This is a genomic window from Limnohabitans sp. TS-CS-82, from assembly GCF_002943475.1.
In genome coordinates this window covers 230,687-288,357 of sequence record NZ_PTQX01000002.1, presented here as the reverse complement: position 1 = coordinate 288,357, position 57,671 = coordinate 230,687, and the positions used below count along the sequence as shown (strand labels likewise).

The 57,671-nt window shown below is 56.6% G+C and carries 48 protein-coding genes, 3 tRNA genes and 1 pseudogene (2 of these 52 running past the window's edge); 22 read left to right on the top strand and 30 right to left on the bottom strand.

Translation table 11 applies throughout. The features are described from left to right. The 4 genes from C5F52_RS05835 to C5F52_RS05820 form a co-directional block, all read right to left on the bottom strand. Positions 1–13,425 carry the 5' end (the start) of a YDG domain-containing protein gene (locus C5F52_RS05835; protein ID WP_104797396.1) on the bottom strand. 19,179 nt of this gene lie to the left of the window's left edge, so 13,425 of the gene's 32,604 nt are visible here — the first part of the coding sequence; its start codon is at positions 13,423–13,425; its stop codon lies beyond the left edge, outside the window. 51 nt (positions 13,426–13,476) lie between these two features. Next, positions 13,477–15,201, bottom strand: coding sequence for a ShlB/FhaC/HecB family hemolysin secretion/activation protein (locus tag C5F52_RS05830; protein WP_104797395.1), 1,725 nt, complete (start codon positions 15,199–15,201; stop codon positions 13,477–13,479). Between the two features lie 141 nt (positions 15,202–15,342). Beyond that, the gene (locus C5F52_RS05825; RefSeq protein ID WP_161499660.1) at positions 15,343–15,777 is read right to left on the bottom strand and encodes a POTRA domain-containing protein; all 435 of its coding nucleotides are present in this window, start codon (positions 15,775–15,777) and stop codon (positions 15,343–15,345) included. 51 nt (positions 15,778–15,828) lie between these two features. Then, positions 15,829–16,302 (bottom strand): hypothetical protein, encoded by a 474-nt coding sequence (locus C5F52_RS05820; protein WP_104797393.1) that lies wholly within the window; start codon positions 16,300–16,302, stop codon positions 15,829–15,831. 79 nt (positions 16,303–16,381) lie between these two features. On the opposite strand from C5F52_RS05820, the gene C5F52_RS05815 reads away from it, so the two are divergent. After that, entirely contained in the window at positions 16,382–16,663 is a 282-nt protein-coding gene (locus C5F52_RS05815) for a tetratricopeptide repeat protein (protein WP_161499659.1), read from the top strand. A gap of 237 nt (positions 16,664–16,900) precedes the next feature. Here the strand turns inward: C5F52_RS05815 and C5F52_RS05810 are convergent. The 6 genes from C5F52_RS05810 to tolB all read right to left on the bottom strand — a co-directional run bounded on the left by C5F52_RS05810 (position 16,901) and on the right by tolB (position 21,453). Continuing rightward, positions 16,901–16,976, bottom strand: a tRNA-Lys gene (locus tag C5F52_RS05810). 62 nt (positions 16,977–17,038) lie between these two features. Next, positions 17,039–17,797: a ThiF family adenylyltransferase gene (locus tag C5F52_RS05805; protein WP_104797391.1), complete on the bottom strand. Its 759-nt coding sequence runs from the start codon at positions 17,795–17,797 to the stop codon at positions 17,039–17,041. Between the two features lie 25 nt (positions 17,798–17,822). Further along, positions 17,823–18,905 carry a YeeE/YedE family protein gene (locus C5F52_RS05800; RefSeq protein ID WP_104797390.1) on the bottom strand — a complete coding sequence of 361 codons (1,083 nt, stop codon included), beginning with the start codon at positions 18,903–18,905 and terminating at the stop codon, positions 17,823–17,825. After that, entirely contained in the window at positions 18,902–19,633 is a 732-nt protein-coding gene (gene ybgF, locus C5F52_RS05795) for a tol-pal system protein YbgF (protein ID WP_104797389.1), read from the bottom strand. Before ybgF ends, C5F52_RS05800 begins: the two co-directional genes overlap by 4 nt. Further along, positions 19,630–20,139, bottom strand: coding sequence for a peptidoglycan-associated lipoprotein Pal (gene pal / locus C5F52_RS05790; RefSeq protein WP_104797388.1), 510 nt, complete (start codon positions 20,137–20,139; stop codon positions 19,630–19,632). The genes ybgF and pal overlap by 4 nt, the downstream gene beginning before the upstream one ends. A gap of 30 nt (positions 20,140–20,169) precedes the next feature. After that, positions 20,170–21,453 carry a Tol-Pal system beta propeller repeat protein TolB gene (gene tolB, locus C5F52_RS05785; protein WP_104797387.1) on the bottom strand — a complete coding sequence of 428 codons (1,284 nt, stop codon included), beginning with the start codon at positions 21,451–21,453 and terminating at the stop codon, positions 20,170–20,172. A 93-nt stretch (positions 21,454–21,546) separates the two neighbouring features. Between tolB and msbA the strand changes: the two genes are divergently transcribed. Both msbA and C5F52_RS05775 read left to right on the top strand, forming a co-directional pair. Further along, on the top strand, positions 21,547–23,343 hold the full coding sequence (gene msbA / locus C5F52_RS05780) for a lipid A export permease/ATP-binding protein MsbA (protein ID WP_104797822.1): 1,797 nt from the start codon (positions 21,547–21,549) through the stop codon (positions 23,341–23,343). Between the two features lie 12 nt (positions 23,344–23,355). After that, entirely contained in the window at positions 23,356–24,228 is an 873-nt protein-coding gene (locus C5F52_RS05775) for a glycosyltransferase (protein ID WP_104797386.1), read from the top strand. A 9-nt stretch (positions 24,229–24,237) separates the two neighbouring features. Here the strand turns inward: C5F52_RS05775 and rng are convergent, their stop codons facing one another. From rng to C5F52_RS05730, 9 genes are read right to left on the bottom strand one after another with little or no spacing between them, the layout of a single operon-like run. Then, the gene (gene rng, locus C5F52_RS05770) at positions 24,238–25,737 is read right to left on the bottom strand and encodes a ribonuclease G (RefSeq protein WP_104797385.1); all 1,500 of its coding nucleotides are present in this window, start codon (positions 25,735–25,737) and stop codon (positions 24,238–24,240) included. Between the two features lie 24 nt (positions 25,738–25,761). After that, a complete protein-coding gene (locus C5F52_RS05765) occupies positions 25,762–26,388 on the bottom strand; it encodes a nucleoside triphosphate pyrophosphatase (RefSeq protein ID WP_104797384.1) in 627 nt (208 codons plus the stop codon). Positions 26,389–26,405: 17 nt separating this feature from the next. After that, positions 26,406–26,873 (bottom strand): 23S rRNA (pseudouridine(1915)-N(3))-methyltransferase RlmH, encoded by a 468-nt coding sequence (rlmH, locus tag C5F52_RS05760; RefSeq protein ID WP_104797383.1) that lies wholly within the window; start codon positions 26,871–26,873, stop codon positions 26,406–26,408. After that, entirely contained in the window at positions 26,870–27,688 is an 819-nt protein-coding gene (gene rsfS / locus C5F52_RS05755; RefSeq protein WP_104797382.1) for a ribosome silencing factor, read from the bottom strand. The genes rlmH and rsfS overlap by 4 nt, the downstream gene beginning before the upstream one ends. A gap of 5 nt (positions 27,689–27,693) precedes the next feature. Beyond that, complete coding sequence (gene nadD / locus C5F52_RS05750) at positions 27,694–28,311, bottom strand: nicotinate (nicotinamide) nucleotide adenylyltransferase (RefSeq protein ID WP_104797381.1); 618 nt, start codon at positions 28,309–28,311, stop codon at positions 27,694–27,696. Next, positions 28,302–29,246 carry an oxygen-dependent coproporphyrinogen oxidase gene (hemF, locus tag C5F52_RS05745; RefSeq protein ID WP_104797380.1) on the bottom strand — a complete coding sequence of 315 codons (945 nt, stop codon included), beginning with the start codon at positions 29,244–29,246 and terminating at the stop codon, positions 28,302–28,304. Before hemF ends, nadD begins: the two co-directional genes overlap by 10 nt. Before the next feature lie 12 nt (positions 29,247–29,258). After that, a complete protein-coding gene (locus tag C5F52_RS05740; RefSeq protein WP_236657745.1) occupies positions 29,259–29,906 on the bottom strand; it encodes a 1-acyl-sn-glycerol-3-phosphate acyltransferase in 648 nt (215 codons plus the stop codon). A gap of 55 nt (positions 29,907–29,961) precedes the next feature. Then, positions 29,962–31,254 (bottom strand): phosphoribosylamine--glycine ligase, encoded by a 1,293-nt coding sequence (gene purD / locus C5F52_RS05735; protein ID WP_104797379.1) that lies wholly within the window; start codon positions 31,252–31,254, stop codon positions 29,962–29,964. Then, positions 31,251–31,970 carry a YebC/PmpR family DNA-binding transcriptional regulator gene (locus tag C5F52_RS05730; protein WP_104797378.1) on the bottom strand — a complete coding sequence of 240 codons (720 nt, stop codon included), beginning with the start codon at positions 31,968–31,970 and terminating at the stop codon, positions 31,251–31,253. Before C5F52_RS05730 ends, purD begins: the two co-directional genes overlap by 4 nt. A 68-nt stretch (positions 31,971–32,038) precedes the next feature. Here C5F52_RS05730 and C5F52_RS05725 point away from each other — a divergent pair, with 68 nt between their 5' ends. Then, complete coding sequence (locus tag C5F52_RS05725) at positions 32,039–33,586, top strand: helicase HerA-like domain-containing protein (protein ID WP_104797377.1); 1,548 nt, start codon at positions 32,039–32,041, stop codon at positions 33,584–33,586. Between the two features lie 92 nt (positions 33,587–33,678). On the opposite strand, the gene clpA is transcribed toward C5F52_RS05725, so the two are convergent. Then, positions 33,679–36,012, bottom strand: coding sequence for an ATP-dependent Clp protease ATP-binding subunit ClpA (clpA, locus tag C5F52_RS05720; RefSeq protein WP_104797376.1), 2,334 nt, complete (start codon positions 36,010–36,012; stop codon positions 33,679–33,681). Positions 36,013–36,108: 96 nt separating this feature from the next. Further along, positions 36,109–36,456: an ATP-dependent Clp protease adapter ClpS gene (clpS, locus tag C5F52_RS05715; RefSeq protein WP_104797375.1), complete on the bottom strand. Its 348-nt coding sequence runs from the start codon at positions 36,454–36,456 to the stop codon at positions 36,109–36,111. Between the two features lie 55 nt (positions 36,457–36,511). Between clpS and C5F52_RS05710 the strand changes: the two genes are divergently transcribed. Continuing rightward, on the top strand, positions 36,512–36,955 hold the full coding sequence (locus C5F52_RS05710; RefSeq protein ID WP_104797374.1) for a DUF192 domain-containing protein: 444 nt from the start codon (positions 36,512–36,514) through the stop codon (positions 36,953–36,955). Positions 36,956–37,043: 88 nt separating this feature from the next. Here the strand turns inward: C5F52_RS05710 and C5F52_RS05705 are convergent, their stop codons facing one another. After that, positions 37,044–37,625, bottom strand: coding sequence for a superoxide dismutase (locus tag C5F52_RS05705; RefSeq protein ID WP_104797373.1), 582 nt, complete (start codon positions 37,623–37,625; stop codon positions 37,044–37,046). Positions 37,626–37,660: 35 nt separating this feature from the next. After that, positions 37,661–38,944: an exodeoxyribonuclease VII large subunit gene (xseA, locus tag C5F52_RS05700; RefSeq protein ID WP_104797372.1), complete on the bottom strand. Its 1,284-nt coding sequence runs from the start codon at positions 38,942–38,944 to the stop codon at positions 37,661–37,663. Between the two features lie 252 nt (positions 38,945–39,196). Between xseA and C5F52_RS05695 the strand changes: the two genes are divergently transcribed. From C5F52_RS05695 to adk, 6 genes are all read left to right on the top strand, one after another. Then, complete coding sequence (locus tag C5F52_RS05695) at positions 39,197–39,823, top strand: MotA/TolQ/ExbB proton channel family protein (RefSeq protein WP_104797820.1); 627 nt, start codon at positions 39,197–39,199, stop codon at positions 39,821–39,823. Positions 39,824–39,842: 19 nt separating this feature from the next. After that, positions 39,843–40,268 carry a biopolymer transporter ExbD gene (locus C5F52_RS05690; protein WP_104797819.1) on the top strand — a complete coding sequence of 142 codons (426 nt, stop codon included), beginning with the start codon at positions 39,843–39,845 and terminating at the stop codon, positions 40,266–40,268. A gap of 82 nt (positions 40,269–40,350) precedes the next feature. Beyond that, positions 40,351–41,388: a tetraacyldisaccharide 4'-kinase gene (lpxK, locus tag C5F52_RS05685; RefSeq protein WP_104797818.1), complete on the top strand. Its 1,038-nt coding sequence runs from the start codon at positions 40,351–40,353 to the stop codon at positions 41,386–41,388. Beyond that, the gene (locus C5F52_RS05680) at positions 41,369–41,551 is read left to right on the top strand and encodes a Trm112 family protein (protein WP_104797371.1); all 183 of its coding nucleotides are present in this window, start codon (positions 41,369–41,371) and stop codon (positions 41,549–41,551) included. Before lpxK ends, C5F52_RS05680 begins: the two co-directional genes overlap by 20 nt. Further along, the gene (gene kdsB, locus C5F52_RS05675) at positions 41,552–42,313 is read left to right on the top strand and encodes a 3-deoxy-manno-octulosonate cytidylyltransferase (RefSeq protein WP_104797370.1); all 762 of its coding nucleotides are present in this window, start codon (positions 41,552–41,554) and stop codon (positions 42,311–42,313) included. Between the two features lie 66 nt (positions 42,314–42,379). Then, on the top strand, positions 42,380–43,036 hold the full coding sequence (adk, locus tag C5F52_RS05670) for an adenylate kinase (protein WP_104797369.1): 657 nt from the start codon (positions 42,380–42,382) through the stop codon (positions 43,034–43,036). 73 nt (positions 43,037–43,109) lie between these two features. Here the strand turns inward: adk and C5F52_RS05665 are convergent, their stop codons facing one another. Continuing rightward, positions 43,110–44,015, bottom strand: coding sequence for an asparaginase (locus C5F52_RS05665; RefSeq protein WP_104797368.1), 906 nt, complete (start codon positions 44,013–44,015; stop codon positions 43,110–43,112). A 95-nt stretch (positions 44,016–44,110) separates the two neighbouring features. Here C5F52_RS05665 and lexA point away from each other — a divergent pair, with 95 nt between their 5' ends. From lexA to C5F52_RS05650, 3 genes are all read left to right on the top strand, one after another. Further along, positions 44,111–44,767, top strand: a complete 657-nt coding sequence (gene lexA, locus C5F52_RS05660; RefSeq protein ID WP_104797367.1) for a transcriptional repressor LexA — start codon at positions 44,111–44,113, stop codon at positions 44,765–44,767. A gap of 13 nt (positions 44,768–44,780) precedes the next feature. Beyond that, complete coding sequence (locus tag C5F52_RS05655) at positions 44,781–45,017, top strand: hypothetical protein (protein WP_104797366.1); 237 nt, start codon at positions 44,781–44,783, stop codon at positions 45,015–45,017. Positions 45,018–45,078: 61 nt separating this feature from the next. Beyond that, positions 45,079–46,086, top strand: a complete 1,008-nt coding sequence (locus C5F52_RS05650) for a D-2-hydroxyacid dehydrogenase family protein (RefSeq protein WP_104797365.1) — start codon at positions 45,079–45,081, stop codon at positions 46,084–46,086. 6 nt (positions 46,087–46,092) lie between these two features. Here the strand turns inward: C5F52_RS05650 and C5F52_RS05645 are convergent, their stop codons facing one another. Beyond that, positions 46,093–46,758: a glutathione S-transferase gene (locus tag C5F52_RS05645; RefSeq protein WP_104797364.1), complete on the bottom strand. Its 666-nt coding sequence runs from the start codon at positions 46,756–46,758 to the stop codon at positions 46,093–46,095. Positions 46,759–46,923: 165 nt separating this feature from the next. Here C5F52_RS05645 and C5F52_RS05640 point away from each other — a divergent pair. The 5 genes and pseudogenes from C5F52_RS05640 to C5F52_RS05620 all read left to right on the top strand — a co-directional run. Continuing rightward, positions 46,924–47,856, top strand: a pseudogene (locus C5F52_RS05640) (3-hydroxyacyl-CoA dehydrogenase family protein); the annotation flags it as partial. 89 nt (positions 47,857–47,945) lie between these two features. Beyond that, positions 47,946–48,665: a Crp/Fnr family transcriptional regulator gene (locus tag C5F52_RS05635; protein ID WP_104797362.1), complete on the top strand. Its 720-nt coding sequence runs from the start codon at positions 47,946–47,948 to the stop codon at positions 48,663–48,665. 13 nt (positions 48,666–48,678) lie between these two features. Then, positions 48,679–49,761: a phosphotransferase gene (locus C5F52_RS05630; RefSeq protein WP_104797361.1), complete on the top strand. Its 1,083-nt coding sequence runs from the start codon at positions 48,679–48,681 to the stop codon at positions 49,759–49,761. A gap of 27 nt (positions 49,762–49,788) precedes the next feature. Continuing rightward, positions 49,789–51,051: an acyl-CoA dehydrogenase family protein gene (locus tag C5F52_RS05625; protein ID WP_104797360.1), complete on the top strand. Its 1,263-nt coding sequence runs from the start codon at positions 49,789–49,791 to the stop codon at positions 51,049–51,051. Positions 51,052–51,060: 9 nt separating this feature from the next. After that, positions 51,061–51,765, top strand: coding sequence for a glutathione binding-like protein (locus C5F52_RS05620; RefSeq protein ID WP_104797359.1), 705 nt, complete (start codon positions 51,061–51,063; stop codon positions 51,763–51,765). Positions 51,766–51,775: 10 nt separating this feature from the next. Here C5F52_RS05620 and C5F52_RS29655 read toward each other — a convergent pair whose 3' ends face one another. Then, positions 51,776–52,699, bottom strand: a complete 924-nt coding sequence (locus tag C5F52_RS29655) for a hypothetical protein (RefSeq protein ID WP_146100042.1) — start codon at positions 52,697–52,699, stop codon at positions 51,776–51,778. A 124-nt stretch (positions 52,700–52,823) separates the two neighbouring features. Here C5F52_RS29655 and C5F52_RS05610 point away from each other — a divergent pair, with 124 nt between their 5' ends. Together C5F52_RS05610 and C5F52_RS05605 are read left to right on the top strand one after the other, a co-directional pair. Next, positions 52,824–53,363: a hypothetical protein gene (locus C5F52_RS05610; protein ID WP_146100041.1), complete on the top strand. Its 540-nt coding sequence runs from the start codon at positions 52,824–52,826 to the stop codon at positions 53,361–53,363. 57 nt (positions 53,364–53,420) lie between these two features. Then, positions 53,421–54,371 (top strand): hypothetical protein, encoded by a 951-nt coding sequence (locus tag C5F52_RS05605; RefSeq protein ID WP_104797356.1) that lies wholly within the window; start codon positions 53,421–53,423, stop codon positions 54,369–54,371. Between the two features lie 16 nt (positions 54,372–54,387). On the opposite strand, the gene C5F52_RS05600 is transcribed toward C5F52_RS05605, so the two are convergent. Further along, positions 54,388–54,464, bottom strand: a tRNA-Arg gene (locus C5F52_RS05600). Positions 54,465–54,507: 43 nt separating this feature from the next. Then, a tRNA-Pro gene (locus C5F52_RS05595) sits at positions 54,508–54,584 on the bottom strand. Positions 54,585–54,613: 29 nt separating this feature from the next. On the opposite strand from C5F52_RS05595, the gene C5F52_RS05590 reads away from it, so the two are divergent. Continuing rightward, positions 54,614–55,525 carry a CoA transferase gene (locus C5F52_RS05590; protein ID WP_161499658.1) on the top strand — a complete coding sequence of 304 codons (912 nt, stop codon included), beginning with the start codon at positions 54,614–54,616 and terminating at the stop codon, positions 55,523–55,525. 50 nt (positions 55,526–55,575) lie between these two features. Here the strand turns inward: C5F52_RS05590 and C5F52_RS05585 are convergent, their stop codons facing one another. Both C5F52_RS05585 and typA read right to left on the bottom strand, forming a co-directional pair. Continuing rightward, positions 55,576–56,709 (bottom strand): enoyl-CoA hydratase/isomerase family protein, encoded by a 1,134-nt coding sequence (locus tag C5F52_RS05585; RefSeq protein WP_104797354.1) that lies wholly within the window; start codon positions 56,707–56,709, stop codon positions 55,576–55,578. Between the two features lie 146 nt (positions 56,710–56,855). Beyond that, on the bottom strand, positions 56,856–57,671 hold the final stretch of the coding sequence (gene typA / locus C5F52_RS05580) for a translational GTPase TypA (RefSeq protein ID WP_104797353.1). Its footprint extends 1,002 nt past the window's final position; 816 of the gene's 1,818 nt are visible here — the last part of the coding sequence; its start codon lies beyond the right edge, outside the window; the stop codon is at positions 56,856–56,858.

Below are 57,671 nucleotides of genomic sequence, written 5' to 3'. Positions count from 1 at the left end.
GCCGGTGGCGGCCACGGTCAGCGCGTCGCCCGCCACCATGCCGTTGAACACGGCATTGCTTGTGTTCAAGGTCGCTGTGTTGGTGCCGTCGTACACCTTGTCGTTGGCGGCAATGCCTGTGACGGTGATGGCTTTGGCGGTGACAGTGCCGTTGCTGGCCGTCAGGCTGCTGCCCGTGGTCAAGCCGTAGTTGGCCGCATCGGTGCCGCTCAGGGCCATGTTGCTGAGGGTGTAGGTTTTGTTGGTGCCTACGTTTTTATTGGCATACGCGCCTGCGCCGCTGATGGTCACCACGTCACCCGTGACCACACCAATCGGCGTGCCCGACAAACCGGCAATGGTGGTGGTGCCGTCGTACACCTTGCTCACGGTGGGCGTGGGCGCAAAGAACTTGGTGGTCACCGTTTGTGAGCCCACCACGTTGACCGTGTTGTTGAAGTTCACCCCGCTCGACAACACCACACTGTTGGCGTCAGCCGTCCATTGATACGTGCCCACATTGAGCCAACCCGAGGTGCTGTAAGTGCCATTCAAAGCCACGGCGTTGAACGTGGCCGAAGCGCCGCTGGTGTCGGTAATGGTCACCTGCCCTGCCCCGCTCACACTGGCGCTGCCTGCGCCGGTGTTGAGCAAGTCGACCACGCCGTTGTTGGGCAGCATGTACTTGGCTTCGGTCACGCTGTAGCTGGGCGTGGTGGCGTACACATTGCTCACCGTGCCCAAGCGCACCAACAACTCATTGGCACCAACGATGGTGTAGTTGCCATTCACATAGCTGAAGCTGTAGTTGGTGGCTGCTGCGCCCGAGGGCACCAACACACCGGTGTAGCTGCCCGCTGTGCCCACGCTGCTGTTGCTGCGCGTAATGGTGGGCAAGGTGCTGAGGTTGCTGCTGCTCTCGCCGCTGGCAAAGCCCACATAGCTCACGCCGTAATAGCCAGCTGTGTCGGTTTGGCCTGCAAAACGGGCATCGTTGTTGGCCGTGATGGTCAACGCCTTTTTGGTGATGTTGGCGCTCAAGCCTGTGGGCTGGGTCAGCGTGTAGTTGGCCACCATCGCACCGGTGATGCTGTCAGCCGCTGTCACCACCAAGCCCGTGCCCACATTGGCACTGGCAAAGTTACCGGCTTGTACCAAAGTCAAAGCGTCGTTGTTGACCACACCCACCAAGCTGCCACCAGTCAGCACCGCGCTGGTGGTGGCGTCGTAGGCTTTGTTGGCCACGGTGGTGCCCGTCACCGTCAACGCTTTGGGGTTGACCGTGATGGTGCCGGGCGTGGCATAGGTGATGGTGTAGCTACCACTCGATGTGCCGGGCGCGACCGTGATGGCATAAGGCCCACCATTGACCGACGCCGTGGCCGCCAAGCCGAGTGACGACACCGTGGGGTTCACGCTGAACACGTCAGCCAAAGTGGGCAAGGTGTACACGGGTGAGCTGCCCGAGCTGCTGGTCAAGCCCAACACATCGGCGGCTGTGAGCGTGGTGCCATAAATCTTCGTGGCACTGGCCGTGACGGTGACCGACGGTGTGCCAGTGAACAAATAACGGTTACCCGTGACGGCCACGCTGGACGGCGCCATGGTGGCGTAGCTGGCGTTCCACACCGCGCCGTTGGCGCTGTCTAAACCGCCAAACACATCGTTGGTCGGCGCTGCGCTGTACACCAACCAACGGCTGCTGGTGCCTGTGGTGCTGAGTGCAGACGCACCCGCGTTGTTGATGAAGTTGCCTGTGGCCGCCAACGCGATGTAGCCGCTGTTTTGGCTATCGGTGATGGTGGCACCTGAGTTGAGCGTGATGTTGCCGCCGTTCACCATGCTCACGCTGTCCACAAAGCTGTTGGCACCACCTACGGTGATGTCACCCGCGTCTGTCGCGCCCAACACGATGGCGCTGAAACCGTCTTTGAACACCGATGTGCCGCTGAACCAACTATTGGCCAAGCTCAAAGTACCTGAACCCGTGCCCACGCCAATCGTGGCGCCTGTGGTGGCGGGCTTGAGCACCAAGCTGCCTGTGCCGCGCACGTTGGTGGTGCCCAAAGCAAACGACAAGCTATCAGCACTGAATGTGACCGTACCCGAGGTGGTGGTCACCCCATTGCTGCCAAAGTTCATCGTGCCGCCGTTGTTCATCACACCCACAGCAGGGCTGCTGCCGTAGCCCGCGATGTTGACCGCACCAGTGGTGGAGTAAATGTTGAACGAGCCGTAATCAATCACGATGCCCGCTCTCAGGCGGGCCGTGCCCGTGCCTGCGGTGCCCGAGATGTTGATGGCGCCGTTGACTGTGCTGATGTTGTGGCCCGCCACACCCGTATTGGCATCGTTGTAGAAGTTGATACCTGCTGAATGCGTTGTGCCGTCGTAGTTGATGCCGCCCACACCGTCAACGGTGATCGTGCCGTTGCCAATCGTCGTCAGGGTGGTGCCTGCGTTGTAACCCACAAAGTCAACGCCAATGGCGTAAAAGTCAGACACCAAGTCGTTTTGGTTGGAACCCTGCCAGCCCTTACCTTTGACCGAAATGTTGCCGCCCCCCGCATTGAGCGTCACGCCGTTGAAGAAGACACCTTTGTATTTGGTTTGACCAAGAAGGCCCGTCACACTTGATGTAGCGGTGCCCACCGCGTAGTCGGTGCCGTTGAGGCCACCACCCATCGTGATGTTGCCGCCGCCACTCAGCACGGTCATGCGGTCCAGGTCAATCGAGCCACCCGCGCCTGTGACGTTTGAGTTAAACAAGATGGGGCCACCCGCCGTTTGCACCGTCAGGCCCGTGGCCGTGGTGTTGATGTTGGTGGTGGCGTACAGCGAAATGCTGCTGTTAAGCCCCGTACTGCTCAAGCCTGCGCCCAAGTAAATATTGCCTGCATACACATTGATGGGGCCAGCAATGCTGGTGTTGCTAGCCATCGTCACTGTGTCGGTGTGGGCGGTAGCGCCAATGTCTTTGCCAATCGTCAAACCTGACACAGCACTGCCCAAGGTTAAGTTGGTGATGGGCCATGACAAAGCGCTGGTGAAGTTGTTGCCATAAGGCTGAACCGTCACCGTGCCTGAAGTGGCGATATTGGCACCGCCAAAGGCCATGCTGTCTGCGGTGAAAGTGATGTTGGAGTAAGACGTCAGCACATTGGTCGCAGCCTTGAAGCCCAAGGTGGTCGTACCCAAGCTGATGCCCAAGTGCGTGCTGTCGTTGATACCCACAATGGTGATGGGCCCTGACTTGGCCAAAATGCTGCCACCCAGAGCATTGGCCACATCGGTGCTAGTGGCGGTACCAGATGTCCCGGTGATTGTGATGCCACCGCCTAGTCCCGTCGCCTCAATCAATCCATTGAAGTTAATGCCTATCGCTGAGTTGGTGGCGTTCACCTCAGACGCGTCACCCACCACAGAAATTGCGTCTGCCGAGCTGTTGGCCGAGCGCAGTGTGAAGCCTGGACCATAAGCGGATAGCGCTTGTGCATTGATTGTTCCTGAACCTGTGGCTTTGGCCGCGATGGATATTTTGCCGGTGCCAGAGTCAATGAGGGTGCTCGCACCCATCACGCCAAATGACATGGCGTTGGGCGAACCACCAGAGTTTTGACCACGCAAGCTGATGTTGCCCCCGCCGGATAAGAGCTGGGTGCCCGTCTGCAAGTTCACACCCGAGATGTAGAGCGTGTAGGTAGGCTCGGTCACAGAGTCTCGCGTGGCCACGCCAACGGCATAGCCTGTGGCGATGTCTGTGCCACCACCCAAGGTGATGGCGCCACCGTTGGTGGTGATGGATGAGTTGGTCAGCAGCTGGGCATAGCCAGAGCTGCTGGCATCGCTGTCGGCCCAGAAGGTCAAGTCACCGCCGTTGGTGGTGATGCTTTTGCCACTGGCCAGCGACACATAGCCCTTGGCTTTGAGCAGCACATCACCAGCAACGCCGCCGCCAGTCGTCAAATTCATGTTGACGTTGATGTCGCTGCCGTATGCCGTGATGGGGCCGTTGGCGGCAATGTTGGTGGTGGAGAAACCAACCGTTTGGTTGTTGCCCGTTTTACCAATCGTCAAACCTGTCATGGTTTGGCTGTTGGTGTTCCAAGCAAACCAGTTAGTGTCAACGGCACCACTGAAGGTGGCGCCTGTGGACTGCCAAGTGACTGTGCCCGTGGTGGCAATGTTGGGGTAACCCGAGAAGTTGTAGTTGTCAAACTCAATCAGCACATTGCTGTTGCTTGAAGTCACCGCACTGCCTGCGGCAGAGCCCCACCACTGTGTAGAACCGTTCCGCAAATACAAAGCCGATGCTGTGCCGCTGGCGCCTAAACCACCCGCTTTGATGTTGATAGGCCCGCCGTTTGCAAGAATTTGGCTGCCATTGCGAATAAGTACCGCCCACTCATTGGCTGTGCCGATGATGGAAATTCCCCCGCCCACGCCACTGGCCACAATTTTTTGATACGTCGCAGCTGAATTGACTTCGTTGCCCGTACCCAAATCCACACCGTGGTTCCAAACTGCGCCTGAAGTGGTGCTAGAGCCAATCAGCTTGATGGCATCTGCACCTGCATAAGCAGATTTCAAGTCAACAGCGTAAGAAGTTGAAAACCCCATCTTGTAGGAGTTGGAGCCAGACGAGCGGCTGATACCTTCAAAGTAAATCTTGCCCAAACCGCTGTCGGCCACCAAACTGGTGGCACCACTCCAAAAACCAATGCCCCACGCTTGGTAGCCGCTGCTTACAGCGCCATTCCAGCTCTTACCGCGCATGGCGATGTCACCACCGCCTGAGTAAAGCCACAAGCCGTTGTCAACAGCAATGCCGCCCGCATCGGTGGCAGAAATACCTGCGGCATAACCCGTACCCGCTTGGTTGCCACCACCTAGCGTGATGGCACCACCGCCGATGCCAGTGGTGCTTTTGCTACCTGCTTGGCCTGTGCGTGTGTCGATGGTCAAGCCATTGCCTGAATAAATTTTTCCTAAATCATTGCCGTCGGTATCACTAGCCAACAGCACTGCACCGCCGTTGGTGGTGAGGGTGTTGGCGGCTGTGTTGCTGGTGATGGTGCCCGTCGCCATCAGTTTGATGGCTGAACCAGCCAAAGTGCTGGTGAGGTTGGTCTTGAGTGTGAGATCTCCGCCGTAAACGCTGATCGGCCCTGCCGCCGTGATGGCACTGCCCAGCGTGACATTGCCTGTGCTGGTCGTTTTACCGATACGCACGCTGGATGGGCCGCCTGAAATACTTAGATTGGTGGCATCGACAGCATCTGTGAACGTGGTTCCAGCTGATTCAACCACCACATCACCCGAAGTTACAAAATTGATCTTGCGTGTGCCATCGGCCACAAAGCCCACTTTGTCAGACTGAATCGTGATGTCTGAGGAACTGGCGGTTGACGTGCCAGACAACACGGTCGTTCCATCGCTACCGTAGTAATGAGCGCCTGTGCTGCTAGCTCTCAAATACATTCCACCGTAAGAACCGGTTGTGCCTGCAGGCTGAATGTCTTTCAAGGTAATAGCGCCGCTGGCAGAAAGAATGCTCAGGGCGGAGGTTTGAGCCACGATGCCGCGAGAGTTGCCGTTCAATTTGCCAGCCGTGCCAGTGAGCGTGATCGCGCCGTTTTCTGTCTGAATCAGACCACTACCTGCTGTGGATGTATTGAAACCAATGGCCCAAACGTCGGTCGCGCCAGTGTTGCCATTGTTTGAACCATCGCTGGTAATCGTGATGGTGCCTGCGCCATTGGTTTTGATGCTGGCGTAATCCAACTCCATCAGCCTGTCGTATCCGCCGGATGTGCCCGTGGTGGCATAGCTGGCCGTCATGGACACATCGCCCCCTGCTGCATTGAGGGTGGCTTTGCTGGCGGATGTGCCTGAGAGATAGATGCCGTAATCTGCTGCCGAGGTCCAAGGGCTGTTGGTTAACGCGTAAGAGATGTTTGCGCCGCTGGTGGCGACATCCACCCCTGCCGCCTGAACGATTTGCGTACCTTGCAACACAATGCCGCTGCCAGATGTGGCGCCAGCCGTGAGGTCGGCGTTGAGCGTGATCTTGCCGCCATACAAAGAAATGGGGCCCGCAATACTGATGGCCGAACCCACCGTCACAGCCTGCGTATTGGTGCTGCTGCCCAAGGTAAAGCCCGTGAGCGTGCTGGCCAAGCTGTAGCTGTTGGTGTTGACCGCGCTGCTAAAAGTGCCGTTGGCTGCTGGCTGGATGGTGACTGTACCCTTGCCTGCAAAGCCGCTGGTGCTAGGCACCGTGCTGTGTGTGTAGGTGATGCTAGTGGGCGTGGCAGTGGACGACAGCGAGGTGAGGCCCGTGTAGGTGGCCCCGCCTGCGAGCGTGAGGCCACCTGTTGCCACCGTCAAAGCGCCCGTGCCGCTGAACAAGCCCGAGTAGCTCAGGGCATCACTTCGGTTAAAGATGAGTGTGCCGTTGTTGATGACAGCCGCGTTCAATGCACCCAATGAACCAGCCAAACCACCCGTGCCTACTTGCAAGGTACCCGCACTGAGCGTGGTGCTGCCTGCATAGCTGTTGGTGCCTGTGAAAGTGAACTTGCCGCCAGACGCAGGGTTGGCCGTGAGCGAACCCGTGCCGGTGATGTTGCCGCTGAAGGTGGCCTCTAGCGCACCCAAAGCCAATGTGCCATTGGAGGTGAAAGTTTGAACGGTGTAGCCCAAGGCAGTGCCCGTGCCCGCAGCCACTGTGCCGCCAGTTCCTGCAGCGGCACCCAAGTAGCGCACCACCACAATGCCTGAGCCACCAGAACCACCCACCCGACCACCGGTGGTATTGAAAGATGCACCACCACCACCGTTACCCAGATTGCTGGCTGCAGCTATTCCGGCGCTAGCAGTCAAACCGCTACCGCCATCGCCACCTGTGGCGTAAGTCACGGACTGGCCAGAAATATCAATCGCCAGACCTAGGCCGCCCGTGCCGCTTGCTGCACCGCCACCTCCGGCACCCCCTGCACCGCCACCGCCACCTGCACGGTTGGTGGTGGTGGTGGTGCCGCCACTGTTGCCTTGGCCAGCTGTGCCAGCGCCCCCCACTCCGCCAGAGCCACCAAATGAGCGGCTACCGCCGCCGCCACTACCGCCAGCCAAACCGTTGCTGCGCTGAGCACCGCCACCACCGCCAATGGCCACCACAGCGGCGCCAATGCTTGAATTGCCACCATTACCGCCATTGCCTGTGGTCGCTCCCGCAGTACCACCGGCACCTACAGACACAGCGTAGCTGGTGCCACTCAATGCTTGGATGCCATTCAGCAAGCCACCCGCACCGCCACCGCCGCCGGGGCCTGAGTCATACGCACCGGCACCGCCGCCGCCGCCACCCACGACAAGGTATTCCACATTGGCGTCATAAGCCAACGTGACCGCCCCGTTGAGGGTGATGTTGTTGGTCAAGCCCGTGAGGGTGCGACCTAGCAACAACGTGGTGCCGTTAGCTGCGGTCAAAGCGCCAGCACTGATGGCCGATGCGTTGTACAAACCCAAAGTGCCGCCACTGAGTGTGGTGGTTCCTGCATAGGTATTCGTACCCACCAAATTAATCTTGCCGCCGGTGGCATTGGTCGTCAGCGCACCGGGACCGCTGATGCGCCCAAGCAAGGTGCTGTTGATGTTCAAGCCCAACGTGCCCGAGGCATTGAATGTCACCACCACCATGCCCGCCATGGCGCCAGAGGAGATGACGCTGGCCGTGCCACCCGTGGTGAGCACGCTGCTACCAGCGTAAGCCACCACGACAACACCTGAGCCACCGTTGGCACCATTGTTATAGGTTGTGCTGGTGGCATACGCACCGCCGCCGCCTTTACCCGTGTTTGCTGTTCCTACGACGGGGTTACTTGCGTTACCACCTGCGCCATAAGTCACGGCTGTGTTGGTGATGGAACTCACCAAACCCGGGCCACCGGTGTAGCCAGAGGCAGCGCCACCAGCGCCAGCACCGCCGACGTTGGCCGCATACACGCTACCCGCACCGCCATTGGCTGTCACCGCGCTGCCGATGGATGATGCCGTACCAGCAACCGTTTGAGTACCACCAGCGCCCACAGTAATGGAATAAGCGGCCAAGTCACTTAAAGAACCCGTCACCACTTGGCCACCTGCGCCACCACCGCCCGCAGCAGACCATCCTTCCCAAGATGTATTGCTACCACCACCACCGCCACCGACGGCGAGGTATTGCATGGTTGCACCCACAGAAATAGTGGCATTGCCGTCCAATTGAATGTCGTTGGCTAAGGTGACGTTACCCAATTGCAAATTGGTGCCCGTGCTCAATCTGATCAAGCCGGAGCCCAAGGCGGTGTCGTTGTAGGCCGCAAGCGTGCCTGCACTGACAGTGGAGCCACCAGAATAGGTGTTCGCCTTGGTGAGTGAAAACTTGCCACCAGCGGCATTAGCCACCATCGAACCCGAACCACCAATGGCACCACTCAACACAACATTCATAGTGTTGAGTGCAAGCGTGCCGCCAGATGTAAATGTGTGGAGCGTATAGCCCGAAGCTGTGCCTGTGCCAGATGCGACTGAGCCTCCAGTACCGGCGCTGCTACCCAAGTAGCGCACCACCACCACACCTGCAGCACCCGCTCCGCCGTTGGTAGCGCTAGAGCCAGATGCCCCCATACCGCCGCCGCCACCAGAACCTGTGTTGGCAGCACCCGCAATGCCTGCAGTGCCGTAGAGGCCCCCGTTACCACCAATACCTGAACCACCAGCACCCCCAGCGAAACCACCACCACCACCGCCCGCGCCGAAGTAAGCGCTGGTGCCCGTGATGGTGCTGGCAAGACCTGCGCCACCAGCACCGCCCGTACCTAAGCTGCCTAAACTGGCAAAGTTAGAACCCGCACCGCCAGCGCCGCCGCCGCCGCCTGCAGCCGCGTCTAAATTGCCCGTACTGGCGTTACCGCCTGCATTGCCTTGAGTTCCTGCCGCACCTGTGCGCCAAGCTGCCGTGGCGCTGATGGTGCCGCCACCACCAGAGGCACCCGAAGTTGGGGCCCCGCCGTAGTAATCACCACCGCCGCCGCCACCTGATGCGCTGATACTGTTAAAGGAAGACGAGCCGCCCGTACCGCCAATGCTTGTGTTGGCTACACCAGCCGTGCCGCCTGCACCGACCGTGACTGCGTAGGTGCTGCTGTTGAATAAGTCAGAGGTTCCTGCAAATACCCCGCCGCCGCCGCCGCCACCGCCGCCGTGCTGCGAAGCTTGACCGCCGCCGCCGCCGCCACCGCCGCCGACCACCAAGTAGTCAACCGCGGTATCTAGGTCAAAGGTGACGTTGCCATTGAGCGTGACGTTGTTGGCAAAGTTACTCACGCCACGGCCAAATAACAGGGTTGTGCTGCCTGCGGCAATCAAAGCGCCAGTTCCAAGTGCTGAATTGTCGTAAATGCCCAAGGTGCCAGCGCTGAGCGTGCTGCCACCGCTAAAGGTGTTGGCATTGGTCAGCGAGGTGTTGCCTGAACCAACTTGTGTGACGCTGCCCGAACCTGAAATGAGGTTGCTCACCACATAGGTATTACCGCGTTTGAAAGAAAGAATGCCGTTATCGACGACGTTGCCCGTGCCCAAAGTACCGGTGGTGCCGCCAGTGCCAATTTGCAAGGTACCAGCACTGATGGTGGTCACACCGGTATGGGTGTTGTTCGCCATCAAAGATAACAAACCGCCCGCGCCACCGTTGTAGGTCAGGCTAAGTGCCCCCGTGAGGGTGCCCGCAATTTGGCTTGCCGCGTTGGTCGAATTGACGACCAAGTTGCTCAAATCGCTGGCACCACCAGTGAGGTTAAATTTGCCTGAGCCTGCGTTAATGGTCAGTGTTTTGGCTGCGCTGTTAACAAACACGGCGGCACCCGATTTACCGTTACCACCGCCCATGGTTTGACCACTCACGGCACCATAGCCACCACCGCCACCACCGCCGTAGTTAGAGGCGCTGCCACCGACAACGTTTGCAACGAAATTCGTGCCAGAGGAAGCTCCCACCCCTGCACCAGGCCCTGCGGCTCCACCACCCGTTGTACCGATACCGGTCGCGAAACCATAACCAGAGCCACCACCACCGCCACTGCCGTAGGTGTAAGACGTACCCGAATAGAGTGAGGATGTGGTTCCAGTACCGCCCGTACCGCCGGCAGAATTCCAACCGCCGCCGCCACCGCCGCCATTGGTGCCGTTGCCACTTGGTCCCGCACCGCCGCCCGTGCCTGCGCCAGAGTTACCGCCAGCGCCGCCATTACCATTACCGCCACCTGCACCGCCAGCTGCGGTGACGGTGCTGATGCCAGACCCGCTCAATTGCGAGGTGCCGCCAGAGTTACCGTTCGCTCCGCTTGTGGCGCCGCTACCGGCGGTACCAATACTGAGGCTGTAAGTGGTCGATGCACTAAATGTTTGTGAAGACGCTGCAACTTGACCGCCGCCGCCGCCGCCGCCACCGTTGCTGCAACCACAAGCAGTCACGCCGCCGCCACCTCCGCCGCCAACCAACAGGTAGTTCAGCGTTTGTACGGTAGGAACCGTAAAGGTGTAGTTTGTGCCGTTCCAGTACAGCAACATGTCACCCACCATCACGCCGCTGGACGTGGCCGTGCCAGTAAAGCCCAAAGAAGATTCGTAATAACCACCCGCAGCCAGCCTGACTGAGTTGAGTGAGTAGATATTGCCCGTGACCGACACATCACCATTGTTTGAGGTGAGCGAAACCGTGTTGCCTCCCACATAGACGTTGCCGTTGTAGGCTTGCGCGCCTGTTGTGGTGACGTTGGCCGCTACAGAAATGGTTCTGGCCGTTAAGCTAAGTGATGAGGTTGTTGTGATGGCTCCTGCAACCAGCAAATCATTTGTGGACGTGTTAAGGGACACCGCACCCGATGCACTGATACCGCTTGAATTGACAGTCAAAGCTCGGCTGTTTGACAACGAGAGCGCACTTACGTTGCTGGCTTGCAGGTTGTTGATGCGGTTGGTCGAGGTTGTCAGGTTGACATTAGGTTTATCAGTGCCACCGTTCGAAGAACCCAAAATAAGGGTGGCTGCAAAGACTGCGCCAGCGTTGCCCGTGCCTGATTGCGATATCGATGTTCGCGCCAGCAACTCGACCGTGCCGTTCGGTAGATTCAACCTGTTGCTAGACAGAGAAATTGACGAACCAGCCTCTAGCGTCAATTTGCTAGAACCAGCGTGATTGATGAAGTGATTGGGGTATGCAACCTCATCAATCCCAGGCCAGCCCATGGCATCAATCAGGCCAGTCGCCACGACTCTGACGTTGCCATTGTTGAGTGCCGCATTGATTGTGTCGGTGCGAATCACGGTGACACCTGTGTAAGAGGCGCCATCCAACACGAAAGTATAGTTTCGCGTGTCGGCGCCCGCGACGATGATTGGCGCATTAGGGTTAGCCGTTTGAGCGGTGTAGGTGGTACCCGACACGGCATAGTTGGAGCCCGACCAGTCGGGTGTTCTGATTAATAAATGCTCAGGGTCTAACAACCACTCACCATCAGCACCAAGTACCGCTTTGGTAGATACAGAAATGTTGTTGCCCAGCTGTAACAGCTTGCCTGATGTCTCCACCTGCCCGCCGTCGCCACTATTCACGCCACCTTTGGCATCAATGGTTCCGTTGGCAGTCGTCACCGAGCTGGCGTTGTGCACATCACTCCACAACACCACCTTGCCCCCATCGCCGTTGTCGGTGGCACTGGCGTCAATGGTGCTGTCGGCACTCATGGCCACAGTGGTGGCTTGGCGCATCGTGCCGCTGCCTTGCCAGTCGCCGCCGATCAGCACGGTGCCGCCAGCGGTGGCGCCTTTGGCTTCGATCAGGGTGCCGGTGTCTAGGCTGATGTCGTCGCCCTCCACTTCCACGCGGCCCGCATGGGCACGAACACTGTTGGCGCGCAACACGGTGTTGGTGCTCAGCAGCACGGCGCCTTTGATGGGGGTTGGGTTGGAGTTGTCGGCTGGGTTATTGATAGGCGTCGGCACGCCATCGGCCTGAATGTGGATGCGCCCCGCGCCGCCCTCGCCCGATGCGTCCAGCACAGCGGTGGTCAGGTCCACGCGGCGCGAGGCTTGCAGTTGGATGGTGCCGCCCAGGGCGTTGGCCACGATGTGGGTGGGGTCAGTCACCACGCCGTTGGCGAAAATTCGACCACTGACGGCGATGGCCTGTGCCGCCACGATGTCAATGTTGCCGGCTTGGGCTGCAATGGCGGACACGTCCAACAAACCGGTGGCGGTTTGGGTGAAGGTGTCGGCGCTGATTTGAATGCGGCCAATTTCTGCCGCCAGGTTGCCGCTGTCGGGGAAAGAATTTGCCGCTAAGTTAGTGGCTGTTACGTTGTTAGCTGTGATCGTGCCGCTGTTCTGAACATCAGGGGCATTCAGGCTGACGGTGCCCGCAGGCCCAGCGTTGAGCCCGCCGGTGGCGTTGGCATTAAGGGTGCCGCTGTTCAAAATAGCGCTGCTGGCTTCAAGGAAGATGCGGCCTGCACGGCGCACCAAGCCTGTGGCTTCGATGGTGCCGCTGTTGTTGATCACGCCGCTTTGCAAGCGGCTGGCAGCTTGGGCCGACAGGATGATGAGGCCGCCTGGGGCTTTGATGGCGCTTTTGTTGTCCACCAAGGTGTTGATGGCGGCGGCAGTGACGATGACGCGGCTCAGGGCGCCGCCTCCGTCAAATTTAAGCTCAAAGGTTTCGCCTGCGGCCATTGCCACGGTGCCGAGGTTGGCCACGATGACGCCGCTGTTGCGCACTTCGGGCGCGAGCATGGCGATGTAGCCACCCAGTGCGGCGCGCAGCTCGCCTTCGTTTTCAACCTTGCCCGTGGCGCCGTTGCGGGTGAGCTTGAGCTGGCCGTTCATGAAGTCTTGGGCTGCAGCTTGATGTGTTGTGGCGACTAAACCGCCCACATCAACGCTAGACGACTTACCAAAGTACACACCTTCAGGGTTGACCAAAATGACTTGGCCCGGCGCAGTGATGCGCCCCAAGATTTGGCTGGGCTGGGTGTCCATGACGCGGTTCAGCGTGGCGGACTGGGCGTTGGGCTGCTGGAAGTTGACGGTGGCGTCTTTGCCAATGTTGAAGCTGGTCCAGTCAACCACGGCTCTTTGGCTGGTTTGGTTGATGTTGAGCGTGTTGGCCGATTGGCTGATGCTGGCTTGGCCTGCTGCCACTTGGCCTCCGCTTGGGAGCTGGGTGGCGACCACGGGCGCGCCCGTGGTTTGCGCCAACACAGGTGCTGAGAACAAACCCAGCGTGCCCAGAAGGTTGACCGATACACATAGATAGACGCGCGAAAGCGCAAATCGCGCAGGCGTACGGCCACCCAGACGTCGAACGACATCTGAATCGATGGGGCGTGTTTCTACGAAGCGCGGCATTGCAATTCCGATTCGGAATGACGGCGGACTTCTTGAGTTTTTCTTCACGCGCTAGAAAGGTAGAGTGACTTGCAGCCAGTAGCGGTTGCGATCGCGCGTGCCATCTTGGTCGTTGCCGTTGATGGGGTTGGGATTGGGGTTGTTGCCAATCTTTCTTGCCCATGTGGCTTTGATGTTGATGCCATCTTCGGTGGTGTACCCGATGCTGGCGCCAAAGCCTTTGTAGGTATTGAGGTTGTGTTGCGGACCGCCGGGATAGTTGGGGTCGTGTTGCAGCCAGACTTGGCCCCAGTCGTAGAAGGCGGCCATGTTGATGCCGTTTTCTAACTGTTGTCGGAGTTCGAGCTGAACCATTTGGCCGTCAGAGCCAGAGCCTTCGCCAGTTGGGTAGGCGCGCACGCCGTTCATGCCGCCAAGCTGCATTTTTTCGGAGGAGTCGAGGTTTTTGTCGCTCAACTGGCCTGTGTAGGAAACAAAGGCGGATGTTCTTGCCGTGATGGGCTGCTGCCACGTGCCGTTGAGGCGAATTTTGTTGAAGACGCCTTCGGTTTTGACGGTGTTTTTGTCGGTTTGCTGACTCAAGGAGCCATCGAGGTTGATGTCACCGTGCGAAAGCTGTAACGCATAAGTTCCCGTTCTGCCGCCTGGGTTGATGTCACGGTAGAAGCCAGAGACTTGCGCCGACATGACTTTGGCTTCGTAGTCAGACATGACCAGCCCTTGGGCTGAGGTGTTTTGGAACTTTTTGGTATCTGCAGAAAGGGTGACGGTTGCACTGCGGTCATCTGCACGCAAGAGTGGGTAGATGAATTCCATGCCTTTGGTGACGGCTCTACCAAAAGCGCCAACCATGCCCTGCTCGCCCACGACCACTTCGTAGCTCATGGCGGATGTATTCATCCCCATACGCCAGCCGTCGGTTCCGACTGGGATGCTGTAGGCCAAACGGGCGTAATTGCTGCCTTGTGTGTGGACGGCCACGACGTTGAGCAAGTCGCCCAAGTCATTGGGGTTGAACCAATTGAGGGTGATGAGGGTGCGGATGGCACCTGTTGAGCGAGAGCCCGCGTTGTCAATGCTGAGTTCAGCTTGACGGGTACGGCCTTGGTAGAGCTTGAGCAACAGCTCGGTTTCGCCAGCCTCTCGGCCTTGGCGCAGCGAGCCTTGCACGTTGACGCCTGGCACATCGTTGGCCAAGGCCAAAGCGCGGCCCAGTGACTGGGTGTTGAGCGGCTCGCCTGGTTTTTGTTGGGATTCAATCAGCGCGGTGACGTGGGCTTGGGTGTTGGGCAAGTCAGCGAGTTCTTGCTCGATTTCGACCTTGGAGAACACGGATTCAATGACGTCGACGGTCAAAACGCCTTCGTTCAGGTCTTGCGGCGGCAGGATGGCTCGGGCCAAGTAGTTGTTTTTGCGGTAGTACGACTCGACCACCATGCCGATTTCGAGCATTTGCTCGTAGGTCATGGGGCTGTTGATGAAGGGTTCGACGATGCCCTTGAGCTCCATGTCGCCCAGAATCGTGACGCCAGTGAACTGGATGGTTTTGAGCGTGATGAGTGCTTTGGCGGCCTGTTCGACCTCCTGCTGCTCCACCATTTTGTCCATGGCGGCATCGACCAAATTGCGTGGCTGCTTGGGTTTGGCGAAGGATTTGCCAGTGACCGCCTCGGCCCACTCGGTGACGGGCAGATCGGTTTTTTCTTCAATCGCGCGCAGGACTGTGCCTGCGTTTTTGGGTACAACGGGGTCGTAGATCTCTAACGCCCCACCCAAAAGACACAGGAAAACAATCGCAGCAATGATTCGCGACCGAGTTAATTTCACAAAATGCGTACTAAAACAACCATAAGGGTTGTCTTAATGCAAGTTCTGTGCCTTGCCGCTTTTTGACGGTTTTGTAGGACTTTGTAGGCTTTATCGCGCGCTAGAAGGCGTATTTTCGAGAATCTGAACGATCAAGTCATTTTGAGTAAGGTCTTGCTGCGGGATGTACACGCGCACGACCCAGCCGGCGCGGCGATACGCATCGCTCACAACTTGGGTCAGCTGTTCAAGTTCATGAGCATCAAGGGCGCGATCGAGGTAAGGCTTTGCAACGGCCTGAAGTACCTCCTGCGACAACAGCTTGGCCCCCAAAAAGCGGATGCGGTTTGGGGTCACCCGGGTGGTCTGCGACATCTGCATCTCTGGCAGAAAAGATTGACGCATCAACGCGTTACGCTGCATTTGGTCTTGGCGGATAGATTGCTCGTTTTGACGCATCAAGGCACCGGCATCGGGGATGTTTTGCGCACTCACTGTTGCGCTGAAAAGCACAAACACAGCTGAAATTGGACTTAAAAACGACATAAACACCCCTAATTTAGAGAAGAACTGACACGACACAAGCATAGCCCGTGCCTAATCGTTGATCGCTTTTTTCTTGAACGCTTCAGGCAGATTGCATTCGGACAGCTCGGACTCCAGCTGCGCATCGCCCACAATATATTCACGGCGTTGGCGATAGTTGTCTTTCATGCGTTGGCTGTAAACCTCTGAAACCACACCCACGTTGCGATGAACGGTTTTGGTCAAATCTTTGCTTTTCAAACCGCGTTTTTTGTCGATGTCGCGCTCATTGGCCTCGGACAACACCATGTAGTGCTGAGCCAAAGCCTCAAAGTCTTTTGCCCCTTTGGATTCACCTTTTCTAGCTAATAGCGCCGACACGTTGAGCTGTAAAGCAGCACAACGGTTGTAAAGATAGGACAGGCGCGTAGGATCTTTGTAGGCTTGGTATTGGGCACGCAACTCATCAAACGTACGCAAGTCTGCCGCCTGGCTCAGTACTGGTGACAACAAAAAAGCCAATAAAAATGCGGTGGTACTTTTCATATTTGCAAGTTCAGGTGTCAATTTTCAGTTGGCATGGATTATGCAACTACTCAGGGAAATTGATTTTCAGGAGATGAACATGTCAAACCAATATTTATCAGGTGCCAAGCTGACCAGCTTCACACTGCACGAACTCACACAAGCCGCTGAGATGCTGCAGGCTTCTGGACAATACCAAGAAGCTATTGATTTATATCGCCAATGGCTGCAACACGGCAAAGATGAGCGCAAACACGTGGCTTGGTTCAACTATGGGTGGTTACTGCAGAAGCAAAATAAATTTGACGAAGCTGCCAATGCCTATAACCAACTGACTGACAACTACGCGACTTATTTGTCAGGCAACACTGCCATGGCGTAAAGCCCAAACTTACCTTCTGAAGATCCTGCATAAGGTGCTTCGCTGACGCTTTGACGCGCGCGCACCTTTTCTTCGCTCGCCTCCCTGATTTATGAATCCCTCACCTCTTTCGTTTTTGTCATTCTTCATCTTGTTTACATAAGATTAATAGTATTTCCAATAAATCTGACTAAATATGAAAAATCGTTTCGGAAATGAAAAAAGGACTTAGATTTCTCTAAGTCCTTTTAAGATTTTTGGTGGGACCAGCGGGGGTCGAACCCACGACAAACGGATTAAAAGTCCGCTGCTCTACCAACTGAGCTATGGTCCCATCACGCAGCGTATTTAACGTTTGTTTCGTACCCTGCGAAGCCTAAAAGTATAACGCATTTTTTAGTGTTTTGGCAATGCGCGTGAAGAAATTTGATCAAAAACCCAGCTCGCTGCGCATTGACCAAACGTGGCCGTGACGCTCACCACAGAACCATAGCCGCTGCAGTTCAATGAGCCGTCACCTTGCACGTCACAACTGGCATCTGGCGGTGCAACAGCCTCTCGGCTGAACACACACGCCACACCTATTTTTTTGCCCTCGCGCGCAGCGCCGTGTTCACGGCGCAGGTTGTAACGCAGCTTGGCCAAGAGTGGATCGTGGCTGGTGTTGGACAGATCATCAATGTCCACTTTGTGCGCCAAGCGTTTGCCGCCAGCGGCCCCGACGGTGATGAACAAGACTTTGTGTTTGATGGCCCAAGCCGCCATCGCTGTTTTGGCTTTGACTTGGTCACAGGCGTCAATGACAGCATCAACGTCTACGCCATTCAAAATGCCAGGCCAGTTGCCAGGCTCAACAAAATCTTCAATGCACGTCACCACGCAATCCGAGTTGATGTGCGCAATGCGTTGACGCATGGCTTCGACCTTGGCCATGCCAACGGTGTCGTCCAGCGCGTGAATTTGGCGGTTGATGTTGGATTCGGCCACGTTGTCTAGGTCAATCAGGGTCAAGCGCCCCACCCCACTGCGCGCCAAGGCTTCCACCGTCCACGAGCCCACACCACCCACACCCACCACCACCACGTGCGCCGCGCGAATGCTGGCCGCACCGGTCACGCCATACAAGCGGTCCAAGCCACCAAAACGGCGGTCCATCGTGGAAGACGGCGTCACAACAGGTTCACTCACAGGCGGTGCGCTCTAAGCGTGCAGCTTGCTGGCGCAAAGACACCACAGCCCCCACCACAATCGCGGCCAAAGCGACGACGGAGTTGAGGCTCAATGTAGAAATACCGCTCAAGCCCTGACCGAAAGTACAGCCCATGGCGGTCACACCACCCACGCCCATCAACACGCTGCCTAGCAAGTGTTGGCCTAGGTCGCGTGGATTGGCAAATCCTTCCCAGCGAAAGGTTTTGCTTTGCAACGCCGAGATGGCCGAACCGACGAGCACGCCTGCAACTGCGGCAATGCCCACGCTCAGCACTTTGGACGCGTCGCTGTAAAACATCAGCCAATCTAGGGTGTAGGCCACAGGTGCGACAAAGTTGAGTGCTTCGATGCGGCCAGAGTTGGTGGCCAAGTACACCGCATCCAAGGTTTCTGGATGCTCGGGCACAAAGCCCAAATGCCCACTGACCCACCACATGGCGACCACCAAGCCACCCACGCCGAAGCTAGCCAATAGGCTGTCAAACGTCCAAAAGTCTTTGTGCCGCAAGACCCACAGCAACACAAGCGCACCCAAGATGTAGCCCAAATGAGGAATACCCAACACGCTCAGATGAGCGCCCGCAGGCATATCTACAAACACGGTGTCCACTGTGTTGGTGCGAACCACGGCTGTGATGCCTTTGAGCGTCGCAAACGCGCTGACGCCCATCACCACAAACACCACCACCGATTTGAGGTTGCCGCCGCCCATGCGCACCAAGGTTTTGTTGCCGCAACCCGACGCAATGACCATGCCGTAGCCAAACATCAAACCGCCCACCAGCGTGGACAGCAACATCAGGCGCGGGCTGGCGTACAAGGTTTTGCTGGGGTCAATCAGGCCAAAGTCTGCCAATGCGGCAAAGCCAATCATTGCCACGCCAATCGCGCACAGCCATTGGCGTGCGCGGGTCCAGTCGCCCATGTTGACCACATCGGAAATGGCGCCCATGGTGCAAAAGTGGGTGCGTTGGCTGATGACACCCAAAAGCAAGCCACCTAAAAAAAAGGCCCCAAGGACCTCTTTGGTGAGCGTGACTAGCTCGGTCACTTGAGTTTCGCCAAACGCTCAGAGGCCGCAGAGGCCGCCTCGGTGTGTGGATAGGTTTTCACCACATCGCCCAAGGTTTTGCGGGCAGCCTTGGTGTCTTTCAACTCCAACTGGCAATTAGCCACAGACAACATGGCGTCTGCAGAACGCATGTGGTTCGGGGCTTTGCTCAACAAAGTGTTGAAGTTTTTGATGGCGTTGTTGTAGTCGCGGTTGGCGTATTGGGCATTGCCCACCCAAAACAACGAAGGCACCACGTAGCCGCTCTTGGGGTTGCGTTTGATGAAATCGTTGAACGCCGCGCTGGCTGCGCCAAACTCGCCTTTGCGGAAGATGGCCAAAGCATCTTCGTAGGCTTTGGTTTCTGCGGGGTCGGCCACAAACTCCACGCCATCGACCTTGACCTTGGTGGGTTCAAACTTCTTCAAGCGGTCGTCCACGCCTTGAGACAGCTCCTGCTGGCGACGTAATTCTTGCGTTAACTCTTCTTTTTCCCCACGCAAACGTGCTGTTTCGGTACGCAAAGCCTCGAACTGGTTTTGCTGCTCCAGCAAGCTGCGCTGGAAGTTTTGAATTTCCTCACCTTGGCGCTCGACGCGCTCACGCAACTCGAGAATGGCGCGACGTGCATCGGTGTCTTCAAACAACGCAGCCGTGGCATTGAAGCTCAACAGCGCACCTGCGGCCAGGGCCACAGCGCGGGTAGAAAAAGAAGGGTTCAGTTTCATTGGTAGTTCAACGCAGCACGGCGGTTTTGTGAGTAAGCAGACTCGTCAGAGCCTTGGGCCACTGGCTTTTCTTTGCCAAAGCTCACCGATTCCATTTGGCTCTCGGGCACGCCCAAGACCGACAAGGAGCGACGCACAGCGTCTGAACGCTTTTGGCCCAGAGCCAAGTTGTACTCGCTGCCACCACGTGCGTCGGTGTGGCCTTCAATGTTCACACGGCGATTGCGATCTGCGCGCAGGTAGCGGGCATGGGCATCCAACACGGTTTGGTAATCAGATTTGACGGTGTAGCTGTCAAGATCAAAGTAAATGATGTGTTCCACGCCCACAGGGCCTTGCTTGATGCCTTCCATGGCGCCAAGGTTGCGTGAGTTCAAACCATTGACACTGCTTTGGCCTGAAGCACCGCCAGAGCGGTCATCCACTTGCACGTCATCCAGCTTGACACCAGAAGCGCAACCCGCCAAAACTGCGGTAACAGAAGCCAGTAACAAAAGTTTTTTCATAAATGTGTGTTCCAAAAAGAGAGAGATAAATTAAGGCAAGATTTTGCTGAACGGGCCCCAGTTGGGCTCACGCAAGTCACCGCCTTGGCCAGACAAGCGGGCTTTGATGCGGCCATCTAAGGTGGTGGTCATCAGGGCTTCACGGCCATCTTGGATGGTGGCGTACACGATCAGACGGCTGTTGGGCGCAAAGCTGGGGCGCTCGTCGCGGTTGCTGTCGGTGATGGCTGCCACGTTGCCGCTGGCAATGTCCATCACATGCAACTTAAACGCGCCGCCAATGCGAGAGATGTAGGTCAACCAACGGCCATCAGGGCTGATGGCAGGTGAAATGTTGTATGTGCCATTGAAGGTCACACGGTTGGCTGGGCCGCCAGACGCAGGCATGCGGTAAATCTGAGGCGCACCGCCACGGTCGCTGACAAAGTAAATGGCAGCGCCATCGGGGGCGAACACGGGCTCGGTGTCGATGCCAGCCGATTGTGTCAAACGGCGGGGCTCGCCACCGTTGGCATCAATCACAAACAATTGCGAACCACCATCGCGGCTCAAGGTCACAGCCAAGCTGCGCCCATCGGGCGACCAGCTAGGCGCGCTGTTGGAGCCACGAAAATTGGCAATCACGCGGCGCTTGCCGGTAGACACATCATGCACATACACCACAGGCTTGCGTGACTCAAACGACACATAGGCCAATTGACCGCCAGAGGGTGACCAGCTGGGCGAAATGATGGGCTCAGGGCTAGCCAGGGCAGACTGGGCGTTTTCACCGTCCGCGTCAGCCACCCACAGGTTGTAGCGGTTGCCAGTCTTTGTCACGTAGGCAATGCGGGTGGAAAACACACCTTTGTCGCCGGTGAGTTTTTCGTACACAAAGTCAGCAATGCGGTGAGACGCCAAACGCAAATCGCCCGTCACCACGGTGTAGCTCATGGCGCCTAGGTCTTGGCCGCGTACCACGTCCCACAAGCGCACGCGCACGTCATAGCGACCGTCTGCCATACGGCTGATGCTGCCGGTTAGCAAGGCATCGGCGCCCTTTTGGCGCATGGCGCTGATGTCGGGGCGTTGGGTTTCGTCTGTCACCACACCAGCGGTGATGCCACGGAACTGGCCGCTACGCTCCAGGTCGGCCTGCACGATGGCTGAAATCTTTTGGGGGGATGTTTCTTCACCACGCAAGGGGGCAAAGGCAATAGGCACTTGGGTCAAACCCACGCCCGACACTTCCACTCGGAACTGCGCCCACGTTGGCAAGGCCAACAAGCCGGCGGTCAAAAGCCCAAGTGTGAAGCGAAAAAATTGACGTGTCATAGTGAGAGAGGTAGCCAAATGAATCCGCTGATTTTAGTGGCGAACGAGTGGCGATAATGCTCTGTATTGCCTTTCTTGCCACGTGAAGAATTTATGACCACCACCGCCCCATCAACCCCGTCTGATTCCTTGTTTCAAAGGCTCAAACGCGTGGCGCCTTGGTTTGCGGGTCATCCTGGTGCGCTGGCACTCGGCATTGTGGGCATTCTGATCGGCTCAGCCACAGAGCCCGCCATTCCAGCACTGATGAAACCTTTGCTTGACAACGGTTTTGACCGTGGAACGCTAGAGCTTTGGAAAATCCCCGCTGTTTTGTTGCTCTTGTTTGGTGTGCGCGGCTTTGCAGGTTTTATTGCCGCTTATTGCTTGGCCCGTGTGACCAATTACTCGATGGAGCGTTTGCGCCAACGCCTGTTTGAAAAGCTGCTGCGCGCTGCCCCTCAACTGTTTGCCGACAAACACACCAGTGGCTTGACCAACACCATGGTCTACGAAGTCAACAACGGTGCAAGCTTGCTCGTCTCCACCATGCTGTCGTTTGCCAAAGACTTGGTCACGCTGCTGGCCTTGCTTGGCTATTTGCTGATGCTCAACTGGAAGCTCACCCTGATTGTGTTTGCCATCTTCCCGCCGATTGCTTGGGTGGTTAAAAACCTCTCACGCCGAATTGACAACGTCACGCGTGCCAGCCAAGACGCCACCGATGAGCTGGCTTATGTGGTGGAAGAAAACGTGCTGGCCTACCGCATGGTGCGCTTGCACAACGCGCAAGACAGCCAAATCACCAAGTTCGGGGCGTTTAACCACAAATTGCGTCAATTGGCGCTCAAGGCAGTGGTCGCCAATTCAGTGATGACACCGCTCATTCAAATGCTGGCAGCCTTGGCTTTGTCTGGGGTGATCACTGTGGCTTTGTGGCAAAGCAGCGCAGACAGCGGTACATCCAACGTGACGGTGGGTTCGTTTGCGGCGTTTATCACTGGCATGTTGATGCTGATTTCGCCCATCAAACATTTGTCTGAAGTGGCGGGCACATTGACACGCGGCGTCACCTCATTAGAACGTGGCTTGAATTTGCTCGACCTCGCCCCCGATGAAACGCAAGGCACACACACCAGCGCGCACGCCCAAGGCGAAATTTGCTTTGACCACGTCACGCTGCAATACCCGTCTGCCACGTCCCCCGCCCTCAACGGCGTGAGCCTGACCATCCAACCCGGTCAAACCGTGGCTTTTGTTGGACCATCGGGCTCGGGTAAAACGACCTTGGCCAATTTGCTGCCACGCTTTCTTGACCCCAGTTCAGGCCAAGTCAGCCTAGACGGCGTGCCGCTCAAAGACTGGTCGCTCGCCAGTTTGCGACGCCAAGTGGCGTTTGTGAGCCAAGATGTGATCATGTTCAACGACTCGATCGCTCACAACATTGCACTCGGTGAAACTGTAGACAACGCCCGCGTGTGGAGCGCCCTAGAAGCAGCCAACCTCGGCGACTTTGTGCGCGGACTGCCCCACCAAGAAAACACACTGGTCGGGCACAACGCCACCCAACTCTCGGGCGGCCAACGCCAACGCTTAGCCATTGCCCGTGCCATTTACAAAGATGCGCCTGTCCTCATCTTGGACGAAGCCACATCGGCTTTGGACAACGCTTCAGAGCAACTGGTGAAAGACGCGCTGAATGTGCTCATGCAAGGTCGCACCTCGTTGGTCATTGCCCACCGCCTGTCCACCATCGAGCATGCCGACCTGATTGTGGTCATGCAAGCCGGCAGCATTGTGGAAACCGGCACGCACAGCCAACTCATGGCCCAAAGCGGCGCGTATGCCGCGTTGTACAAAGTGGCCGCACAAAGTGCCGACAACCATTTTGCTGACACCTCCACCATTTAACGCATCCCCTCTATGAGCCAAGCATCCATCAGCGGTTTCACCTTCATTCGCAACGGCGTGGAACTGGGCTTCCCGTTTGAAGCCTCCATTCGCTCACTCTTGCCCTTGGTCGATGAGTTTGTGGTGGTGGTTGGTAAAAGCAATGACGACACCTTGGCCCGTATTCACGCCATTGGCTCTCCCAAGATTCGCGTAATCGAAACCATCTGGAACGAACGCATGGCAGACCGTGGCTTTGTGTACGCCCAGCAAAAGATGATCGCGCAATTCGCCTGCACAGGTGACTGGGCGTTTTACCTTGAGGGCGACGAGGTGGTGCACGAAGCCGAGCTGGCCAACATCCGCGCCAGTGTGGACAAGCACCACCACAACCCTGCTGTCGAAGCCTTTGTGTTTGACTACTTCCACTTTTACGGCACGCCCGACTTTGTGGCCGACAGCCCAGCGTGGTACCGCCGTGAATGCCGCTTGATTCGCAACACCATCCGCTCGTATGCGCCCGATGGCCAGTACTGGCTCATCACAGCTGACCACAAAAAAGGCCGCAACCCACAAGCGGCTTTGGCCAATGCACACATCTACCACTACGGCTGGGTGCGAAGCAACGAGGCGATGCAAAAGAAGCTCGACCAAGTGAGCAAGTTTTGGTCGCATGGCGCACCCACGGTGCGTTACAGCCAGTTTGATGCGCAGGTGTTGCAGCCATTCACGGGCACGCACCCTGAGCTGGTCAAGCCGTGGCTAGAAAGTTCGGCAGAAAAGAGCTTCACGATTGACCCCGATTACCAGCTGACCAAACGTGAGAAGCGTCACCGTTGGTTGATGAAGCTTGAGAAGGCATTTGGGCTGGACTTCAGCCGCAAGCACTTTAAGCTCGTTGCTTAGTTCAAGCGTTCAGAGCAAGACGATGTCGTACTGCTCTTGCGACATCGCACCTTCAGCCTGCAGAGAAATGGGCTTACCAATGAAGTCGCTCAAGCCAGCCAAGTGCTGGCTTTCTTCATCCAGCAAGATGTCAATCACATCGGGCGATGCAATCACACGGAACTCGCGCGGATTGAACTGACGGGCCTCACGCAAGATCTCGCGCAAAATGTCATACGTCACCGTGCGTGCGGTTTTCACGCTGCCTTTGCCGTCACACACAGGGCATGGCTCGCACAGCATGTGGGCCAGCGATTCGCGGGTGCGCTTGCGCGTCATCTCGACCAAGCCCAACGCCGAATAACCGCTCACCATCGTCTTCACGCGGTCACGGGCGAGTTGTTTGCGGAACTCGGCCAACACCGCATCGCGGTGGTCTTCACGCGTCATGTCGATGAAGTCGGCAATCACGATGCCACCTAGGTTACGCAAACGCAGTTGTCGGGCAATAGCACCCGCAGCCTCTAGGTTGGTCTTGAAAATCGTTTCGTCAAAATTGCGTGCACCCACAAAGCCGCCGGTATTCACGTCGACCGTGGTCAAGGCCTCGGTTTGGTCCACGATGAGGTAGCCGCCAGACTTCAGGTCCACACGGCGGCCCAAGGCCTTGCCCACTTCTTCATCGATGTTGAATAAATCAAAGATGGGACGCTCGCCTTTGTACAGCTGCAGCTTGTCCACCGCGCTGGGCATGAACTCTTGGCCGAAGGTTTGCAGTTTTTTAAACTGCTCGGCCGAGTCAATGCGGATGGTTTGTGTGGTCTCGCTCACCAAGTCGCGCAACACACGCTGCAGCAGGCTCAAGTCTTGGTGCAACAGCGATTTAGGGGGCAAGCGGGTCGAGGCTTCTTTGATGCGCGCCCAGGTTTTGCGCAGGTAGGCAATGTCTTCACCCAGCTCAGCATCACTGGCGTCTTCGCCGTTGGTGCGCAGAATGAAGCCACCCGTTTGGTTACCTGTTTTGCCATCTTGCGCGGCGGTTTCGGCCAAAGCTTGCAAGCGTTGGCGCAAGGACTCGCGCTGCTCGAACGGTATTTTTTGCGACACACCGATGTGTTGGTCTTGCGGCAAAAATACCAACAAGCGGCCCGCAATGCTGATTTGCGAAGAAAGCCGTGCACCTTTGGTGCCAATCGGATCTTTGATGACTTGCACCAACAGTGACTGGCCTTCAAACACTTGTTTTTCAATGGGCACAACCGGTGCTGGCTCGCCCTTGTCGTCGGCGTGGCGTGCGGCCACACTGCTCATTAAGTCGGCCACATGCAAGAAGGCAGCACGCTCTAGACCAATGTCGATGAAAGCCGATTGCATGCCCGGCAACACACGCGCCACTTTGCCCAAATACACATTACCCACCAAGCCACGCTCTAGCGTGCGCTCAACGTGCAGCTCTTGCACGGCGCCCGTTTCCACAATGGCCACTCGGGTTTCTTGGGGCGACCAGTTGATGAGGATGTCTTGTTGCATGTGAAGGTCCGCAAGTAAAAGGGGTTAGACCTTGAATCCAAACTCGCGCAACAGCTGCGCGGTTTCAAACATGGGCAACCCCATGATGCCAGAGTAGCTGCCGCTGATGTGCTCGATGTACGCAGCGGCCCTTCCCTGCACCGCATATGCGCCGGCTTTGCCCATGGGCTCGCCGCTGGCGACATAGTTTTGTATTTGTGTACGCGTCAAAGCCGCAAAACGTACGTTGGACACACTCAGCGCCTGCTCTGTTTTGAGCGGCTTGCCCGATTTAGACAGCGTGCCCATGGCCACCGAGGTCAACACGCGGTGGGTTTGACCGCTCAACGCGCCAAGGATTTGTGCCGCATGTTTGGTGTCATCAGGCTTGCCCAAAATGGTCTTGCCCAAAGCCACCGTGGTGTCGCTGCACAGCACCGGGGCCAGCGGCAAGCCACGGCGCTTCATGCGATTGAGTGCTGCCTCAAGCTTCAGCAAGGTCACGCGTTGCACATAAGCGCGTGGGGCCTCATTGGGCAACACAACCTCTAGCGCTTCGGCATCTTCTTGTTCGTCGGCCAGCAGCAACTCGTAACGCACACCCAGCTGTTCTAACAGTTGGCGACGGCGTGGACTTTGCGAGGCGAGATAAACGAATTTGGAGTCAGACATAAATAGCTCTAGCGGCTTCACTCGCGGTGATAAGGATGGTTGGCGTTGATCGACCACGCACGGTAGAGCTGCTCCACCAACAGCACGCGCACCATGGCGTGCGGCAGGGTCAGGTCTGAAATGCGGATGCGTTCGTGTGCTTGTTTTTTGAACTCGGGGCACAAGCCATCAGGCCCGCCAATGACCAAGGCCACATCGTCGGCTTCGAGCTGCCAGTGTTTGAGCTTGGTGGCCAAGGCCACGGTGGTGAGATTGGTCCCTCGTTCGTCCAGAGCAACGATGCGACAGCCGCGCGGAATGGCGGCTTCGATGCGCTCGCGCTCGGCGGCGTAAATGGTGTCTAGCGTTTTAGAGCTGCGCGGCTCGGTTTTGACGGCCTTGAGCTCGACCTTCAGCTCAGACGGAAACCGCTTGGCGTAATCGTCCCAAGCGGTTTGCGCCCAGTCGGGCACACGTTGGCCGACTGCGACGACCCACAGCTTCATGCTTTGCGGGCGGTGGTCTTTTTAGCGGCTGGAGGACGCTTGCCCGTTGGCTTACCAGCCGTGGTCGAGGCGCTGCGTGCTGCGGCTTTGGCGGTTGACTTGGCACCTTTGAGGCCCACGGTCTTGACAGGCAACTTGGCTGGCGCTGCAGCTGGCTTTTTGGCTGCTGCAGTTTTGGCTGCTGCAGTTTTGGCTGGTGCTGATTTAGCAGCTGTCGTTTTAGCAGGTGCCGCTTTGACTGGGCCGCGTGTCGAGGTGCTGCGCGAGGCTGGCTTGGCTGCATCGCTGCGCGTGTAAGAGGTGCGTGAGCTCGAATCAGCGCGTGAACCGGAGCTTGCACGAGCAGCAGGCTTCTTGTCACCAGCGGCTGTTTTCTTGGCTGCTGGTTTTTTGGCTGCCGACTTCTTGGCGGGTACTTCTTCAGGCTCGGCTGCTTTGACAGGCTTTGGTGCACCAAACTTCAAACGCACGGGCTTCTCGCCCCAAATTTCTTCGAGGTTGTAGTAACCACGGATGGTGGGCTGCATGACGTGCACCACCACAGCGCCGCAATCCACGATGATCCACTCGCCGTTGTCTTCGCCTTCGATGCGAGGCTTGCCAAAACCGGCGTCGCGCACTTTGTCGCGCACGCTGGCGGCCAACGCTTTGGTTTGACGGTTCGATGTACCAGACGCCACGATGACGCGCTCAAACAGCGAGGACAAGTGCTCGGTGTCAAACACCACGAGGTCTTGGGCTTTGACGTCCTCCAGCGCATCCACGACGGTGCGTTGCAATTTTTGGACATCTTTTTTGGCGGAGGTTTCGGTCATCTGATTTATCGGTAAAGGCTGTGTTTTTCAATGTAGTGCTGCACAGCGGCAGGCAACCACGCGTGCATCTTGTGATCTGCATGTGCGCCATGGGCAACGTGCGCACGAATCTCGGTGGCACTCACATTCAGGCTTGGCATGTCCAAGCGTTGTACGTCGGGGGATACCGCATTGTGCCACTGACTGGCCATGCCGCCCTGTCCCTCATTCGGACGATCGGCCACCACCACGGTGGCGAGGCCCAAAATCTCTTGCCAACGGTGCCATGTTTTGAAGGCATTCGCTTGGTCTGCACCGATGAACAGGTACAAATCGGTATCGGGTTGCTCGGCTTTGAGCTCTTGGAGCGTGTCAAAGGTGTAGGTCGCACCTTCGCGGTCGATCTCACGCGGGTCCACCGCCGTTTGCGCTACATCGGCAAAAGCCAAACGAGTCATGGCCAAGCGGTGTGGCGATGGCGTGAGTGTGCGTGCCTTGTGCCAAGCGTCACCCGTGGGGATGATGCGCAGTTCGGCCAAATCAAACTGCTCGATCGCGTGCTTGGCCAGCGCAAGGTGCGCGATGTGCGGCGGGTCAAACGAACCACCAAAGATGCCTAGGCGCTTGGCGTGATTCAAAGCCAATTTCGCGGCACCAAAAAGTCATGCAACAAAGCATGCTCAGGTGTGCCCGCTTCTGGCTGGTGCTGGTACGACCAGCTCACCAACGGTGGCATGGACAACAGAATCGACTCGGTGCGCCCGCCAGACTGCAGGCCAAAGTGCGTACCACGGTCCCACACGAGGTTGAACTCCACATAGCGGCCACGGCGGTAAAGCTGATGGTCGCGCTCGCGCTCGCCATAAGGTGTGTTCACTCGGCGGTCCACGATGGGCAAATACGACTCTAGGAAAGCATCACCCACGCTTTTGAGCATTTCAAAACTGCGCTCAAAGCCAAGTTCTGAAAAGTCGTCAAAAAAGATACCGCCAATGCCGCGCTGTTCGTTGCGGTGCTTGTTGCAGAAGTACTCGTCGCACCAAGTTTTAAAGCGTGGATAAAGCTCGTCACCAAAGGATTGCAACGCGTCATGGCACACCTGATGGAAATGCTTGGCGTCTTCGGCATAGCCGTAGTAAGGCGTGAGGTCCATGCCGCCACCAAACCACGCCACAGGTTTGCCATTGGCAGGCGTGGCCACAATCATTCGCACGTTCATGTGCACAGTGGGCACATAGGGGTTACGCGGGTGAAACACCAGCGACACGCCCATGGCTTCAAACGGCGCGCCAGCCAGCTCGGGTCGGTGCTGCGTGGCAGAAGGCGGCAGCTTAGGGCCGCGCACATGCGAAAAGCCGCAGCCAGCACGCTCAAACACGGGGCCGTTTTCTAAGATTTGGGTGATGCCGTTGCCCTGCAGCTGTTCGCCCGGGCCCTTTTCCCACTTGTCCACCAAGAACTTGGCTTGGCCGTCTTTGGCTTCAATCGCGCTGGTGATGCGGCTTTGCAGGCCAATCAGGTAGTCGCGCGCGGCGGCTACAACGTGTTCGTGGCTATGTTCGTGGGTAGTGGCGGTCATCGTGGGGTGAAGTTAGCGGGTTGTCTGAGTGTCGCCAGTCGCAGTCGTGCGTGCTGGCAAAGGGCGAATGGGGGCCGCTTGGTTCACATGAAAGCCCTGCACGCCTTCGTACACCTTGGCGATGTGTGCGTAATCCGCTTGCACATCGCCCGTCAAACGCATGAAGTCCGTCACTTTGGCTAGCTTCTTGCCGTAATCAATGTGCAGCATGAGCAAAGGCACGTCAGCCCCCAAAGCCAGTTGGTAAAAGCCACTGCGCCACCCGTCGGTCAGCTTGCGCGTGCCTTCAGGCGATAAGCCAATCCAGAGGATTTCGTCGTTTTGCTTGTGTCGTATCAAAGAGTCCACCATCTCACCCACAACCCCTTTAGGCGACGAGCGGTCAATCGGCACAGCACCAATGAAGCGAATCCAACGGCCAAATAGCGGAATGCTAAACAAACTGTGTTTGGCAAAGAACTGAATCGGCAAACCCAAGGCCCACTTAACCGGCATCATCGTGATGAAGTCCCAGTTACTGGTGTGCGGATAGCCAATGAGCACGCCTTGTTTGGTGGGCAGCCCATCAAACTCGATCCTCCACCCCATCAGCTTGACCAACCAAGCGGCCCACGCTTGAGGTTTGCATTGCACGGGCATGGGTTTGGTGAATTCGGTCATCTGTGTTTATGAGCAATCGGTTGAACGAGGATTGGCGTAGACGTTATTGAAACGTTCAGCGCGAAATTGCGCGGTAGCCAATGTCGCTGCGGTACTGCACGCCATCGAAGTGAATGCCCTTGATGGTGTCGTAAGCCTGCTGCTGAGCCAGCTTCAAAGTGCCACCCAAAGCTGTCACGCATAACACGCGGCCACCGCTGGTGACCACTTGGCCGTCGGCCATTTGCGTACCGGCGTGGAACACCACCACATCGTCTGTGTCTTGCGGCAAACCGGTGATGGTGTCGCCCTTGCGGGGGCTTAGGGGATAGCCGTGTGCGGCCAACACCACACCAATTGCGGTGCGGCGGTCCCATTCCAGCTCGAAGTCGTCAAAGCGAGTCTCGGCATTGGTGGCAGTGGCCGCCATCAGCACATCGACCAAATCGGTTTTCAAGCGCGCCATGATGGGCTGGGTTTCGGGGTCGCCCATGCGGCAGTTGAACTCAAGAGTTTTGACCTGGCCTTGTGGGTCAATCATCAAACCCGCGTACAAGAAGCCGGTGAATGGAATGCCGTCTTTTTCCATGCCCTTGATGGTGGGCAAAATAATTTCGCGCATGGCGCGGGCATGCACCTCAGGCGTGACCACGGGCGCTGGCGAATACGCGCCCATGCCGCCGGTGTTGGGGCCTTCGTCGGCATCGAGCAAGCGCTTGTGGTCTTGGCTGGTGGCCAAAGGCAACACGGTTTTGCCATCGCACATGACGATGAAGCTGGCCTCTTCACCTTGCAAAAACTCTTCAATAACCACGCGCGCGCCACCTTCGTTGTGGCTCACACCCAGCTTGTTGTCGAGCAACATGAAATCAATCGCTTCGTGGGCCTCGGCGGCGGTCATCGCCACCACCACGCCCTTGCCTGCAGCCAAACCGTCGGCCTTCACCACAATCGGTGCGCCTTTGGCGTTCACGTAGTCGTGCGCGGCTTGGGCGTCGGTGAAAGTTTCGTATTCCGCAGTGGGAATGTTGTGGCGCTTCATGAACGCTTTGCTGAAGGCCTTAGAGCTTTCCAGCTGCGCCGCTGCCTTGGTGGGGCCAAAAATGCGCATGCCGTGCGCGCGGAACTCGTCCACCACTCCTGCAGCCAATGGTGTCTCAGGCCCGACCACCGTCAGTTCAACGCCATTGCTTTGCGCAAACTCGCGCAGAGCTTTGACATCGGTGATGTCGATGTTGTCCAAGCGCTTGTCGCGTGCTGTGCCGCCGTTGCCGGGAGCCACGAACACTTTTTGCACCTTGTTGGATTGGGCAATCTTCCACGCCAACGCGTGCTCGCGGCCACCGCCGCCAATAACTAATACGTTCATAGTGCTGCGTTGTGATAGACCTCTTGCACATCGTCAAGGTCTTCTAGCGCGTCCAATATTTTTTGCATCTTCACAGCGTCATCACCCTCGAGTTCGATGGTGTTGTCTGCACGGTAAGTCACCTCAGCCACTTCGGGCTTGAGGCCCGCAGCGTCCAAAGCGTTTTTGACAGCCTCAAAGCTGGCAGGTGGCGTCAGCACTTCAATCGCGCCGTCGTCATCAGTGATCACATCGTCGGCGCCCGCTTCGAGCGCAATTTCCATGATTTGGTCTTCATTGCTGCCCGGTGCAAACACCAATTGGCCGCAATGCTTGAATTGAAACGCCACTGAACCCTCAGTGCCCATGTTGCCGCCGTTTTTACTGAATGCAAAGCGCACTTCAGCCACGGTACGCACGCGGTTGTCGGTCATGGTGTCCACGATGATGGCGGCTCCGCCCACACCGTAGCCTTCGTAGCGAATCTCGTCGTACACCACGCCGTCGAGGTTGCCTGTGGCTTTGTCGACGTTGCGTTTGATGTTGTCGGCGGGCATGTTGGCCGCCTTGGCTTTTTCAATGGCCAAACGCAAACGAGGGTTCAGGCTCAGGTCGCCGCCACCCAAGCGGGCAGACACAATGATTTCACGCGTGATGCGTGTCCAAATCTTGCCGCGCTTCTCGTCTTGACGCCCTTTGCGGTGTTGAATATTTGCCCATTTACTGTGGCCAGCCATCAGAAATCCTCTTGAATTGAATTAACCTTATCTGGTTATTTTACTTTTCATGCGATGGAGAACTTTTGATGGCCGAACCGATGCTGATTGCGCGCCGCAATACGACTGAATGCCACATGTTGCCAGCCTTGGCCAACCGCCACGGTCTCATCACAGGTGCGACAGGCACAGGCAAAACCGTCACGCTTCAAACCCTGGCTGAAAGCTTCTCCAAAATCGGCGTGCCCGTCTTCATGGCCGACGTCAAAGGCGACTTGGCAGGCATCAGCCAGCCTGGCAACATCCCGCCCAAACTCGCAGCCGCCATCCAAGAGCGCGGCCTACCCATGCCCTCTCCACTAGGCTGCCCAACCACCCTGTGGGACGTGTTTGGTAAGTCTGGCCACCCCGTTCGCGCCACCATCACCGACATGGGGCCTCTCTTGCTGGGCCGCATGCTCAACCTGAACGACACACAAGCTGGTGTGCTCAACATGGTCTTCAAAATCGCGGACGACCAAGGTTTGCTGCTCCTTGACCTCAAAGACCTACGCGCCATGCTGCAATATGTGGGCGAGCACGCACGCGACTTCACCACCGAATACGGCAACGTGAGCGCCGCCAGCATTGGCGCCATTCAACGCGCCTTGCTAGAGATTGAAGCCCAAGGCGGTGATGTCTTTTTTGGCGAGCCCATGCTCAACATCCAAGACTTCATGCAAACCGATGCGCGTGGCATGGGCGTCATCAATTTGTTGGCCGCCGACAAGCTGATGAACGCTCCACGCCTGTACGGCACGTTCTTGCTGTGGATGCTCTCGGAGATGTTTGAACAGCTGCCAGAAATTGGCGACGTCGAGAAGCCTAAGATGGTGTTCTTCTTTGACGAAGCGCATTTGCTGTTCAACGAAGCGCCCAAAGTGCTGCTGGAGCGCATTGAGCAAATGGTGCGCCTGATTCGCTCCAAGGGCGTGGGCGTGTACTTTGTCACCCAAAACCCGCTGGACGTGCCCGAAACCGTGCTGGGCCAGCTGGGCAACCGCGTGCAACACGCTTTACGTGCCTTCACACCTCGTGACCAAAAAGCTGTCAAAGCCACTGCGCAGACCATGCGCGGTAAAGAGGGCCTAGACATTGAAAAAGCGATCACCGAGCTGGGCGTAGGCGAAGCCTTGGTGAGTTTGCTGGATGCCAAAGGCCGCCCGTCCGAGACGGAACAGGTCTATGTGTTGCTGCCCGGCAGCCAACTTGGCCCCATCACCCCAGAGCAACGCCAGGCCTTGCTGGCCAATTCGTTGGTGGCTGGGGTGTATGAACAGACCTTGGACCGTGAATCCGCTTATGAACGCCTCAAAGGTACTGCGCCTGCAGCTGGTGGTTCGCCCTCAACAGCTGGGGCTTCTGCAGGAACCGTATCCGACCCCGCTGGTCAAGCACCAGCACAAGCCACTGTGACAGACCAAGTGCTCTCTGGCTTGGGCGACGCGTTGTTTGGTTCCACCGGCCCGCGTGGCGGTCAACGCCAAGGCTTGGCGCAAATGATGGTCAAGTCTGCCGTGCGCAACATCGGCTCGGCTGTGGGCCGCGAGATTGTGCGTGGGGTGATGGGCAGTATTTTGGGTGGGCGCAAGCGCTAAGCCGATATCGACAGCCCAATGAAAAACGCCGCCTGTGGCAACACAGACGGCGTTTTTGTTTCAACAGTTGAGCCAGCAACCGAGCGACAAGCTTAGCTTGCCGCTTGCTCCTCAGAAGCCGTGTGCTCGCCCTTCGCGGCCTTTTCCTTCTTAGGCAAAGGTGTGATGTCGAGCAGCACTTCTTCTTTGTCGTCAATGTCCACGCTCAAGCGGCCACCATCGGTGAGGCGACCAAACAGCAGTTCGTCGGCCAAAGCCTTGCGAATCGTGTCTTGGATGAGGCGTTGCATAGGGCGTGCGCCCATGAGTGGGTCAAAGCCCTTCTTGGCCAAGTGCTTGCGCAGCGTGTCGCTGAAGGTAACTTCGACTTTCTTCTCAGCCAACTGGCCTTCGAGTTGCAGCAAGAACTTGTCGACCACGCGCATGATGACGTTTTCGTCCAAGGCCTTGAAGCCCACGATGGCGTCCAAGCGGTTGCGGAACTCTGGCGTGAACAAGCGCTTGATATCGCCCATTTCGTCGCCCGCAGCGCGAGGGTTGGTAAAGCCAATGGTGGCCTTATTCATGGTCTCGGCGCCCGCATTTGTCGTCATGATGAGGATGACGTTGCGGAAGTCCGCCTTGCGGCCGTTGTTGTCGGTCAGCGTGCCGTGATCCATCACCTGCAACAGCACGTTGAAGATATCGGGATGGGCTTTTTCAATCTCATCCAGCAACAACACGCAATGCGGCTTCTTGGTCACTGCTTCGGTCAGCAAACCGCCTTGGTCAAAGCCCACATAGCCGGGAGGCGCGCCAATCAGGCGGCTCACAGCGTGGCGCTCCATGTACTCAGACATGTCAAAGCGCACCAAATCGATGCCCATGATGTAGGCCAACTGCTTGGCCGCCTCGGTCTTGCCCACGCCCGTAGGGCCGCTGAACAAGAACGCGCCAATCGGCTTGTCGGACTTGCCCAAGCCTGAGCGCGCCATCTTCACGGCAGACGCCAGCACTTCGAGGGCCTTGTCTTGGCCGAACACCACGCTCTTCAAATCGCGCTCTATGGTTTGGAGCTTGCTGCGGTCGTCGTTAGACACGTTGGCTGGCGGAATGCGTGCAATCTTGGCCACGATGTCTTCAATCTCGGCCTTGCCAATGGTTTTCTTGCGCTTAGACGCCACCAAAATGCGTTGTGCCGCACCGGCTTCGTCAATCACGTCAATCGCCTTGTCTGGCAACTGGCGGTCGTTGATGTACTTGGCGCTCAGCTCGGCAGCGGCTTGCAGCGCAGCCACGGCGTACTTGACGTTGTGGTGCTCTTCAAAGCGTGACTTCAAGCCTTTGAGAATGTCCACGGTTTCAGACACGGTTGGTTCGACCACATCCACCTTTTGAAAACGACGGCTCAGGGCTGCGTCTTTTTCAAAGATGCCACGGTATTCGGTAAAGGTGGTTGCGCCAATGCACTTGAGCTGGCCGCTCGACAAAGCTGGCTTCAGCAAGTTAGACGCATCTAAGGTGCCGCCCGAAGCAGCACCCGCGCCAATCAGCGTGTGGATTTCGTCGATGAACAAAATCGCGTTGGGCTTGCTCTGCAAGTTTTTGATCACGCCCTTCAAGCGTTGCTCAAAGTCACCACGGTATTTGGTGCCGGCCAGCAATGCGCCCATGTCCAACGAGTACACGATGGCCTCAGACAAGATTTCAGGAACTGCGCCTTGGGTGATGCGCCATGCCAAACCTTCGGCAATCGCGGTTTTACCCACGCCAGCCTCGCCCACCAACAGTGGGTTGTTTTTGCGGCGACGGCACAGGATTTGAATCGTGCGCTCGACCTCGTACTCGCGGCCAATCAGCGGGTCAATCTTGCCGTCTTTGGCAGCTTGGTTCAGGTTTTGTGTGAACTGCTCAAGTGGCGAAGCCTTCTCGTTCTTTTCAGACGTGGCACCGCCCTCTTCCTGCTCGGCTTGGTTTGACTCATTGCCTTTGACGGCTTCAGGTGGGTCGCTCTTTTTGATGCCGTGGGCAATGAAGTTCACCACGTCTAAGCGGGTCACGCCTTGTTGGTGGAGGTAGTACACCGCGTGTGAGTCTTTCTCGCCAAAGATGGCCACCAGAACGTTGGCGCCGGTCACTTCTTTTTTGCCATTGCCTGTGGACTGCACATGCATGATGGCGCGTTGAATCACGCGCTGAAAACCCAGCGTAGGCTGAGTGTCCACCTCTTCAGTGCCTGACACCTGTGGTGTGTTGTCAGCGATGAAGTTAGAGAGGGACTTACGCAAGTCGTCGATATTGGCAGAACAAGCGCGCAACACCTCGGCGGCGCTGGGGTTGTCCAGCAAGGCGAGCAGCAAGTGCTCGACGGTGATGAATTCGTGTCGTTGTTGACGGGCCTCGACAAAGGCCATGTGCAAGCTGACTTCTAGTTCTTGGGCGATCATGTGTTTTCCTTCGGTGCTTGCATCTGAGATTCAAATGTATATGGAAACAAAACCCGTTTATTCAATAGGCCTGTTTCTTTAGTGCAAACCATAGGTTTATTCAATGGGCTCTGCCACACACTGCAGCGGGTGGCCAGACTTGCGGGCCGCGTCCATCACTTGGTCCACCTTGGTGGCGGCAATGTCTTTGCTGTACACGCCGCACACGCCTTTGCCATCCAAGTGGATTTGCAACATGATTTGCGTGGCTTGTTCGCGGTCTTTGCTGAAAAACTCTTGCAGCACCATCACCACAAACTCCATGGGCGTGAAATCGTCGTTGAGCATCAGCACCTGAAACATCTGCGGCGGCTTGGTGCGCTGCGTGATGCGCTCTAAAACGACCGATCCGCCATCGTCACGGTCGGGCAGTTGGACTTTGGGAGTGGGTTTTTTAGTTGGCATTAGGTCATTCTATCGAGGCACGAAAGCACTCATGACCTCGGATACAGTCTCACGCATGAAACGCGCACTGCTGACCCTCCTCTTTTCTGGCTTGGCTTTCTCGGCTTTGGCCCAGGACACCCCCCAAACCAACCTGCCCCGCATCAAGCTGCAAGCAGGCATGTATCAAATCGACACGCAAGTGGCACAAACGCCTGACCAGCGCAGCATGGGCCTGATGTTTCGCAAAGACATGCCGCAACACGAAGGTATGTTGTTCGTGTTTGAGCAGCCGGCCACGCAGTGCTTTTGGATGAAAAACACACTGCTGCCCCTGACCGCCGCCTTTGTGGCCGATGACGGCACCATCGTGAATTTGGCAGACATGAAGCCGCAAACCACAGATTCACACTGCTCTGAAAAGCCGGTGCGTTTTGTGCTGGAAATGCACCAAGGCTGGTTTACCAAAAAGGGACTGAACGCTGGCAGCCGCTTGCGTGGCGTTGTGTTTAAGCCCTGAACGCTTGCGCCCGCCCACAAAAAAGCCGCCTATCCAGGCGGCTTTTTGACATTTCAACGGGCCTCACAGCCCGCCAAAACAAGCTGAATTAAGCGAAATTGCTTTCAGCAAAAGACCAGTTCACCAAGTGGTCGAGGAAAGTCTCCACGAACTTAGGACGCATGTTGCGGTAGTCGATGTAGTAAGCGTGTTCCCACACGTCCACAGTCAACAAGGCTTTGTCGCCAGTGGTCAATGGGGTGCCAGCAGCGCCCATGTTGACAATGTCCACAGAACCGTCGGCCTTTTTGACCAACCATGTCCAGCCTGAACCGAAGTTACCCACGGCGCTCTTGACGAAGGCTTCTTTGAATGCAGCGTAGCTACCGAATTTGGCGTTGATGGCTGCAGCCAATGCACCTGTGGGTTCGCCGCCGCCTTGTGGCTTCATGCAATTCCAAAAGAAGGTGTGGTTCCAGATTTGGGCTGAGTTGTTGTAAACACCGCCGCTGGACTTCTTGATGATTTCTTCCAGGGCCATGCCTTCAAACTCGGTACCTTTTTGCAGGTTGTTCAAGTTCACAACGTAGGCGTTGTGGTGCTTGCCATGGTGAAACTCTAGAGTCTCTTGGCTGTAATGAGGGGCCAATGCATCGATGGCGTAAGGCAGTGCGGGGAGCGTGTGTTCCATGAAGTCCTCTTGTGTAAAAACGTGAATTGTAAAAACTAAATGCGTGTGGGTGCAGCAACCCGTAATTCAACCACGCCATCGGCAAGGGTTGCATCCAAAGCTTGGCCTTCTGAGGTCTGCGCCACCGAGGTGATGGCTTGGCCATCGGCATCGCTGAGCCACGCGAAACCACGTTGCAGCACCAATTTGGGGTCAAGCAGTTCCAGGCGCAACGCCGCGCGGTGCAAGCGTTCGCGGGCTGTGGCGGGGGTTTGCTGCACGCCACGGGCTAGGCCGCTGGTGAGTGTGGCCAGTTCGTTGTGGCAGCGTTGGGTGCGAGTTTGCACGGCTTGGCCCAGACGCTGCTGCAGGCGCAAGAGCTGCATTTTTTCAGTACTCAGACCTTCAGACGGGCGGCCCAAACGGGCTTGGGCGCGGTCTAGGCGTTGCTCTTGGGTGTCAAGCTGGCGGTGCGCGATGGTTTGCAGGGCATTGCCCCACAGCTGCAGGTTGGACAACAACTCCGCGTGCGGCACCGCGCACATTTCGGCGGCAGCGGTGGGCGTAGGAGCACGCAGGTCGGCGCAGAAATCGGCAATGGTGAAGTCGGTTTCGTGCCCCACGCCGCTGATGATCGGCACAGGGCTGCTGACGATGGCTCTTGCCAAGTTTTCGTCGTTGAAAGCCCAGAGGTCTTCCATCGAACCGCCGCCACGCACCAGCAAGATGACGTCGATGTTGGGCTGCTGGCTGAGCTGCTGCAAGGCTTGCACCAAGGTGGGCGGCGCATCTGGACCTTGTACCAAGGACGGCGCAAGCACCACAGGAATGTGCGGCACACGGCGTTGCAAGGCGGTGGCCACGTCATGCAAGGCGGCTGCGCCTAGTGAGGTGACCACACCAATGCCACGCGGCATGGTTTTGAGGGGACGTTTGCGCTCGGCGTCAAACAGGCCTTCGGCTTCGAGCTTGGCTTTGAGTTTTAAAAACTGCTCAAACCACGCGCCCTGCCCCGCACGGCGCATGTGTTCGACCACCATTTGCAGCTCACCACGTGGCTCATATACACCCAAACGGCCCTTGATTTCGACCAGTTCGCCGTCCACAGGACGAAAGTCGAGCATTTGGGCGGCACGTTTGAACATGGCGCAACGCAGCTGCCCGCTTGCGTCCTTGAGAGTGAAGTAGCAATGCCCGCTGGCCGCGCGTGTGAAGCCAGAAATCTCGCCCCGAACAGCCACGGGGTTAAAACGACTGTCCAAGACGTCAGCAACGGCGCAGCACAGGGCACCAACTGCCCAAATGCGTGGCGCCAAACCTAGCGATTCCGAGGGTTGCATTGAAGACTCATCCACAAAAAATATTTCCAGATCGTTTTAAACAATAAACCGAGAAAATCACCAACCTGCGTAGCAAGTCTTTGATTTAAAAGAGATTTTTAACGCCCATTTTTCGATCATTTTGTTGAATCGCCCCATTCATGCGGCATCTGAGGGGGGGTAGCAAAGCTTATCCCCAAAGTTATCCACAGATCATGTGGATGGGCCGCTAGGCCATAATTGGCACACACAAAATTCTCTGGAGTGTTGGCTTTGTTCACCATCATACAAGCGGCTGGCTGGCCGATTTGGCCCCTTTTGATCTGCTCTGTCGTGGCATTGGCCTTGGTCATCGAACGCATGATGAGCCTTCGCCCCCACCTGGTGGCCCCTGAAGGCTTGCTGGAGCAAGCGCTCAAAGCCTCCCACGACAACCTGCCATCGGAAGAAGCCATGCAGCAGTTGCACGACCACTCTGTGTTGGGCCGCATTTTGGCTTCTGGCTTGCACGCCATGAAAGACGAGCCCCTCATCAGCACAGAAGACCTGCGCTCCAGCATGGAATCTGCTGGCCGCAAAGCAGCGCATGAGTTGGAAAAGCATTTGGTGGCCTTGGCCACTATTGCTTCAGCCGCGCCACTCTTGGGTTTGCTGGGCACAGTCATTGGCATGATTGATATTTTTGGCTCGCAAGCCCCAGGCACCAGCAACCCCGTGCAACTGGCACAGGGCATTTCGATTGCGCTGTACAACACGGCATTTGGTTTGATCATTGCCATTCCCGCCTTGATGTTCTGGCGCTACCTGCGTGGCCGTGTCGATGCGTATGTGCTGGGCTTTGAGCTGGATGCCGAGCGCTTTATGCGCCACTTGCTCGCCATGCGCGCACGTTTGAAATAACAGGCGCCACACCATGGCCATGAAATTTCATCGCGAGAAAAGCCCAGAACCCGAGATCAACCTAATTCCGTTCATCGACATTTTGTTGGTGGTGGTGATTTTCTTGATGCTCTCCACGACTTACAGAAAATTCACCGAGTTGCAGCTGAATTTACCCGTGGCCGATGCCGCAGCACCGCAAGAGCGCCCGCACGAAGTGATTGTGTCCATCAGCAACGAAGGCCAATTCAGCGTGAATCGCAATTTGGTGCCCACGCGTGACGTGCAAGGCCTGAGCCAAGCTTTGGCGCAAGCCACGCAAAGCATGGACAGCCCTATGATCATCATCAGTGCTGACGCACAAGCCAGCCACCAATCGGTGATGATGGTGATGGAGGCGGCTCGCCGCAATGGTTTGAACCAACTCACCTTCGCTGCCCAGTCGTCCGGCGGCAAAGCCGACTGACGCCATGAGCGGCGACCGCAGTACGACTGAGACAGCCCCAACTTTGAGGCAAACACTAAAGCAGACGCTGAGCCAAGCTTTGATGCACGCTTGGAACGGTCATGGTGCTGATCGCTCGAATGCATTGGGCCAAGTGTTGGTCTTTTTTTTACTCCCCATCAGTTGGTTGTTTGCAGGTCTTGTGGCGATTCGCCGCAGGCTTTATCAACACGGTTTTTACAAACAGACCACCTTGCCCGTGCCCGTCATCGTGGTGGGCAATGTGATGGTGGGAGGCGTGGGCAAAACACCCATCACCATGGCCTTGGTCAACCACTTGAAAGCGCAAGGCTTGCGCGTGGGCGTGTTGTCCCGCGGCTATGGCCGCAAAACATCCAGCACGCTGGCTGTGTCACCTAAAAGCCAATCACAGAACGTGGGCGATGAGCCTTTGCTGATTGCCCGCAGCTGCCAAGTGCCCGTGTTTGTAGGCAACAGCCGTGTGGATGCAGGTCGAGCGCTGTTGAGTTTGCACCGCGATGTGCAAGTGCTGGTATGTGACGATGGCCTGCAACACTGGCCCTTGGCCCGCGACCTAGAGCTGTGCGTGTTTGACGAACGCGGCGTGGGCAACGGCCACTTATTACCCGCTGGCCCGCTGCGCGAGACGTGGCCGCGCCAAGCGCTGAGCCCCAATGTGCCTTGCTGGGTCTTGAGAACATCAGGCGAAGCAGGCCCGAACGAATTTGCTGTGCAGCGCCATTTGGCTGACTATGCGCTGCAAGCCGATGGCACCCAACGCTCGCTCAGCAGCTGGTGGGACACGCCCGTGCAAGCCTTGGCGGGCATTGCCAAGCCTGAGGTGTTTTTTGCCATGCTGCGCGAACAAGGCATGAATGTGGCGCATACCCAAGCCTTGCCCGACCACGCGGATCTACAAGCTTTGCACATCGACACCTCACAAGGCGATGTGCTCTGCACCGAAAAAGATGCGGTCAAACTCTGGGCACATCACCCACAAGCGTGGGCTGTGCCGCTACACACCACCTTACCCCCCGAACTCTTGGCCGCGATTGACGCGCACCTCGCAGCCGTACAACACGCAAAGTTATCATCACCCCATGGACACCAAACTGCTTGAACTCTTGGTCTGCCCCGTGACCAAAGGCCCCCTTGAATACAAACGCGACACGCAAGAGCTCATCTCACGCAGCGCGCGCTTGGCTTACCCCGTGCGCGACGGCATTCCTGTGTTGCTCGAAAACGAAGCCCGCCCCCTGACCGACGCCGAGCTGGAAGCCTGAATGTCGTTTTGCGTTCTCATTCCAGCGCGCATGGCATCGTCGCGTTTGCCCGACAAACCGCTCGCCGACATTGCCGGCTTGCCCATGGTGGTTCGCGTGGCGCAGCGCGCCAAGCTGTCTGCCGCCTCTCGCGTGGTGGTCGCCGCTGACGACCAGCGCATCGTGGCTGCCTGCCAAGCGCATGGCATTGATTCAGTGTTGACCCGCACCGACCATCCTTCTGGTAGCGACCGCTTGGCCGAAGCCTGCGATTTGCTGAAGCTGCAAGACACCGATGTGGTGGTGAACGTGCAAGGCGATGAGCCCCTGATTGACCCCGCCTCGATTGACGCCGCCGCCCAGCTGCTGCAAACACGCAGCGACTGCAGCATGAGCACCCTCGCCCACGCCATTGAGAGCGTGGAAGACTTTGCCAACCCCAATGTGGTGAAAGTGGTGCTCGATGCCCGCAACACCGCGCTGTACTTCAGTCGTGCCCCGATTGCTTGGTGGCGTGATGGATTCGCGCAAGGTATCACCACACTCCCAAGTCCCGCGCCGCTGCGCCATGTGGGCCTGTATGGCTACCGCGTCGGCTTTTTGCGCGAGTTCCCCAAACTGGCGCAAGCGCCGATTGAGGTGACCGAGTCGCTCGAACAGCTGCGTGCCATGTGGCACGGTCACAGCATTGCGGTGCACATCACCGACCATTCCCCAGGCCCCGGCGTGGACACACCCGAAGACTTGGCGCGTGTGCGTGCGCTGCTAAGCGCCGCCGCGTAAGGGTTTGGAAGGGATGCGCGTGATATCCTCGATTAAGTAATAAAACGTAGACCAATAGGACCAAGCATGAGACTCATTTTGTTGGGCGCCCCCGGTGCCGGTAAAGGTACACAGGCCACCTTCATTTGCCAAAAATACGGCATTCCTCAAATTTCCACCGGCGACATGTTGCGCGCAGCTGTGAAAGCCGGCACACCACTGGGCATCGAAGCCAAAAAAGTGATGGATGCAGGTGGTTTGGTCAGCGATGACCTCATCATCAATTTGGTCAAAGAACGCATCACGCAAGCCGATTGCGCCAATGGTTTCTTGTTTGACGGTTTCCCACGCACCATTCCACAAGCCGACGCCATGAAGGCGGCTGGCGTGAAGCTGGACTACGTGTTGGAAATCGATGTGCCGTTTGATGCCATCATCGAGCGCATGAGCGGCCGCCGCTCACACCCTGCTTCTGGGCGTACATACCACGTCAAGTTCAACCCCCCCAAAGTGGATGGCATTGATGACGTGACTGGCGAACCTTTGGTGCAACGCGCCGACGACCAAGAAGAGACGGTCAAAAAGCGTTTGGACGTTTACAGCGCTCAAACCCGACCACTGGTCGACTACTACTCTGGCTGGGCCAAGGCCGATGCCGCTGCAGCACCTAAGTACCGCGCCATCAGCGGTACAGGCACTGTGGAAGAAATCAAAGACCGCGCGTTCCAAGCCCTCGCCGCTTAATTCGCGTCGAGCATCACGCTTGTAAAGAAAAGCCGCTCTGTCGAGCGGCTTTTTTGTTGGCGACTTATTTTGACTATGTTTGCTGCGCCACAAGATGCATCAACAAAGCCACGCGAGCCTGCACAGCCGTCAAGCCCCCCGCATGTGGCAACACATCAGCCTCACTTGACTGCACACCGCCTTGCGCGCAACGCGACGCACGCAACACCTGCGCACCCTGCTTTTGCGCGTCCAGCAAAGCAGCCTCTAAGTCGTGGTGCAAGGTGCCATTGCCCGTGCCAGCCACCACCCAACCCTGCGGCGCATCGTGTGCCGTCAGCGCGCGTACCAAGCGGCCATCGGCGCCTGCATGGTTGAACACCAGCTCCACACGCGGCCAGTGCTGGCAAGCCACCACCTGCGCCACGCTAGGCACACGTAACACGGCGGGGTGCATCACACCCGCTTGCGAGGTGAATGGGTTGCGCTGGTGGCTATGACTTTTTTGCACAGCATTGCCAGCATGCACTTGGCCTGCGCACACCACCGACACACCTGATGCCGCGGGCTCTTGCACCCAAGTTAAAGCGTTTTTGAGGTTGCCGGGGCCATCGCTGTCAGGCGCATTGGCGGGCAGCATGGCGCAGGTGATAGCCACAGGCTTGGTGGGCTGCAACACAGCTTGTAAAAAGTAGGCGGTTTCTTCGAGTGTGTCAGTGCCGTGGGTGATGACCACGCCTTGCACATCGTCTTGTTCTGAGTAGTGCGACACACGAGCCAACAGGCTTTGCCACACCGCAAAAGACATGTCTTTGCTGTCGATTTGGGCCACTTGTTCGCTCAACAGCTCAACGCCATCATGGGCAACGCCTTGCAATAAATCAGCCACGGCCACTTGGCCAGCTGTGTAGGTTTGAGGCTTGGCGGCATCGCTTGCCAAGCCCGCAATGGTGCCGCCTGTGGCTAAAACAACGATTTTTTTAGTTTTTTTTGCATTCATAGCTTGCCAAACTCAAAAAGCTGGTTAAAAATACAGTTACTGGATGTGTAAACAGTTGCACACCGCAAGACACACATTGTGCAGGAGTCGAACCGATGATTGAAATGCCAAAACTAACCGCCCGTCAGCAACAGATTCTGGAGCTTATCCAGTCTGCCATTGCCAACACCGGTTCGCCCCCTACTCGTGCAGAAATTGCCGCAGAGCTTGGCTTCAAATCGGCCAACGCCGCTGAAGAACATTTGCAAGCCTTGGCCCGTAAAGGCGCCATCGAACTGGTGAGCGGCACCTCTCGCGGCATTCGCCTCAAGGGTGGCAACCAACGCAGCTACCAAGAAAGCAGTTTCAGCGCTTCGCCCTCAGGCTTCTCTCTGCCGCTCGTGGGCCGAGTCGCTGCTGGCTCACCCATCTTGGCGCAAGAGCATGTGGACCAAACTTATTTTGTAGAAAGCAGCTTGTTCCAACGCAAGCCCGACTATTTGCTGCGTGTGCGCGGCATGTCCATGCGCGACGCAGGCATCATGGACGGCGACTTGTTGGCTGTGCAATCCACACGCGACGCCAAAAACGGCCAAATCGTGGTGGCCCGCTTGGGCGAAGACGTGACCGTCAAGCGCTTTCGCAAAACAGCCAGCCACATTGAGCTGCTCGCAGAAAACCCCGACTTCAAAACCATTGTGGTCGAACCTGGCGAGCCCTTTGAAATTGAAGGTTTGGCCGTTGGCCTGATCCGTAACACCATGATGATGTAAAGAAAGAACGACCATGAGCCTCGCACTTTTTGGCGCTTACCGCCTCCTCAATCCTCTGCAAAACGTGGTTCGCGGCTTCATGCCCGAGCAAGCCCTGCAAAGCACCCGTCGCCCCTTGCCTTTGCGCGTTGCCCGCGTGATGGAAGCCCAACACAACCGCAGCCAAGCAGGCCGCATGGTCATCTCGGGTCGCATGGCGGATGTGTGTGCCGAACTCGACCGTTTGGCCGAGCTAGAAAACCGTCACTGATATTTGCAATCGGGCTCACGCGCCACGCGTGAAGCCCCGTGCTGCAAGGCACAATCGGGGGATGAATATTGTCATCCTCGACGACTACCAAGATGTCGTGCGCAAGCTCGCTTGTGCGTCAAAATTAGAAGCCTTTCCAGCCAAGGTTTACACCAACACCATCAAAGGTGTTGGCCAGTTGTCTGTCAGACTGCGTGATGCCGAAGTGCTGGTGTTGATCCGTGAACGCACACACATCAATCGCCAGTTACTGGACAAACTCCCCAAGCTCAAACTCATTTCTCAAACCGGCAAGATCGGTAGCCACGTGGATGTGGCAGCTTGCACTGAACGCGGCATTGCCGTGGCCGAAGGCTCGGGCTCACCTATTGCGCCCGCCGAACTGACGTGGGCTTTGATCATGGCTGCCATGCGCCGCCTGCCCCAATACATCAGCAACCTCAAGCACGGCGCGTGGCAGCAGTCAGGCTTCAAAGCAGGCTCTATGCCCACCAATTTTGGGTTGGGTCAAGTGTTGCGAGGTAAAACCTTGGGCATCTGGGGCTACGGCAAGATTGGGCAATTGTTAGCAGGCTACGGCAAAGCATTTGGCATGAGGGTGGTGATGTGGGGCAGCGAGGCCTCACGCGAACGAGCTGCCAAAGATGGCTTGAATGTGGCTATCTCGCGCGAAGCATTCTTTGAAGAATCAGACGTTCTTACTCTGAATCTGCGCTTGGTCGACGAGACTCGTGGCATTGTGAAGCTCTCAGACATGGGTCGCATGAAACCCACTGCGTTATTGGTGAACACTTCACGCGCTGAGTTGATCGAGCCCGACGCACTGATCACAGCACTCAACCGCGGCCGCCCCGGCATGGCGGCGATTGATGTGTTTGAAAGCGAACCCATCATGCAAGGCCAAGCGCTACTGCGCTTGGAAAACTGCATTTGCACACCACACATTGGCTATGTGGAGCAAGACAGTTACGAGATGTACTTTGGCACGGCGTTTGACAACGTGGTGAACTTCATCAAAGGCACGCCCACCAACATCGTCAACCCCGGCGCACTGCAAGTACGCCGGTAAATTGGCTTAGCTGTTTTTCTTGGCCATGCGTTCAGCCATCAAAGCCATGCAGGCTTTGCGGTCGACGTTGACTTTTTGTACCGAAGCGCGCTCGGCCATTTGCTGGCTGTAGGCTTTCACGGGCAAGTGGGCCAGCAGATCTTCGCCGTACACAGCCTTCGAGGCCATGGAAGCCAGAGGCAAATTCACAATGGCGGAGCAATCGGCCAGTGTGAAAGTGTCGCCCGCCACATAGGGCGAAAACTTCAACAGCTTGCTCAAGCCTTCCACGCCTTTGACGAGTTGCTTGCGCACCCTTGCCTGCGTCGCTTCATCCACCTTGCCGCCAAAGAACGCCTGTGGGTACAGCTCACGCGCCACCAATTCGACATGCAGCTCTAGGTAGGTGATGATTTCGCGCACCTTGGCCGCCTCAAATGCATCGGTGGGCATCAGTGGGTGATGTGGGTAGGCTTGTTCAATGTATTCAGCGCACACCGCTGATTCGCTGATGCAGCCCTGTGGGGTTTCTAAAAACGGTACTTTGCCCATGGGCGAGCGCAAGAAGGTGGCTGGCTCAACGGGGTTGACCCACACCAAGTCCTCTTCAAACGGCACAGCTTTTTCAAGCAGCTGGATTTTGAGCTTGTTGTAGTAGTTGCTGACAGCGAAGCCGCAGAGTTTGAGGGTCATGAAGGCACTCCTAGAGGTTGAAAGTCAAATTGATTCTGGCATAGCCGCTACCAGCGCAGGCTTGAAGGGGCATAGGCCAAGTCACCTAAGCGCAACTCAAAAAGCCAGGCATGCTCGGCCATAATCTTTGCTATGAATTCCATCTACAAAACCATAGGCTTTTTGGGAGGCGCCACAGAAGCGCTGCAAATCGCATCTGAAGGCGTGGCCGACTTTGCCACCATTGACCGCATCTTGCGCGACCAAGCAGGTTTCAAGCTTGGCCCTTTCCAACTCCTCGATATCGCAGGTATTGATGCGGCACACGAGGCCATCAGTTCTGTTTACCAACAATATTTGAATGAGCCGCGTTACCGCCCCAGCCACTTAGCCGTGCAACGCATCAGCTCAGGCAAACTGGGCCAAAAAACAGGCGAAGGTTTTTACACCTACGTGAACGGCGAAGCACAGATGCCCGCCGAAGTAGCCACACCTACCGTGTCAGAGATGCCACCAGTGTGGGTATCCACCCGCGCCATGCGTCGCCCCGAACTGCTGCAGTTGCTCAAAGACTTGGGCGCCAAGATTGAAACGGGTGCATCGCCTTCCGCGCAAGCGCTGTCTATCGTCGCCCCTTTGGGTTTTGATGTGACCACCGTGGCCATCGTGGAACGCTTAGACCCCGCACGCACGGTCGGCATCGACATGCTGATTGACGACAAGCTCACACAACGTCGCGTGCTCGCCACCAGCCCTGCTACACGCGCTGACATGCGCGACGCTGCACACGCCCTGTTTGCGCGTGATGGCAAAGCCGTGACCGTGATTCGCGACAGCGGTGGTTTTGTGACGCAACGCGTGGTGGCCAACCTCATCAACATTGCGTGTGACATGTGCCAACAAGGTTTGTGCACACCCGAAGAACTCGAAGCCACAGGCGCAGCAGATTTGGGCCACAGCATGGGCCCGTTGACCATGGGCAACAAATACGGCCCCACCGAAATTTTGGAAGTGCTGTTCAACGTGCAAACCGTTTACGGCGACACGCGTTACCGGCCTAGCCCATGGCTGCGTCGCCGTGGCGCATTGGGCTTGAGCTTGATGCACACCGAAAGCTAACCCACCTTCAAACCTCACTCGAAACCCGCAGACACAGTGGGTCTCCGGAGTGACAAACTTTCACTTTCAGGTCACACAAAAGACAGGCTATGGACGATCCTATTCTTAACATCGAAGAACGCGAGGCCATCAACGCAGGACGTTGGTTCTCTTCTCTTTCACCTTCACTACGACACGACATTCTTCGATGCGCTTACGTCAAACGATGCAAAGACGGCGACTTGATTGCCGCTCGCGGCGACTCAGCCGACGAGTGGATGGCGTGCGCCAAAGGCGCGGTGCGTGTGAGCTCGACTTCGTTGTCGGGCAAGCAGATCACCTTCACGTATGTGGAGCCTGGGATTTGGTTTGGCGACGTGGCGATTCTGGATGGGGACCGTCGCACACACGATGTGTACGCGCACGGCGACACCTCGATCTTGTGCGTTGCCAAAGCGGATTTTCAAAAGATTCTCAGCCAGCATGTGGAGTTTTACGACGCTATGCTGCGCTTGCAAGCACGTCGCATTCGCCAGCTGTTTGGCCTGGTAGAAGACCTCAACACCCTGCCCTTGCGCTCACGCTTGGCAAAACAGCTGCTGCACTTAGCGCGCAGCTACGGTGTGCCATGCCTGACCAATGGCCAGGAAATTCGCATTGGTTTGCATCTGGCGCAAGAAGAATTGGCGCAACTCTTGGGCGCGTCACGTCAACGCGTGAACCAAGAACTCAAAGCCATGGAACGCGAAGAAGCCATTCGCATCGAGCCGGGCGGCTTGGTGATTCGCAACCGCGACGCTTTGCTACAGATCAGCGAAGCCGACCACTGACAGGAGCCCACGCATGAGCCGGGACGACGCAACAAACTCCCAGCCCGTGCAAGCGGCACACCGCATAGACACCGCAGCACTGGCAGCGTGGCTGAGCGCCAATCTGCCGGGCTTTGAAGGCCCCATCTCGCTAGAGATGTTCAAGGGCGGGCAATCCAACCCCACTTACCAACTCATCACCCCAGCCAAGAGCTATGTGATGCGCACCAAGCCTGGCCCCGTGGCCAAGTTGTTGCCTTCGGCCCACGCGATTGAACGCGAGTTCAAAGTGATGCAAGGCTTGCACGGCACCGATGTGCCCGTGCCGCAAATGCATGTGCTGTGCGAAGACGAGTCCATCATCGGTCGTGCCTTTTATGTGATGGAGTTTGTACCAGGGCGTGTGCTGTGGGACCAAACCTTACCGGGCATGGCGAACGCAGAACGTGGTGCGATTTACGATGAAATGAACCGCGTCATCGCAGCCCTGCACACGGTCAAGTTTGCAGAGCGTGGACTTGAAAACTATGGCCGCCCCGGCAATTACTTTGAACGCCAGATTGGTCGATGGAGCAAGCAATACGTGGCCTCTGTCACCCAGCCCATCGACGAGATGGACAAGCTCATGGCATGGCTGCCTGCCAACATGCCCGCGAGCGCCAAAGACGACAGCAAAGTCAGCATCGTGCACGGCGACTATCGCTTGGATAACTTGATGTTTCACCCCACCGAGCCACGCGTGTTGGCAGTGCTCGATTGGGAGTTATCGACGCTAGGCCACCCGCTGGCCGACTTCAGCTACTTGTGCATGGGCTGGCATATTTCACCCGGCACCTTCAGAGGCATTGGCGGTGTGGACATCGCAGCGCTCGGCATTCCCAGCGAAAGCGAAAACATCCACCGCTATTGCGACCGCACAGGCCTCGCCACACCAGCAGACTTGAAAGCCGACTGGAATTTTTACCTCGCCTACAACATGTTCCGCATCGCGGCCATCTTGCAAGGCATCGCCAAACGCGTGGAAGCTGGCACAGCGTCTAGCGACCAAGCCAAAGCCAACGGAGCAGGTGCGCGCCCGATGGCCGAGTTGGCATGGCGATTTGCACAACAAGCCTAAAAGAAAAAACGAAACAAGGAACACACCATGAACTTCGATTACAGCGACAAAGTCAAAGGCCTACAAGTACGCTTGCTCGCCTTCATGGACGAGCACGTTTACCCCAACGAGCAACGTTTCTTTGAAGAAATTGCCGCCAACCGCGCCAAGGGCAATGCCTGGATTCCCACCGAGTTGGTGGAAGAACTCAAGCCCAAAGCACGCGCTGCAGGTCTGTGGAATTTGTTCATCCCGCACAGCCCACGCGTGCCCGATGGCTTGAGCAATTTGGAATACGCGCCCCTGTGCGAAATCATGGGCCGTGTACCCTTTGCTGCCGAGGTATTCAACTCCTCCGCGCCCGACACCGGCAATATGGAAACCTTCGAGCGCTACGCCAGCGAAGCGCTGAAGGTGCAGTGGCTTGAGCCTTTGTTACGTGGCGATATTCGCTCAGCGTTTTTGATGACCGAGCCAGCGGTGGCTTCGTCAGACGCCACCAACATCCAATGCAGCATAGCTCGCGAAGGCAACGAGTACGTCATCAACGGAACCAAGTGGTGGAGCTCTGGCGCGGGTGACCCACGTTGCGCCGTATACATCGTGATGGGTAAAACAGACCCCACAGCACCCAAGCACGCGCAACAAAGCATGGTGGTGGTGCCTGCCAACACACCTGGCGTGAAAGTGGTTCGCCCCTTGAGCGTGTTTGGCTACGACGACGCGCCGCACGGGCACATGGAAGTCACGCTCACCAACGTGCGTGTGCCAGTTGAAAACCTGTTGCTCGGCGAAGGCCGAGGGTTCGAGATTGCCCAAGGCCGCTTAGGCCCAGGACGCATTCACCATTGCATGCGCTCCATTGGCGCCGCAGAGCGCGCTTTGGAGTTGATGTGCAAGCGCCTCAACAGCCGTGTTGCATTTGGCAAACCTCTGTCCACCCAAGGTGTCTGGCATGAGCGCATTGCCAACGCACGCATCATGATTGAGCAAGCGCGCTTGCTGACCCTCAAAGCTGCGTACATGATGGACACCGTGGGCAACAAAGAAGCACGCGCAGAAATCGCCATGATCAAGGTGATTGCACCCAACATGGCCAGCCAAGTGATTGACTGGGCCATTCAGGCCCACGGCGCAGCGGGTATCTCGGACGACTTTCCACTGGCCTACGCCTACTGCACGCAACGCTGGTTGCGTTTGGCCGATGGCCCCGATGAGGTACATCGCCAATCCATCGCTAAACTCGAACTCGCGCGGCACATCAACAGTGCGCAACAAGACATTGACATGCCCATCACCCGCGGCGCTTAAGGAACCCAAATGATCGACGTTTACTCATGGCCTACGCCCAACGGACACAAAGTACACATCATGCTCGAAGAGTGTGGTTTTCGATTGGGACGCGACTGGCTAGCCCACCCCGTCAACATCGGTCAAGGAGATCAATTCACACCTGAGTTTTTGAAGATCAGCCCCAACAACAAAATTCCTGCGCTCGTCGATCCACACGGGCCCGACGGCAAGCCGATCAGCCTGTTTGAATCGGGCGCCATTTTGTTGTACCTCGCCTCTAAAACGGGCAAGCTGCTGCCCAAGAGCGATCGCGCCAAATTTGAAGTGCTGCAATGGCTGATGTTTCAAATGGGTGGCGTGGGCCCCATGCTGGGTCAAGCGCACCACTTTCGCATCTACGCGCCCGAGAAAATTGACTACGCTTACAACCGCTACACCAACGAAGCCAAACGCTTGTATGGCGTGATGGACAAGCGTTTGCAGGAAAGCAAATTCATCGGCGGCAACAGCTACAGCATTGCCGACATTGCCATCTTCCCGTGGCTACGCAGCTGGCAAAACCAAGGCATTGATTGGGCCGACTACCCTCACCTCAAAGCTTGGTTTGATTTGATTGCAGCTCGACCTGCGGTCCAGCGTGGTGTGCAAGTGTTGGCTGATTTACGTAAGCCACTGACGAATGACAAGGCTAAAGATATTTTGTTTGGGTCAACACAGTTCGCCAAACGCTGACGGTCACGGGCTATGGCAGCTTGATTTTCAAAATTTGTTTTTCATTGACCGCATTTGTGCAAGTGCCATTGCTCACATAAAGATATTTATCGTAAATCGCAAGTCCCGATGGGCCGCAAAATCCAACGCCCGTCGTTTGCCAAACACCGATCGACGAACTCGCAAAAACCTCTTTGGTTCCATCGCTAATTTTGACTCGGCTGATATAGCCATTGTCGCCATTTAAATCACCCGCGTTGGCGATGTAAGCATAATCGCCATCAATCGCCATGCCATTTGGAAAGTCAAATGTCCCCCATGGAAGCACCGTAAATCCGTGATTGGCATCACCTGTATTGGCAGGATTAAAGCTGAGGATGGAAGCCGCTGCTCCAGATAGTGAAACATAGATCAATCCGTTATTTGCAACCAATGCAGAGGGAAAACCACCTGGAACAGGAACCGAAACAGGAGTACCTTGACTGGTGTTCTGATAGATCAAAATAGAACCTGCAACCTTAGCAACATACCAATCCTGAGCAGTTGTAAAAGCAATACCGTACAAATTAGCCCCCGTATTGGGTATCGAAATGGGTTGCCCATTTAAAAATACACCTTGATTGCCAGCGCTACCACCCGTGTAATAAACATCATTAGAGCCTGGCTTCACAGCGACTCCAAACGGATTCGTCACCGCGTAGTTTGATACCACGCTACCAGAAGCCGTGTTGAATGTCACAACAGAAGCACTATCGGCCACCGTGAGAAATCCAGTCCCCGAGAAAGTCATTAACTTAGGGGAAGTTAAAGGGTGGCTTGTCGTACTAAAGCTTGTGATGGTTTTTACATAGGTCATAACGCTGGAATTTGAACCATCGCCACCACCTCCACCGCCGCCACACCCAAGCATCAAGGTAGAAAAAAACAGATATAAGAGTAAAGATTTGGGTTTCATCACAACGTTGAAATCGACACTGTTTCACTTTACTTGATAGATCTACAAGTGCCAACCACAAACTGATAAAGTTACCTCTGTTCCAACCGATTCATAAGACGTCATGTTTAAGAAGTTTTTCCTGTTGACCTGCTTGCTCCTGTCTGTTTGGACGGGCGTGCTCGCGCAAGACAAACCGACAGCATCACGCGCTCTGCTTGCTCGTCCGCCGCAATCTGGCGCTGAGCCCATGCTGTTGCTGGGCCCAAAAAACAGGCCCTACACAGAAATTTTGGTTCACACCACCAAGCTCGACTACTTTGATTGCAACGGCATCGTGGCTCCGTGGTTTCGAGAATTGATCGTGGCAGAGATGAACTACTTTGCCGAATTGGTTGAACTGCCATTCGTCAAAGGTGATGCCTGCGTCGTCAGCATTGGCACTGACAAAAGCCTCACACCTGGACGCATCAACATTCACCTGTATGTGAACCAGCAACGCCTCACCGCTTGCGTGCGCAACGAGCAATGTCCCGTGTTTCGCAGCATCAGCCTGATCCCTAAAGACAAGGTGCTGTATCGGTCTTACTTTTTGTCAGATATGTCGCGCAAGCTGATTTCTCAGCAATGCGTGACTGACAAAGGCAAGTTGCACACAGACACCACCTGTTACACCGTTCCCTAAAGGCTTTTTGACCGCCCAGGCTAAAGCCCGAGCTGAAAAAGCCGATCTTCTAGGGATATGCGTTTTTCTTCCTCCACCCTCATTGCTACAGCACTTGTTCTGACGAGCTTCATTGGCTCGCCAGCTTGGGCGAACGACCCGCCCAAAAAGCCCGCAGCCAAGGAAGAGCCGCCAAAGCCTAAATTTGAATACGTTGAAGAAGAAGGTGAGCCTGGGCGTAGCGGCTATATCTACAAGCGTGTGGCCAAGCCCAAGTTTGAAGAGCCCAAAGAGCTGCCCAAGGCTGAGCCTAAAGAAGCGCACAAGCCCGAACCTAAAGACGATCACGGGAAGAAGGACGACCACGGCAAAAAAGACGATGGCCATGGTGCACCTCCTAAGAAGGAAGAGAAGAAGGATGACGGCCACGGCGCCCCTCCTAAGAAAGACGAAAAGAAAAAGGATGATGGCCATGGCGGCGGACACGGCGGTGGGCATGGCAAAGACGCCAAAAAGCCAGCCCCACCCGCAGTCAGTGCTGTGTATGACTCAGCCGTGATCAAGCTCGACGCGAACAACCGCCCGCTCACGCCGGTGGTGTTCACCAATGCGTATGCCGATTACTTTGTTTGCTACAAAACCATCAAGGACAAATACCGCGAAACGGTGCTGGCTGAGATGAACACTTTTGCCGACCGCATGGGTTTACCGCGTGCGCAGGACATGCCTTGCATGATCAAGGTGGCCAAGCCCAAGACCAAATTTCCAGGCGCGATTTACATTGAGTTTTATGTGGATGAACAGGCAGAAAAGGCCTGCATCAAAAAAGGCGAATGCGGTTCAACGCGCTTGATGATGTTGCACCCCAAAGATAAAACCGGCATCAAGAGCAAAGAGGTGTACCGCTCGTATGTGCTGACGGACGAAAAGAAGTTTCGCCGTGCCAATTTTTGTGTCAGCCCTGATGGGCAGTTCTTGGGGGAGAAGCACTGCTATGTGGCGTTGAACCCGGATTGGTTGTTCAACTGAGCAGTACTTGAGAAAGTGGCCTGTCCGACAGGAATCGAACCTGTGACCCACAACTTAGAAGGTTGTTGCTCTATCCAACTGAGCTACGGACAGAAATGAAAAAAGGCCTCGATGAACGAGGCCTTTTTTGCTTTTGTGGTCGGGGCGATAGGATTCGAACCTACGACCCTCTGGTCCCAAACCAGATGCGCTACCAGGCTGCGCTACGCCCCGAAGGTGTTATTGTAACCCATAATGCGGTGATGATTTCTTCAGACTCTACACAAAGTACTGCACTCAAAGGGGTGCGCGTTCTCACCCTAGCTCTGAACCTGCCAGGCCCAGCTGCTGTGATGCGACTGCAAGCCATGGGCGCCAAGTGCACCAAGCTCGAACCGCTCGCACCTAAAGGCATGAGTACCGCAGACCCCATGGGCATCTACAAACCTGCTGCTTACGAGGTGATGCACCAAGGTTTGAAGGTGTTGCAAGCCGATTTGAAATCTGAACGTGGCCAAGCTGCGCTGCACAAACAACTGGCGCAAACCGATGTGCTCATCACCTCCTTCCGTCCTTCAGCCTTGGTCAAACTTGGCCTCGCCTGGAAAGAATTGCACAAGCGCTACCCCACGTTGTGCGTCGTGAGTATCGTGGGTGCCCCAGGCGAACGCGCTGAAGAAGCCGGACATGACCTGACCTACCAAGCAGACAGCGGCTTGGTGAATGGTTTAGAGATGCCAGCCAGCTTATATGCAGACATGGGTGGCTCTTTATTCACCACCGAAGCGGTGCTGCAAGCATTGCTGTTGCGTCAACGACCAGGCAAAGCGCATGGCAAAGGCGTTTACCACGAAGTCGCGTTGTGCGATGCATCGACTTACCTCGCCTTGCCGCGTGCATGGGGGCTCACAGTGCCTAATGGCGATGTGGGCGGCGCACACGCTGGCTACAAGGTCTACCCTTGCAAAAACGGACGCGTAGCCTTGGCTGCCCTAGAGCCGCACTTTGCGATGCGTTTGTGCGAGGCTGTAGGCTTACCCAAACAAGCCGCTACGCAAATGCACAAACGCAGCACGCATGAATCGATTGCCCAGTTCTTAGCGTCGCAAACCCGCGCACAACTTGACAAGCTGGCTAGCAGCAAAGACATTCCACTGCACACGCTGCCGCGTTAAGCAGCACCTCACTGCCCTGCCCACCTACGCCGCCAACGCTGCGGCTAGGCTCAACTCAAATGGTGCAAGGGATGCGCAGATGCGGGCCAAGGACTTTCAAAAAACGGCAGCACCATCTCAGGTGTGACATCAGCAATGCGCGCAGGCAGCCATTTAGGCGAGTGGTCTTTGTCCACCGCCAAGGCTCGAATGCCCTCCACTGTTTCGCTGCTGACGCCACGGCGCGACAGATGGTCCGTCTGAAAACAATGACGCACCATGTCGCGCTCCATTCGCAAGTCTTCTGCGAGGCTCATTTGGCGACCGCGGCGAATTTGCTCTAGCGTGACACACAACATCAAGGGCGACTGATGGTGCAAGGCCTTCAAAGTTTGCACCGACCATTCATCTGAGCCTTGCAGGGCTTGCTCCATTTCAAGCACCGTAGCTAAGCCAAACACCTTGTCGATCGACGCGTTTTGCCAAGCTGGCACTGTGGCCAAGGCTTGCTCTGTTGTTGTCTTGCATTGCTCACGTAGCCAAGCCGTCACAGCATCGCCACTGACCCAATCTTGCTGACGCAAACCATCCCACAGCGCAGGCAAAGCAGCCGAGTCCACACACACATCAGCCAAGCCCACATGCAGCGATTCACCACCGCGCAGCACATAGCCTGTTAGCGCCAAATACTCGCCCATGTGGTCTGGGCACTTGGGGCCATGGCAGCGGCCTAAGAAGTAACCGCCCCCCACATCCGGAAACAAACCAATGTGGGTCTCGGGCATGGCCATCTTTGTACGTTCAGTCACCACCCGCAGCGCAGCGCCTTGGCTGATGCCCATGCCGCCGCCCATGACAATGCCGTCCATCAAAGCAATGTACGGCTTGGGGTAGTTTTGAATCAAATGGTTGAGGCTGTATTCCTCGGTGAAGAAGTCTTCCAGCATCACGTCACCACTCAATGCCGCTTGGTGAAAATAACGAATGTCACCACCAGCACAGAAGGCACCAAACGGACCTTCCTTGTTACTGCCACGCACCACCACAGCCATCACCTGTGTATCGTCTTGCCACTGTTGCAGCACGTGGTTCAACTCACGCACCATGGCCAATGACAAAGCATTCAAAGCCTTGGGGCGGTTGAGCGTGATGAAGCCTAAATGGCCCACGCGTTCAGCATGAACATCAGTGGTGTAAGTGGACATGGTGGCTCTCCTCATTCAAATTAGTTATTCGTATTTTCATGAATTCCAATGCTGGTCTCGCAACACAAATGAACCCACGCGACATGTAAAAAGTCTAGGCGTAAAAAAGCCGAGGCAGGCCTCGGCTTTTCGTGCAAAAAAGTGAATTACTTATTGCGCTTGCGCTCGTGCTCTTTCAAGAAGCGTTTGCGCAGACGCACGCTCTTAGGCGTGATTTCGACCAACTCGTCGTCTTCGATGAATTCCACACCGTATTCGAGTGTGAGGTCGATCGGAGGCGTGATCTTGATCGCGTCTTCTTTGCCAGACACGCGGAAGTTGGTCAGCTGTTTGGTACGTGTGGCGTTCACCACCAAGTCGTTGTCACGGCTGTGGATACCCACAATCATGCCTTCGTAAACAGGGTCGTTCGCCTTGACGAACATGCGGCCACGGTCATCCAACTTGCCCAAGGCGTAGGTGAAGATTTCACCGTCGTCCATAGAGATCAACACACCGTTCTTACGGCCGCCGATGTCACCTTTGTGTGGCTCGTAGCTGTCGAAGATGTTGGAGATTAAACCTGAACCACGGGTCAAGTTCAAGAACTCATTGGTGAAACCAATCAAACCACGGGCTGGAATGCGGTATTCCAAACGCACACGGCCACGGCCATCGGGCTCCATGTTGACGAGTTCGCCTTTGCGCTCGCCCAAGGCTTGCATGACGCCGCCTTGATGGGTTTCTTCGATGTCGGCAGTCACCAATTCGATAGGCTCATGGCGCTCGCCATTGATATCACGGAACACCACGCGTGGCTTGGACACAGCCAATTCGTAGCCTTCACGACGCATGTTTTCCAACAAAATGGTCAAGTGCAATTCACCACGACCGGCGACGTCAAACACGCCTTCTTCGTCGGTTTCTTTCACACGCAAAGCCACGTTGTGTTGCAGTTCTTTTTGCAGACGGTCCCACAACTG

Bases quoted from the DNA above. Each gene is read 5' to 3' on its own strand.
- C5F52_RS05825 (WP_161499660.1), bottom strand. From the start codon at position 15,777: ATGTCGTTTTTAAGTCCAATTTCAGCTGTGTTTGTGCTTTTCAGCGCA.
- C5F52_RS05820 (WP_104797393.1), bottom strand. From the start codon at position 16,302: ATGAAAAGTACCACCGCATTTTTATTGGCTTTTTTGTTGTCACCAGTA.
- C5F52_RS05815 (WP_161499659.1), top strand. From the start codon at position 16,382: ATGTCAAACCAATATTTATCAGGTGCCAAGCTGACCAGCTTCACACTG.
- C5F52_RS05805 (WP_104797391.1), bottom strand. From the start codon at position 17,797: ATGGACCGCCGTTTTGGTGGCTTGGACCGCTTGTATGGCGTGACCGGT.
- ybgF (WP_104797389.1), bottom strand. From the start codon at position 19,633: ATGAAACTGAACCCTTCTTTTTCTACCCGCGCTGTGGCCCTGGCCGCA.
- pal (WP_104797388.1), bottom strand. From the start codon at position 20,139: ATGAAAAAACTTTTGTTACTGGCTTCTGTTACCGCAGTTTTGGCGGGT.
- tolB (WP_104797387.1), bottom strand. From the start codon at position 21,453: ATGACACGTCAATTTTTTCGCTTCACACTTGGGCTTTTGACCGCCGGC.
- msbA (WP_104797822.1), top strand. From the start codon at position 21,547: ATGACCACCACCGCCCCATCAACCCCGTCTGATTCCTTGTTTCAAAGG.
- C5F52_RS05775 (WP_104797386.1), top strand. From the start codon at position 23,356: ATGAGCCAAGCATCCATCAGCGGTTTCACCTTCATTCGCAACGGCGTG.
- rng (WP_104797385.1), bottom strand. From the start codon at position 25,737: ATGCAACAAGACATCCTCATCAACTGGTCGCCCCAAGAAACCCGAGTG.
- C5F52_RS05765 (WP_104797384.1), bottom strand. From the start codon at position 26,388: ATGTCTGACTCCAAATTCGTTTATCTCGCCTCGCAAAGTCCACGCCGT.
- rlmH (WP_104797383.1), bottom strand. From the start codon at position 26,873: ATGAAGCTGTGGGTCGTCGCAGTCGGCCAACGTGTGCCCGACTGGGCG.
- rsfS (WP_104797382.1), bottom strand. From the start codon at position 27,688: ATGACCGAAACCTCCGCCAAAAAAGATGTCCAAAAATTGCAACGCACC.
- hemF (WP_104797380.1), bottom strand. From the start codon at position 29,246: ATGACCGCCACTACCCACGAACATAGCCACGAACACGTTGTAGCCGCC.
- C5F52_RS05740 (WP_236657745.1), bottom strand. From the start codon at position 29,906: ATGACCGAATTCACCAAACCCATGCCCGTGCAATGCAAACCTCAAGCG.
- purD (WP_104797379.1), bottom strand. From the start codon at position 31,254: ATGAACGTATTAGTTATTGGCGGCGGTGGCCGCGAGCACGCGTTGGCG.
- C5F52_RS05730 (WP_104797378.1), bottom strand. From the start codon at position 31,970: ATGGCTGGCCACAGTAAATGGGCAAATATTCAACACCGCAAAGGGCGT.
- C5F52_RS05725 (WP_104797377.1), top strand. From the start codon at position 32,039: ATGGCCGAACCGATGCTGATTGCGCGCCGCAATACGACTGAATGCCAC.
- clpA (WP_104797376.1), bottom strand. From the start codon at position 36,012: ATGATCGCCCAAGAACTAGAAGTCAGCTTGCACATGGCCTTTGTCGAG.
- clpS (WP_104797375.1), bottom strand. From the start codon at position 36,456: ATGCCAACTAAAAAACCCACTCCCAAAGTCCAACTGCCCGACCGTGAC.
- C5F52_RS05710 (WP_104797374.1), top strand. From the start codon at position 36,512: ATGAAACGCGCACTGCTGACCCTCCTCTTTTCTGGCTTGGCTTTCTCG.
- C5F52_RS05705 (WP_104797373.1), bottom strand. From the start codon at position 37,625: ATGGAACACACGCTCCCCGCACTGCCTTACGCCATCGATGCATTGGCC.
- xseA (WP_104797372.1), bottom strand. From the start codon at position 38,944: ATGCAACCCTCGGAATCGCTAGGTTTGGCGCCACGCATTTGGGCAGTT.
- C5F52_RS05690 (WP_104797819.1), top strand. From the start codon at position 39,843: ATGAAATTTCATCGCGAGAAAAGCCCAGAACCCGAGATCAACCTAATT.
- lpxK (WP_104797818.1), top strand. From the start codon at position 40,351: ATGCACGCTTGGAACGGTCATGGTGCTGATCGCTCGAATGCATTGGGC.
- C5F52_RS05680 (WP_104797371.1), top strand. From the start codon at position 41,369: ATGGACACCAAACTGCTTGAACTCTTGGTCTGCCCCGTGACCAAAGGC.
- kdsB (WP_104797370.1), top strand. From the start codon at position 41,552: ATGTCGTTTTGCGTTCTCATTCCAGCGCGCATGGCATCGTCGCGTTTG.
- adk (WP_104797369.1), top strand. From the start codon at position 42,380: ATGAGACTCATTTTGTTGGGCGCCCCCGGTGCCGGTAAAGGTACACAG.
- C5F52_RS05665 (WP_104797368.1), bottom strand. From the start codon at position 44,015: ATGAATGCAAAAAAAACTAAAAAAATCGTTGTTTTAGCCACAGGCGGC.
- lexA (WP_104797367.1), top strand. From the start codon at position 44,111: ATGATTGAAATGCCAAAACTAACCGCCCGTCAGCAACAGATTCTGGAG.
- C5F52_RS05655 (WP_104797366.1), top strand. From the start codon at position 44,781: ATGAGCCTCGCACTTTTTGGCGCTTACCGCCTCCTCAATCCTCTGCAA.
- C5F52_RS05650 (WP_104797365.1), top strand. From the start codon at position 45,079: ATGAATATTGTCATCCTCGACGACTACCAAGATGTCGTGCGCAAGCTC.
- C5F52_RS05645 (WP_104797364.1), bottom strand. From the start codon at position 46,758: ATGACCCTCAAACTCTGCGGCTTCGCTGTCAGCAACTACTACAACAAG.
- C5F52_RS05635 (WP_104797362.1), top strand. From the start codon at position 47,946: ATGGACGATCCTATTCTTAACATCGAAGAACGCGAGGCCATCAACGCA.
- C5F52_RS05630 (WP_104797361.1), top strand. From the start codon at position 48,679: ATGAGCCGGGACGACGCAACAAACTCCCAGCCCGTGCAAGCGGCACAC.
- C5F52_RS05625 (WP_104797360.1), top strand. From the start codon at position 49,789: ATGAACTTCGATTACAGCGACAAAGTCAAAGGCCTACAAGTACGCTTG.
- C5F52_RS05620 (WP_104797359.1), top strand. From the start codon at position 51,061: ATGATCGACGTTTACTCATGGCCTACGCCCAACGGACACAAAGTACAC.
- C5F52_RS29655 (WP_146100042.1), bottom strand. From the start codon at position 52,699: ATGAAACCCAAATCTTTACTCTTATATCTGTTTTTTTCTACCTTGATG.
- C5F52_RS05605 (WP_104797356.1), top strand. From the start codon at position 53,421: ATGCGTTTTTCTTCCTCCACCCTCATTGCTACAGCACTTGTTCTGACG.
- C5F52_RS05590 (WP_161499658.1), top strand. From the start codon at position 54,614: ATGATTTCTTCAGACTCTACACAAAGTACTGCACTCAAAGGGGTGCGC.
- C5F52_RS05585 (WP_104797354.1), bottom strand. From the start codon at position 56,709: ATGTCCACTTACACCACTGATGTTCATGCTGAACGCGTGGGCCATTTA.